Genomic DNA, 57671 nt, shown 5'->3' on the forward strand with positions numbered 1-57671 from the left:
GTCTTGTCATACAATCGAAAACATTGTATGCATCTCTTTTAGTTTTAATTCCGGAGCCCTGGAAATTAAGAATCTGATTAAGAATCGATAATACATTCAATAGTAATAGTGCTATAAATAAGCGGGCAAGGATTGCATACTTCTTTGAAGAAAGCAGAAAAGTGTTGCACTTTTGTCTTGTCAAAAAGAATACAAAACTCTTCTTCTTCCTGATTAGCATTCATATCATCTGATCACATAATATTATTGTGAAGCATTGATTGATCCGGTATTGCATGCTATATCGGATGAATTCCCCCGGATAAAAATTAACCTATAAATTAAAAACAGTGTTTATGAAACAAGTATTAACTCCGATAGTAGAAACTATCATAAGAATCACCAGCAAATCACCTAAGTATTTTCAGGCATTGCAGATTGTATTAGTGGCTATTGCAGCATTATTAGGCATTATACGCAAAACAGAAGATATGATACATTATCCCGCCTTTATTATACAATTAGCAGGAGAATCCGGCTTCTTATCCGTATTGGTAGGATTGTTTATATCTCTCCTTCCTACTAATAACACAAACGCCACTAAAGCTAAAGTGGATAGTATTTTAAACAAATGAACAAATTCGGCACCATAGAAATTGACACCACAATAACGCTTGCGCTGATAAGTTCAACCACAGCGGTTTTGTTAGTCCTTGTAAATTATTATAAGGACAAAAGAATGAAATTATTAGAACACAATTTAAATGAAGCAAAAAGCAATGAGCGCAAGGTAAAGATGGAAATAAGTGTATTGAACCGATTACTGAAAATATCCGTTCACTCAAGAATAAGCAATGCTGTCAACAAGCTGATACACAGCACGAACATAGATCGGTATATGATTTTTGTTGCTGTCAACGGTGTGACAGATTTTAACAAAGTAGCCATCATTTTTGAAAAATACAGAGATGACCACAAGAAAGAAATTGCAGACAGAGAAGAAGAAGCGCTGGCGTTATACAGATCCATACCCATTGATGATGTTTACAAAAGCATTCTTAAAGGCGCAGAACTATATAAACAAGTTTATCTGAATGTAGAAACGATGCAGCAATGCATGCTTAAGGACATCTACTTGTATGAAGGTGTTATGCAAGCTGCCATTTCATTTTTATTCAGAGAAAGAATGGATGACAATAATGATGTGGTTTGCTTTTGTTCGGCTGCTATTATAGGTGATAAGCAACTTACGGAAGCAGATAAAACCAAATTAAAGCTTACTATTTCAAGCGCCATCATTCCTGCAATTTTAGAATACATGCAATAGTTGTAAATCCTCTTTTTAAAGCCTTAACCTAAATATTTAAGCAAGGTCTACACACCTTTTTGTAATCGGCTTTTAAAGATTAGATTTTTGTGTTGTAAAGCATGTCCTTGCTTATCAACAATAATTTTTATTAAATTTTTTTAACTCCCACTTTTTTCAAATTACCTATTATGACTGGCAATAATAATTCTCCTTCCTCTTCCTCTCCTTTAGACCGTTACAGTGTGCAGCCACAGCAAAAGAAAGACGATAGTCCCTTTTACAAAAGTACGGCGCCAACGGTTAGCCTTCCCAAAGGCGGCGGTGCCTTGAAAGGCATCGATGAGAAGTTCTCGGTTAATGCTGTAAATGGTACGGCAGGCCTTGAAATTCCTCTCCCGCTCAGCCCGGGGCGCGGCGGCTTTACGCCCGCCCTGTCGCTTTCCTATAACAGCGGCAGCGGCAACAGCGAGTTTGGCCTTGGCTTCTCGCTGGGGCTGCCGGGCATTCAGCGCAAAACTGATAAGCGATTGCCGCGCTATAACGATACTTCAGAAAGTGATGTCTTCCTACTTGCAGGCGCCGAGGACCTCGTGCCTTTGCCCGATTACGGAGACATTTTTCCCGGTACTGAAACCATCGGCAGTTACATCATAAAAAGGTACAGGCCCAGGATAGAAGGATTATTCGCCAGGATAGAATACATTAAAAAAACAACAGGTGGAAGCGGCGGCTGGTGGCGGGTTACGACCAAGGACAATATCACTACTTACTATGGTCTCACCGCCGAAGGCCGCATCGCTGACCCCACAGATGCTTGCCGCATTTTCAAATGGTTGCCGCAACTTACAGTTGACCATAAGGGCAATGTACAGCAGTATGTTTATAAAGTTGATACAAACGACAATGGTGTTACCATTCCATCTGCTGTCAATGAAAAAAACAGAAGGAATGGTAATGCAAAATATACCAACACTTACCTGAAGCAGGTATTGTACTGTAATCAAAAACCTTACTTCATTGATGATGTAATGGATAGTTCAGATGATTATAAGCTTGAATCGGATATCTACATGCCAGAGTTGAGCCGCATGATTACGGAAAATGGAGAAGAGCGCATCATCACCCTGGCTGAAGATCTGACCTTCCTTATGGAAGCAGTATTGGATTATGGCGACCATAGCAACCCTTATAACCCCATGCCGAACCAAAGCTGGCCGAGCCGTAGAGATGCCTTCTCTGATTTCCATGCGGGCTTTGAGATACGCACCTATCGCAAATGCAGACGGGTACTGATGTTTCACCATTTTCAGGAATTGGATGGTTACGATCTTATACGCGCGTTGGAATTGACTTATAAAGACGATGAGAATGACGATCCTTTTTCAGAAGCAGATTTAATTACAGCGGCTACACAACGAGGCTATACCTATGATACCATTCATGGTTGGCAAAACAAAACATTGCCGGCTATGACATTCGATTATCAGCCTTTGAAGTGGAACACAGATATTGAGGCTATAGATAAGGATGATTTTCGCAATGCACCGCAAGGCCTTACCGGACCGTATCAATGGGTGGATTTTGAAGGTGAAGGCATTAGTGGTATACTTACAGAACAGGGCGGCGGCTGGTTTTATAAAAATAACCTCGGCCATGGCTGTTTTGATACTGCAAAAAGCATCACTTCTAAACCTGATTTTACAGGTTTAGGTGGCGGCGGTTTGCAATGGCAGGATCTGGACGCAGACGGCAGGAGACAGGTAGTGTCGGAAGCGCCCGTCAAAGGTTTTTGGGAATTGGATGATGATCAGAACTGGAAACCCTTTCAAACCTTTGCAAAAAACCTGAACATTGACTGGAATAGTCCTTTCACAAAGATGCTGGACTTGAATGGCGATGGTAAAAGTGATATAATAATAACCGAAGACCGTGCCTGGACCTGGTATGAAAATCTGGGTAAAGACGGCTTTGATACAGGTGGTAATTCGCCTGTATTCAATGATGAAGAAAAGGGACCGGTATTGCTTTTGCGTGACGCCGTGCAAAGCATTTTCCTTGCTGATATAAACGGCGACGGCATGACGGATCTTGTGCGCATCAAAAACGGGGAAGTATGTTATTGGCCGAATATGGGCTATGGTAAATTCGGAGCTAAAGTGACGATGGCCAATGCGCCTGTTTTTCAATCGCCTGATATCTACAATCCTTTATACCTCAGTCTTGCAGATATTACAGGTACTGGCGCTGCCGATTTAATCTATGTAGGCGAAAACAAATGTACAGCATGGGTCAATCTTTCAGGAAATGCATGGAGCGAACCCACTGACATTAATCCATTGCCGGGTACTGACAATATGAGTAAAATTGCTGTGCTTGATTTCCTGGGAAATGGTACCGGATGTATTGTGTGGAGCAGCCCCTTGCCTCAACATGCGACAGCCCCTTTGCAATATATAGACCTGATGAAAGGCAAAAAGCCCTACCTCATGAAAAGTTATCATAGTGGCATGGGTAAATCCGTTTCCGTTACTTACAAAAGCTCCACGAAATTTTATCTCGATGATAAGCATAAAGGGATTTCCTGGGCTACCAGGTTACCATTTCCGATGCAATGCATTGAATGCATAACGACGACGGATAGTGTAAGCGGTGCCAGCTATACGCAAAGTTATCGCTATCGCCATGGCTATTATGACCATGAGGAACGCGAGTTCCGTGGTTTTGGTTATGTGGAAACAAAAGACATAGAAACGGCCGTTTATTCCGAAACAGAAAACCTGGATCAGAAACCTGTTCTTACAAAGACCTGGAACCATACAGGCGCATGGCTCAGGGAAGAATCTTTGCTGCAAAAATACCAACAGGAATATTTTCAGTTAGAAGACTGGGATAATACTGTCCCTGTAGCAATATTGCCTGATGCAGCGGACTTAAATGCACAGGAATGGCGTGAAGCGCATCGTGCACTTAAAGGCTCTCCGTTGCGTCAGGAAGTTTATGCACTGGATGGTGATACAGAAAAGCAAAGCATTCCTTATTCGGTTACCGCAACTACTTATAAAGTAAAACTGATACAGCCGCAAGGCGACAACCGGTATGCCTCTTTTATCAACCTGCAGGAACAAAGCATTGCTTTCAGTTGTGAAAGAGATATGGAAGATGCAAGGGTAGCGCATCAGCTCACTTTGGACACAGATGAATACGGCAATGTAAAGAAAAGTGCATCTATAGCCTATCCCCGGAAAGATCCACCGGCTATTTCAGGTTCTTATACGCAAAAGGTAAAAGACGAACAGGAAAAAATGCACATTTCCTATTCTGAAAATTTCTTCACCAACGATATCGTTACAGAGGACAATCATTACAGGTTACGTGTGGGTTGCGAAGCTAAGGCCTATGAAGTATTTATTGCTACGGACGATGAACACTATCCTTCCGGTTTATGGACTGCAACATCTTTGCTTGATTATCTGGAACCACTCCTGCCCGACCCTGACGATCCCGGGGAATTAATTCCTACCCCAATTCCTGAAATTGGTTTCTCCGATAATCCATCCGGAGATCCGGAGAAAAAGTTATTGAGCCATAGCAAGGTTTTGTTTAAAGATAACGATGCTGCTGATACACTGGATTTCGGTCAGATAGAAAGCCTTGCTATACCAAGAAAACAGTTCCAGCTTGTTTTTGCAGGCAAACTGCTGGGCTATTGTTATGATGGTCTGGTAGATGCGGAAATGATGGCTGAAGGAGGTTATAAAGAAACATACGTATTTACCGATGCTTCAACAGGAAACCCGGTAACAGGTTTTATAGAATATGAAGAACAATATTGGTTACCGTCAGGAACAGCAGCTTATACAAATCCTGTTACCAAATTTTATACGCCGGAGCATTTTTATGATCCCTGGGGAAATGAAACCCGTATCTATTTCTGGGATTCTCCGCCTTCTTCCAACCTTGATTATATAAACTATTGGTTGCTGCCAAAAGCTACCGAAGATGCTAAATACAATACGGCCACTATCGAAAGCTACGACTGGCGTACGCTTCAACCCTTGCGCATGAGGGATGCCAATAATAATATCAGTGAAATTCTTTACGATGCATTGGGCATGCCTGTCGCTATGGCTTTTAAGGGCAAGGACGAAGGCACCGAAGGTGACACCCTCGATGACTTAGATCTCTACAATGGTGATGATGCAGTGGCACAAAGCGGATTTTTCAATAATGATCCCGAATTGTATGCAGGCCAATTACTTAAAGGCGCTACCTGGCGTTGTGTGTATGATTTTAGCAGCGTGCCTGCAGCGGTAGGTATGATAGCGAGACAGCAGCACGTTTATCTGCCGGACGGCTATCCAGAAGAAAAAGATCCGCCTCCACACCTCATTCGCATTTCCTATTCCGATGGAATGGGAAGGGTACTGATGCACAAAGCACAATGCGAGCCGACAGTCATTCCGGGTGAAGGAGGAGGCGCTTCTATTACTGCAAACTGGATAGGTAGCGGACGTACTATCTACAACAATAAGGGCAATGCCGTAATGCAATTTGAACCTTATTTCAGCGATACATATCATTGTGAAGCTGCCGAACTGGCCACAAACGTAGGCGTCAGCCCAAGGCTATATTATGATGCATTGGGAAGAAATTACAGGACCGATTTGCCCGATGGTTCTTTTACCAAAACAGAATGGACGGCTTGGGAACAAATCGTTTGGGACAATAATGATACCGTGCTTGAAAGCGATTGGTATGCAGCAATCATAGCACTGATTGTGCCACCCGCAACCGGCCCTGCCGGAGAAACGATGGCAGAAGAAGCTATAAGGCTGGCTGCAAGAGCAGATACGTTGGCAAAAAAAGATGCGGCAGCAAAAGCAGCAGCCCATGCCAACACGCCCACCGTAATGCATACCGATACTTTGGCAAGACCTTTTTATACGATACAGATTCTGGAAGCAGGGCCAACAGTGGCCGAGCCGGTCAAAGCCATCGTAAGCTATGTAACCTTAGATGTTTTGGGCAACCGTATTTCCATAAGAGATGGTAATGATAATGAACCTTTACAATACCGCTACAATATGCTGAAGCAGCCCTGCTATCAGCACAGTATAGATAGTGGAGATGCCTACACGCTTACGGATGCCGCAGGCCAGCCCTTGTATCATTGGGATGCCGACGGCAGGGAATTCTTTGTTGATTATGATGTGCTCAGAAGGCCGGAGCAGAAAAGGGTTAGAATAGACGGGCTGAGCAAAACACTGGAATTGATGGTGTACGGAGATAATAACGATCTTACTTTCTACGGAGATCATGAAACGGTTGATTTCGATCCGCAGGAATTGAATCTCAGGGGGCAACTGTATGATCATTATGATGGTTCCGGCAGGCAATGGGTGCCACAGGGTTATGACTTCAAAGGTAATCCTGTCATTGCTTCCCAGCGTTTGCTGCAAGAACAGTCTGTTACAGATGTGGATTGGAGCGATGCATACGATGTGTTAAAAGCAAGTACTTTTAAAGACGATTGGAGCGGTTTCCAGGACATGTTGGAAACGGGTGAAGCTGCATGGTCTTCGCACGCTGTTATGGATGCGCTGAACCGGCCCATAACCATGACCGATCCCGGCGAGAATATTACCCGCCACACTTATGATAAGGCGGGAGCATTGAAACAAGTATTCCTTGCGCCTAATAACGACAGTGAGACAGTGTATGTTAAGGATATACATTACGATGCCAAAGGCCAGCGCAAAAGCATCTGGTATGGCAATCATACCAAGACCCGTTATACATACGACCCGCAAACATACAGGCTGAAAAGATTGCTGACCACCCGAAGAGAAAGTGATAACTCGCATACAACCTTGCAGGATTTGAATTACTACTATGACCCTGTTGGTAATATCACAACCATTAATGATGCGGTGCAGCCCACCTTGTTTTATAACAACAGCATGATAGAGGCAGCGCAATCTTTTACCTACGATGCCCTGTACCGCCTGGTGGAAGCCACCGGTAGGGAACTCGTAAACGATGCGTTTTCAGGGCCGGAAGATAACTTTTGCGATGAAGGCTATACCGGAACTGATCTGGGCAACGATGCGGTACGAAACTATACGCAACATTACGAATACGATGCAGTAGGCAATATTCTGAGTCTGCAACACTCCGCAGGACCTGGGAGCTATACACGTGAATATGATTACAATTCCGGCACCAACAGGCTGCAAAGCACCACTATCGGCATTGAAACATACAATTATAACCAGTATGATGCAAGAGGCAATATGAAGGATATGCCCCATCTGGATACGATGTTATGGAACAGCAACAATGAATTAAATAAAGTAGAACGTAGTACAATAACAGCTTACTACCAATACAGCGGCGGACAGCGTGTACGCAAGTTTGTAGACAAGGGAGGAGGCATCAAAGAAGAAAGAATTTACTTGGGTAATTTTGAAATATACCGTAAGTTTGACTCCGGAAGTTCTTTGAATGATATTGTGCTGGAACGCACTACAGTGCATATTAGCGACGATACAGGCCACATTGCCATGCTTGAACTGCGTAATACCGATTATGATGCTGATGACTGTGAAGATGTATTGATACGTTACGTCTACTCCAACCATTTGCAAAGCGCAACGCTGGAGCTGGATGGCGAGGGTGAGATTATTACTTACGAAGAATACCATCCTTACGGTACCTCTGCTTATAAGGCCAAGAATGATAATATCAATGCGCTTGCCAAACGTTACCGTTATACAGGTAAGGAGCGGGATGAAGAGTCTGGATTATACTATCATGGCGCGAGATATTATATACCTTGGTTGTGCAGGTGGACAAGCGTGGATCCGTTGGAGAGTAAGTATGCAGGAATGAGTCCGTATAATTATTCGTTCAATAATCCTGTGGTTTGGAATGATCTGAGTGGGGCTGATCCAAATGATCCAAAAGGAAATTCTTTCGATAGTACAGGACAAAATAAGAAGATTGATGTATCTGGACCTGCAAGTCATGTAATGGAAGATGGATCTATTGTTATTGACCAGATGGATAGGTCGATGAAAACAGTGGTTAGTAAAAAAGGTGGGATTACTGTAACTCAAGATGTGTCAACAGCAGCACCAATTTCGCCACCTTCACCAACAGCAGATGAAATACTGAATGATGCTTATTCTACTTTTATAAAGAAGATGCAAGCAGAAGATTATGCTGGCGCAATTAACGTGATTATAGATAAATATAACCTGAATGGCATCGTAAACAAAAATTTAATGTCAATTCTATTCGTTGATAACATGGGCGTACATCAATATCTTGAGACTGATGGAATTGGAGAGGGTAAAGGAATAAGCCAATCAACACAAATATCAAAAGGTGATCTTTTTGAAGCAGGTAAATCTAAAGATTATTTTAAAATGCTTGTTGTAGCGATAACACATGAATATATACATGGACGTCAAAAAGCTATAATGGGTATGTCAGACCATATTGAACGAGAGTTTCTTGCGAATCAATTTAGTACATTTCCAAACAATAGTATTTTAGCAAGAGAAGGGACAATTAATTTTACTGTGGAATTCCCGACAATAAGTGCTGGAATGAAATTTACATGGGCTGCGAATGCAATCAATTATTACTCCCAACTCCCTCCTGATTTACAACAGAAATATAAGAATGATGCGATTCAACTTTTGGATGCTGGATTAAAGGCATATAAGGAGACTAAAGTGTTTGCTGGTATGGAGGCAAAAAGTGAGAAGTTATATAAATATTTAATTGATTTTAAAAATAGCATTCAGAAAGAAACCCATTAAAAACAAATTTATAATTATGAAAAGAATAGGAATATTATTTTTTGCTTACCTACTATTTATTCCAATATGCAAATCTCAAGAATTAGATCTATGCGTTAATATTGAACTCTCAAGTAACAAAGAATCTTTGGTTTTAGAAACGTCTGAAAGTCTCAATGTTTATTTTACTATAACTAATTGTTCGTTGAAAGAACTATTAATTGACACAACAGAATTGCCAAACTATGAAATTTTTAGTCATTCAGACATTAATTTTACAATTACATATTACAACAAGAAAACGCATAATTGGGAAATGTATCCTTATACATTGAAAGATATTGGATTGTTAACGGATATTTCAAAGAATACCGTTAAGAAGTTAAAGAAAGGGCAATCTTATACCTTTAGGTATAATTTTCTTGACTTTTATGGATTAAAAGACAGGGGAGAATATCGAATTTATGCTTATTACAAAAAAGCACTACTCGCTAATAAAGGTTACTATGTTAAAGACTCTAATAATTATTTAAAATTATCAATTAAGTAAGTAACTTATATTTAATATCCAATCTTGTCGTAGCATCTCACTACAACCAATTTTGCCCCGCAGCGTCTCCATAAGGGGACGCTGCGAACGTTTACAGAAAGCGTTAGATTTGTGGTAGAAGTTCAATATAAATAAGATACTTGTGTACATTACGGTATACATAAGATGCTTGTTTGTCCTGAGTCACAGACGTCAGGACAGCAGCGGATTGAAGACTACGGAAAACAGGGTGTTAATATTGTTGGAAGACCATTGGAGGTAGTAGGAAGTGCTGCCAAAGGAACAAGAAAGGGGGTTGGATTAGACATTCCTATACAAAAATGCATTAAAAGTGATATTGACTATTTAGCCCACCCTAATGCGATTCCATACTTTGAAGGAATAAATTTTCCTGGTATAGACAAAGGAGGGATAATTCCAGGTTTAAGCAATCCATATTTAGGCCCGAGTGTAAGATTTGAACCTTTTTCATTACCTACTTTTCACCCATTTATACCATTTGGAAGTTAAAAAATTATAGAACTATGACACGATATTGGTTTGAATTCGATTTTAATACTTATGAAAAAAAAATACCACCTGGTCTGTGCTATGGCTGTGGAATAACCGCACGTGATTATAATCATGCGATTTCCTTACTAAAGGATAAAATATTTTTAGATAAAAATATGCCGCCTATATCGAAATGTATTGAAAATGTAGATATAAATACATTGGATGAAAGCAAAGTAATTCCCAATATGACACCTCCTATATATATGGGAATATGGTTTCCAATGAGATATCAATAATTTCACGCTAACAGCCTCTTTCGTGTGTCGCAAGTATGCGACTAAGCAAAGCAGCACTCGTATTTATGCAGCTAAACAGCAAAAAAACAACCGTTCCTTCTTGGTTCGGTTGTTTTTCTTTTCTACCCCGCAGCGTCTCCCATAAGGGGACGCTGCGAACGTTTGCAGAAAGCATTAGATTTGTGGTAGAAGTTCAATATAAATAAGATACCTGTGTATATTATATTTGTTTACGGTATACATAAGATGCTTGTTTGTTCTAAGTCACAGACGTCAGGACAGCAGTGGGTTTGAACACTACAGATAACAGGGGTCAATTTCTCGCTTAACAAAAGATGGATCTGGAGTGGCGACAGACTTAGAAACGCTGAGGAAAATCAGAGATTATCGATTCATTATTGATAGCAAAGATCCAGCGATTATTAACGCAGTGAAATATCAATTAATTAATCTTTCTAAAGCTTATCCCAATATAAGATTTAGTGCTTATTTCGGGAATTAATTCAAAAATATGTCAGTACATTTAATGTTAACAAAAACACATAATGGGGAAGAAATAAATGTGCCCATCGCAACAGAATCTTTTTTTTCAAGGGTATGGAGACCCTTAGCGGAAAAACATTCTTTGTTTTACGTAGTTGAAATGCAATCTGGATACGATATTGAACAAAAAGAGTTAATTAAAATTACAGAAGAGTTAAAAGTCATGCAAACCCATGTTATGCCCTCTCATGAACTTACTAATAATGAAAAGGAGTTTTTAAGTGAAAGAATTGCGCATGTCTTGAATAGATTGGAAAAAGAAACACAATATTCTGATGTAAAAGGTTGGGTTGCCTAGGATTTCGGTAACTCCCCGCTATCCTTAGTGTTTGTATTCCTTGCTGTCCTTATGTCTGTGACTAAGAACAAACAAACAACGCTCCCGCCTTAGCGGGACAAAACAAAACTAACAGCCGGACTTTGTAATTAAAGTCCGGCTGTTTTTTATCTTTATTTGGAAAACAAAAAATAAGAATGAGTGAAGGCGGATATAAAATAAGAAACGAGGCAGGTATTCATTTTGTAACTTTTGCCGTAGTTGAATGGGTAGATGTGTTTACCAGGAAGGAATATCGTGATATTGTTTTGGATAGCATCAGATATTGCCAAAAAGAAAAAGGATTATTACTTCATGGTTGGTGCCTGATGAGTAACCATATTCATTTGATTATATCAGCAATCGGACAGAATAGCAGTGATATACTCCGTGATTTAAAGAAATTTACAAGTAAACAGATCATACAAGCTATTATCAACAATCCACAGGAAAGCCGGAAGGAATGGATGTTACAAATATTTGAAAAGACAGGTGCAGAAAACAGCAGGAATACAAAATATCAATTCTGGCGTCAGGATAACCAACCGAAAGAAATATTCAGTGAATTGTTTTGGATTCAGAAACTGGAATATATTCATAAAAATCCGGTAACCGCAGGCATCGTTGACAATGCCGACGATTATTTGTATAGCAGTGCGAGAGATTATTATGGCACAGGGAAGGGTTTATTGGATATTGTGATATTGTAACATTGATTGTCCCGCTAAGGCGGGAGCATTGTTTGTCCTGAGTCGCAGACGTCAGGACAGCAGCAGGTTTGAACACTACAGACAGCAGGGAACTATTAATCAAATAATATTAAGGAGAAAATCATGACAAAGCTAATATATCAAGAAAACCTTGAGGAGATACATACTTTCGAATCTTATTTCGGAAAAACAATATTGAGCAACAAATGCTTGATAATGCCGTATGTCAATTTAGGTATTTCGGATCATGAATTAAATCCAAGCAGCAAGATGAAATATATAGATTATTGCTATGTAATTGCTTTGGACTTTTTATTCTTGAAGAAAAATAGTGATATACTTTTGAATAATCTAAATCAGGAATATGATAGTACAAAGTCTATTTATTTAGGAGGCAATGATCTGATCGGTGATCAAGGAATCTTTGATATTGAATTTCAATCAAAAAAATCCTTTACCCAAGTCGTCGAGGGATACCAATTAAGTTCTGAGCAGTGGTTACCTGTGCAAACTCCAAATTTTAAAGCTAATATGAATCCTGAGAGGATTGAATCATTTGTTCAAAACAAGCATCTTCCAAACAATATAGATGAGATAATAAATACTTTAACAACCTAACTAAGTGTTAAAGTAAGTAAATAAACAACCGTTCCTTCATTGGTTCGGTTGTTTTTCTATGAACCATATTGTTTCAACATGGAGTCCAGTTCTCACAAGTAAACTATGCTACAAGATCATGCTGCATATTTGCGCGAACTGAGGGCACTAGCTGAATAAACAAAAAAATGCAGAAATGAAACATATACAATTTGATGACACTATCATTGGAGAACCAAGTTTGTCTTTTAGTGTAGATAAGGACAACTTTGTTAATCTCTGGATTGGAACATTTAATTCATTAATGAAATATGCCAAACCTAATAAGGATGGATATTGGGATGAGCTTTCTCTTCATTATCAGATGCATGATGGATTCTATGAAGAACCCAATTGGAAGGTGCCTTCGACCGAATCTTATTTGAATTGTATAGCAGATATTGTTGTTCCAGGAAGCGATATGCAAACAATGCAAACAAAGGAAAACATAATCAGGCTTTTTGAATATGCACTAACTGAAAAATTGATTGTAGCAATAGACTATAATTAGTCGCGATAGTGGGTAGTGTTACATCAGTGTTGTTTTATAGAACTACTTGTTTAACATACTCATAATCAATTTCTATGATTTTTCCTCACAAACTAAAGACAAACAACCGTTGCATTAATGTGGCGGTTGTTTGTCTTTCTCAAAATGGAGTTTCAAGATTCAAAAGTAGTATCAATAGTTTAGCCTTAAATTAATTGAGAACTTGATACTCCGAAATGCGAAAGGAGATAAGTTAAAATGAAGGAAAAATGCTTACTTAGCATTAGAAATTAAATAGTTTGATTAAATCACTTAATAGGAGCCTTGTTGCGAAAACATTTATTTGCTCTTTGATTTTTCTTTCGGCTTGTTCAGATAATAGCAGGAAGAAGGAGTTGGAAAATGCTGTAAATATGATCCACATTCATTTAGATCAGCAAATTACAACTGCCAACGAATTGGCTGACTTTTATCATAAGGATCCATCGGCTTACAAAAGAACGTTTAAAGACAGCAACATTTTTATAATGGGTTACATTAATAGAATTGATACAGATTATAAAGATTTACTTCTTGAAAATATCCAAGGTCTTGACATAGTATGTCGTTTGAAAGATTCTACAGCATTATCTTTTTTAAAAAGATCAGACAGAGTTTTATTCAAAGGGACTTGTATGCCGACAAGAGGATATGGTTTAATTCTTATCGAGGAATGCGAATTAGCTCAATTAGTGAAATGAACAATGGAAGTTTCTTCTCAAAATGGAGCTTTAAAATTCTATGTTGTCCTGAGCCGCAGACATAGTACAACAGCAGATTAAAGACTACGAAGAGCGAGGAAATGATTTAAATTTCAAAAAGTAATCAGTATGGAAAATCAAAAAACGATAATACTTGGAACTGAATATGATGAGCAACTGATAAATGATCTTAATCGCTTGTTGATAAATGAAGGAGCAGCTTTTACTAATGGGATTGAAGGAGTTGCAGGCTCCCAAGATTATAAATCTTACGATATACGGTTTAAAAACTCAATTATTAAAGTTGAAATAGAAACCTATATTGGCTTATTAATCACAGGTGATGAATCAATAGTAGATTACATAAGCGCAACTTTTAAAAACAGGTAAAACAAAACAACCGCTTCATTGATTTGAAGCGGTTGTTTTGTTTATTTTCCCTACCGGCCAAACTTTATTTATTAATCAACCGCTCCAACCGCTCCATCATTTCATCCTTTTCCTTTAGCATCCTTTCAAATAATGAAATCTTCTCGTCATGAAGTTTTTTTATTTCTTCGATTGGATTGTTATTGAACACCTCAATTTTATTATTGAACATCGCGTTATCAGAAAAATTACAAGAAATTAAATTCACCGCCTGTTCTTCATCAAAATTCTGAAAAGCTTCCACAGGTATTTTAAGTACCGCAGCTATTTGTTGCAGCAACAGCAAATCAATCGTTTCTTTCTGCTCCAGCAGCGAAATCTTTTTCTGGTTTCAGTCATCGCCCAGGTCAGATGCCAGGGCGTCTTGCTTAATGCCCATCATTTCCCTGAAGCGTTTCACATTGCGGCCTTCGTGTATTTTTTTATCCATGTACTTCTGTATTTTCAAAACTCAAATGTAAGTTTTTCCCTGCATAAAATTGTTCACGGAAAGACAACGATATTGTTTAAGATGGTAACTGGCCCGACCGTCGGAGGGGTCAGATGGCTCCAATCTGTATCCAAATAGCTGTCTGAGGGGTCAGATGACTCCAATCCGTATCCAAATAGCTGTCGGAGAGATTAGCTTAGTCTCCGTTACTTTCCAAACGGTTATCGCAAAGGTTGTCTCTATCCGGAGGCAAAAGATCTCACCGGTGCCGATAAAAGTTCTGTAAATGCTGTTCCTTTGGTCAGATAAGGATAGAAAAAGCCAATCTCCTTTCAAAGATTGGCTTTGGTTTTTTAAAAACTGCTTTGCGCCGGCATTTTTTGCAGTTGCCCTGACTTTCTTAATGCTTTTTGCGGATGCTTTAATATCTGTGCATCGTTTCTTTTATCAGGCCGGGCAATGCTTTTACCCATAGGCGCGCCGTTTTTAATGAAGGGCGCTGTATATTTCGGTGGTGCGTATGTTTTTTATATTCATCCAGGTGCGGTAGCTTATGAAAATGCCATGCTTCGGAAATTCATAACGCAGAATATAAGTATCGGGTATATCCGGTTGCTTTACTTGATTGTAAACGGCTACAATGTAGCCAACGTTTTTCAGGTAATTACGACGATTGTAAGCCATAATAAAATTAAAATTAGATAGGGTTATAAAAATTCAAACATTTGTATTCTGCAAATCCGGCCTGATGCCGCGCCTCGTCTGCCATACATCCGGAATATTGTGCAGCGGCCAATCAGTTTATTTTTCGATTTAAAAGGAATAATGCGCATTTTATTCCGAATATTTCGTACTTTTATTGCCGAATACAAAAATAATCCGATTATGTCGGAAATCCAAAAAAATCGGATTATTTTTATCGTTTTAATTTCTGTAGCCATGCTTAATAATTATTTCGGAAGTAACCTTAAGTTTTTAAGAAAAAAAACAGTCAAAAGCCAGTCTGACATTGCCATACTGGTTAATAAACGTACCACTGCCATCAGCAGCTGGGAGAACAACCTTTCACAGCCGTCTTTCGAAGATTTATTCAGATTATCCGATTTTTTTGGAATTGATATAGGACTTTTACTGGCCAATGATTTATCGGACGAATCTTCCTCAAAAAGCAAATCGAATGCTTTGGGCAATGCAGCAACAGACTCGCTGACAGAGTACACCTATAATGTATATGATTTTGAAAGTAAGGCAGCCGCAGGCGAAGCCTTGTTTTTGCTGGATGCAGACAGAATGATGCGGGAGCCTAATTTATATCTGCCCCACCTTGGCCCGGGCCTGCACATCAGGGTGCCCATCAGCGGCGACAGCATGCACAGCACCATAAAGGACAGCGACAAAGCAGTAGCCACGCTTGTTACAGATATATCTGATATCAGGCAGGGCTATATTTATGCCATTCTGGACAAGCAGGACGGACTGGTATGTAAAAGGGTATATATGGAGAATGAAAAAACCCTGGAATTAGTAAGCGATAACGAAATATATAAACCCTATAAGCGCCATCTAAAAGATATTGTAAGCATGTTTAAAGTAAGGGAAGTACACAGCACCGATCTGCGTCCTTACTTTGAAGATTTGCGGAAAGAAATGCGGGATATCAGGACGGAAATGGCCGATATCAGGTTATTAATGAATAAATAAGGGCCTGTATGCTATTTAAATTAATGCCGCCGTGCAGGAGAAACTGTGGTTTAATTGAAACACATAGCCACATAGGATTAAGATTTGTAGAAAGAATACAATAGTTCCTCATAGCAAAGCTTCGCTTCGAAGCTAACAATTGACTATGTTAAAACTTGTTTTCTATGCGCCCTTTCAGCACAACTCCATTCTAAATAATTGCCTATGTCTCTATGTGGTTTAAATAAAATACATAGAAACATATGCTTAGCTTTTTAGTTAATGACATTGAGTACGAAATCATCTTTAATTGCAATTCGTGCGGAGAAATCCTGTTTGCCGTTTAATTCAGGAAAACAGGATTTGGTATATAACATACCCATAATTCCAATATTTTATCAGATAGCTTAATCCTGATGTCGGAAGGTTTATTGGGCAATGCATAATAATCGCCCGTTTCTTTAAACACCATCTTTTCTATATATTCTTTAGCTTCATCTATTTCGCTGAAAAAGGCACATTTTGGTATATCTATGTAATCGTCCGTGTCCGTCAGCGGAAGCACCACTACTATAAAATTTTTGTTCATTCTTTTACACATTTAAATTACTGTTTCAAAATATCAAATGCCTTTCAGCCGCATCCGGCTTGTGCTCTGGCCAATAATGCATTTGATATTTCCACTCATTATGTAAAGGTGGAATTCCCTGCTTTCAACAGCAAGAAAGTGTGCAGTTCTTGCTTGTTTTTAAAAAATAACGGTAAAAACATTTCAACTATTCAGCAAATAAAATTGTTTAGCTAAAGCGAAGCAGGTTATTGAATCAACACTCATTTTTCATTCTTAACAAATATAAAATCTGTGCTTATTTGCTATTTTCTCAAATAAAAGTAAATTGCAGGCTATTTTTTATTTTTTTAACCCAGTCAAAAAAGGGAAACAACTATGTCAACAGTGAAAGCGGGCGATACCGTAAATGTGCATTACCACGGAAAATTAACAGACGGAACTACATTTGACAGTTCAGAAGGTCGCGAGCCATTGCAATTTACGGTAGGCGAAGGTCAGGTGATTAAAGGTTTTGATGATGCCTTAATCGATATGAAAATTGGTGACAAGAAAACAGTAAACATCCCTGTTGAAGAGGCTTACGGCCCTGCAGCTGCGGAAAATTTTATTGAATTTCCTAAATCTGAATTTCCTGAAGATTTGAAGCCGGAAGTAGGCGTTCAATTGCATTTAAGCGATAACCAGGGCAATCATTTTCCGGTTATTGTGCATGAAGTAAAAGAAGACAGCGTGGTATTGGATGCCAATCATCCATTGGCCGGCAAAGCCCTTGTTTTCGATATCGAATTGGTTAGCATCGGGTAATTCCGTTGATTGACGGTTTAATTGCTTAATGATTTTAATGCCACCTTCTATTTGTGGAATAATCGTTTCAGACAATGACATCATCTGACAATAGAATAAATTAACGATAAAGCAATTCAATCATAAAAAATAACGCTTCATTAAACCCTGCCGGCTAATTCCGGCGGGGTTTTAATATTTGCTTTTGTATATTTGCCCGATATACAATTAAAACCATCCTACATTAAATGTCCTGGAATTTATTCTTACAAATACCTGCCGATACCGTTGCGCAAATGACGCAAGCTGTTACTCCCGCTGCTCCGGAGCAATTATCACTTTGGTTTTTATTAAAAGAAGGCGGTGTTTTGATGATACCACTTGCCATTTGCAGTCTTTTAGCCGTCTATATATTTATTGAAAGGTATCTGGCTATTAAGAAAGCGGGAAAAGCACCCAATGATTTCATGCTGCGTATAAGAGAAAAAATTACGGAAGGCAGTATTTCAGGCGCTCAGTCGCTTTGTAAGAACTATGAAGGGTCGGTGCCCAGGGTTATAAGTAAAGGTATCAGCCGCATTGGCAAACCGATGGATCATATTGAGAAATCGATGGAAAGCTCGGGAAAACTGGAAGTATATCAGATGGAGAAAAATCTGGGTATTCTTTCAACCATTGCTGGTATTGCGCCTATGTTTGGGTTTCTGGGAACCATTGCCGGTATGATTATTTTGTTTTCCAATATACAGCATACCAATACTTTTGAAATAGGAACGATTGCAGGTGGTATTTATACCAAAATGGTAACATCGGCCGTGGGTTTGATTATTGGCTTGCTGGCTTATGTGGCAGATAAATACCTGAATGCACAGATTAATAAAAATGTAAATAAAATTGAAGCAGCGTCGAGCGAGTTTCTGGATATTTTACATCAACCGGCTGCTGTTTAATTCCGGCAGTTGTTATATATTATCAATCAATGTTCTTTATCATTTCGCGGAAATCTTTTTATTGAGATTTCTTAGGAATGATAAAGTTTTTTATAGGAGATCCGATAAACAGTCATGAATCCTGCTTATTAATTTTATTCTTTAAAAGCAGGAATCACGTTTTTTTAAAATCTTTAAATTAAATGTCGCTAATGAATACTAAACAGATGAAAGGTTCGTTAGGAAAGCAATAAATTTCCATCATGTTGCATGAAGTACAATATTTTTACATTCTGATTGCTTTTTCCTTATCCCTACTCGTTCACTATCTGGTGATTGAGGTTACGCATAGGAAAGGTATCTTTTTGGACGAGCACGATAAGATTCAGAAAGTGCATGAAAAACCGACGCCACGCATAGGCGGTCTTGGTATTTTTCTTTCCTCCATGTTTATCCTGAATGATAATCTTTTGGGGGGTTATTTAATTCTTGCCGCTATTCCCGCTTTTGTTGCCGGATTTTTAGAAGATTATTCCGGTAAAATAAGTCCCACACAAAGGTTGGCCATCATGTGTCTTTCCCCTGTAATGGCTTTTATAATGATTCCCGCCAGTTTATTGACCAATTGGGGTTTTGTAATAGTTCCTGCAGTAATCGGAATGATAGCAAGCGTTGTTTTTATTGTGGCAATGGTTAACGGCGTCAATTTTACAGATGGACAAAACGGCCTGGCTTCAGGGACGGTCCTTATAAGTTTTGTTTCCTTTTCGGTTATTTCCTTTTTGCTAAAAGATACCTCGTTGTTCTACATCTGCCTGGTAATGTGTGCAGCTGTATTCTCCTTCCTGATTTACAATTTTCCCGACGGAAAGATCTTTTTGGGAGACGGCGGTGCTTATTTATTAGGTTTTATGCTTGCCGCTATTGGTATCATTACCATACAAAGCCATAACCAAATAGTTTCTCCATTATTACTACCCGCCATTTTGATTTATCCCCTTTGTGAAGTTGTTTTTTCAACATTCCGTAAAATATTTTACGATAAGATTTCTCCGTTGAAATCAGATGATTTTCACTTACACCAGTTATTGTTCCGCAACAGAGCCAATGGCAAAGCTTATGCACCTGCATTAATAATATTGCCTTTACAAGCTATTGCTGCTATATTTGTAGTTTTATTTCTTAACGACGGATTTGCATTAGTATTGGTAATGCTTGCATTTCTGTTACTATACAGTTTGGTTTATATCAGAGAGCGTCGGTCAGACACTTTAAAAATGGGACAAGCCATAACAGTGAAATAACACGAATCAGGGACATTTTTTTTAAAAAGCAATCATGAAAATTATAGTTGTTGGTACCGGATATGTTGGACTTGTAACCGGTGCCTGTCTGAGTGATGTTGGCGTGGAAGTGGTGTGTGTGGATGTGGATCAGCAGAAAATAGAAAATCTGAACCGTGGCATTTTGCCGATCTATGAACCGGGGCTCGAAGAAATTGTTCACCGGAATGCGCAAAAAGGAAGATTGACTTTTACAACTTCCATAAAGGAGAATATTGCGGAAACCGATGCTATTTTTATTGCAGTAGGAACGCCGGAAGGCGAAGACGGTAGCGCTGATTTGAAATATGTGATTGCCGTTGCAGATGAAATAGGTACATATCTGGAAGATTATGCTGTAATAATTACAAAAAGCACAGTGCCTGTCGGCTCTTCGCTGAAAGTAAAAGAAGCTATTGCTGATTCAATGAAGCGGAATGGGAAAAGCATTCCGTTTGATGTGGCCTCTAATCCTGAATTTTTAAAAGAAGGAGCAGCCATCAGCGATTTTATGAGTCCGGACAGGATTGTGGTAGGCGTGAATAGCGAACGGGCAGGAAAAGTAATAGAGCAGATTTACAAACCTTTTCTTTTGAACGGATATCGTATGATTTTTATGGATATTCCTTCAGCCGAAATGACAAAATATGCTGCCAATGCTATGCTGGCTACACGTATCAGTTTCATGAATGATATTGCAAATCTTTGCGAAATCCTTGGGGCTGATATCAATCAGGTAAGGAATGGCATTGGTTCCGATCCGCGCATCGGCAATAAATTTTTATATGCAGGGATTGGCTATGGCGGTGCTTGTTTTCCGAAAGATGTAAAAGCCCTGATGAAAACAGGCGCCGATAACGGGCATCCGTTACGTATGCTTGAAGTGGTGGAAGAGGTAAATAATCGTCAGAAACTGGTTTTGTTTCACAAATTGAAAAATTTGATGAAAGGGGATCTTAAAGACAAAAAGATAGCAATCTGGGGGTTATCTTTTAAACCGCAAACTGATGATATGAGGGAAGCTCCTTCTATTTTAATCATTAATGAGCTTATAAAGGAAGGGGCAAAAGTAAATGCCTACGATCCGGTTGCAATAAAAGAAGTACACAGATATATTACAGTTCCGGTTAACTATACAGATGATGAATATACTGCTCTTGAAGGAGCAGATGCCCTGTTGCTGTTGACCGAATGGCGCGAATTCAGACTGCCTGATTGGGGAAAAGTTAAGGAATTGATGACAAATCCTTTGATTCTGGATGGAAGAAATATTTATAACGAAAAAGAATTAGAATCATTAGGCTTTGAATATCATTGTATTGGCGTTGGCAAGGCCATGAAAATTTAAAGAATGTTAAACCACAATTATTAATGAATGTGATTTTTCAATACCTTGAAAATAATTGTAATTTCGCCACCAATTAAAAATATAAGAGTCGTTTTATATTTTGAACCATCAATGTCTATAAACTGATTATGCCGAATCGTATAGTTAAATATTTTTCAAAAGCCTTGTCTGTGTTAGTATTGACTATGGGTCCATATTTTGCAACAGCACAGCAACCTCAACCTAAAACTCAAACTCCGACTACCGTTCCAACCATTGATCCAAGCACGGTGACACCCGAGCAAATAAAGGAGATAATGGATCAGAATAAAGATCAGGCTGACCAAAAGCAGGACAATAATTCAGATCAGCAGCAAGATCAAAATAACACCCAAAAAACCACAGAGGTTGAAAAAACCAGGAAAGAGAATAGAGGTATTAATATAGAAACAGGGCTTCCGATCTTTGGTAATGAAATATTCAATAACAACGCTTCTACATTTGCCCCTGAAGCCAACAGGCCTGTCCCTTCAAATTATGTATTAGGCCCCGGAGATAAAATTGTAGTAAATGTGACAGGAAACTCTGTTGTAAGCTTTAATACTATAGTAACACCTGATGGTTCTGTTTCATTGCGGGAGTTTGGCAAGGTTTTTGTTGCGGGAAGAACAATTGAAAATGCAACCACTATTATAAAAGAAAAATTAAAAGCCAATAGGTTTGCGGTTGATAATGGTACGAATGTAGATGTAACTATTACCAATATCAGAACCATCCATATTCATATTATAGGTCAGGTAAGGACTCCGGGCGATTATGATGTTTCATCTCTGACCACCGTTTTTAATGCATTGTATCAATCAGGCGGCATTACCAATAACGGAACATTCCGTGCCGTTAGAGTAATCAGAAATAATGAGCAGATTGCGCAGATAGATATCTACGATTATTTATTGAAAGGTGATTTAAGCAATAATATTACACTAAGAGATGGTGATATTGTACAGGTTAAGGAATACAATGTAAGAGTAAGTATGGAGGGCGAAGTAAAGCGACCTGCTTATTTCGAAGTACTGCCCGGAGAAACGTTGAGTGATGTTATAAGGTTTGCCGGAGGTTTTACAGATCTTGCCTATAAATTCAGTATAAAAGCAATTCAGCTTACGGACAGGCAGCAACGAATTAAGGATATCCCGAGGACTGAATTTGAAAGTTATACTCCGCTTAAAGGTGATAAATATACTGTTAGCAGAATTCTGAATAAAGTTGAAAACAGAGTTTCTATTGCCGGTGCCGTTTATCGTCCCGGAGATTTTGAGTTAACAGATGGTCTTACGTTGAGAGAATTGATTTTGAAAGCGGATGGATTAAAAGAAGATGCTTATCTTGAAAGAGGCTATATAACACGTCAGAAAGAAGATAATAGTGCAGAAGTTATTCCTTTCTATGTTAAAGGAATAATGGATGGAACAGACCCTGATATTTTGTTAAAGAAGGAAGACCAGATTCAATTGTCATCTTTGTTTGATTATACGGATGCTTATACGGTGAGTATTGCAGGAAAAGTGAGGGTTGCAGGTACATTCCCGTTCCATAGTGGCATGACCGTAGAAGATTTGATATTGAGCGGTGGCGGCTTTGCTGATGGCGCCAATATGATGGAAGTGGAGATAGCACGTCGCGTGAAAGACAGCGATAAGCAGAAAAAAGATGCAAAGCTTTCAACGGTTATAAAGGTTTTGATAGACCCTGAGCTAAAACTCGCCGATTCGAAATTCAAACTGGAGCCATTTGATGTAGTCTCTGTTTTTGCATTGCCGGGATATGTTAAGCCTCAGTTTGTTACCATTGAAGGTGAGGTAATGAATCCCGGAACATTTGCATTGATTACAAAAAATGACAGGATTTCGGACGTGATCAACAGGGCTAATGGCTTTACAGCGTTTGCAAATTTGAAAGGAGCATCACTTAAAAGACATGATTTGATTGAAACCCAAAGTGATGCCGAACAACAGGAATATAAAAAGCAACTTTTGTTACAGCGCCAAAAAGAAGAAATAGCTGATACAAGCATGCTTAACGGACTGATAAACAATCAAACCAAAAGGAATGATTTCGTTGGTATTAATTTACCGGAGATTATGGAGAAGCCAAAAGGTAAAAAAGATTTGATTGTGTTGGATGGGGATGTTATCAATGTACCAAGAACCTTGCAAACGGTAAAAGTAACAGGGGAAGTGTATTCACCTAAAACAATTGTTTATACAAATGGTAAAAGTCTCAGGGAATATATAAGCAGAAGCGGTGGCTTTACGGAGGATGCAAAAGCGAGTGATGCGTATGTTTTATATGCCAATGGGGATACGAAATCTACCCGGAGTTTTCTTTTCTTTAGAAATTACCCTAATATAGAACCGGGTGCTGAAATTTTTATACCGAGAAGGAAACCAAGAAAAGAAAGAGACGGTGCATCAGTTGCACAAACATGGGTAGGGTTGACAGCAAGTATGGCATCTGTAGCTGCCATTATATATGCTATTGTAAACGCTAATAAGTAATTAATTTACGGATACTAAATTAAAATTAATGAACGCTCTTGAACATGATGTAAGACCCTGGGGTGAATATTGGGTGCTTGAAGACTCGACATCGCATAAAGTAAAACATATTGAAGTAAATCAGGGAGGAAGATTAAGCTATCAATATCATAAATATAGAGCAGAAGTTTGGACAATTGTAAGCGGTGTGGCGACTGTTACATTAGAAGGCGAGATAAAAGAATATGTTGCAGGCGAAGTAGTCCGAATTCCGCAAGGGGCAAAGCATAGAGTTGCCAACAATACGAAAGAGAAGCTTATTATTATAGAAGTCCAGTTCGGAACTTATTTTGGAGAAGATGACATTATCAGGCTTGAAGATGACTATTCAAGAACAGATTGAGCCACTTTTAAAAATCAAAAGCAAGACGAGTAAATCAGATAATTATTTTTAAGAATCAGGAATGGCAGTAATCAATGTAATATTATCAGGTGGTGTGGGAAGCCGACTCTGGCCCTTGTCCAGAAAATCAAGGCCAAAGCAATATATTCCTCTGTTTGATGGTAAGACGCTGTTTCAGATTTGTGCAGAACGGAATCGTGATTTGGTAGATCATATCCAGGTAGTAGGTAGTATCGATAATTACAAGCTTTCAAGAGTTGATTTTGAACAATGTGGTATCGATGATTATACTGAAATAATTGAAGCTGTTCCGAGAAATACATCAGCTTCCATTGCTTTCGCTGCCTTTTCTGCTGGCCCAGATGATATTTTGATTGTCACCCCTTCGGATCATATTATTAAAGGATTTGAAAGCTATAAAAAAGCAATTAATGATGCGGTTAAGCTTGCTGAGCAGGGGTATATAGTAACTTTTGGGGCAACACCGACAAGACCCGAAACCGGTTATGGATATATAGAGCACGATAGTGACATGAATGTATTATCCTTTAAAGAGAAGCCTGCATTGGAACTTGCAAAAGAATATGTTTCCAGCAGAAAATATTTATGGAATGCCGGTTTTTTTTGTTTTAAAGTATCTGTTTATCTGGATGAACTAAAACAATATGCTCCGGAAGTTTATGAGACTGCCGGTAAAACTATAGATAATATAAAAGATGGATTTTTGCCATTGGATGAAATGATGAAAATTCCATCAATCAGCGTGGATTATGCTGTAATGGAACATTCAAAGAAAATAAAAGTTGTTCCATTCAGTTTTGAATGGAGTGATCTTGGTTCTTTTGAGTCTGTATGGGAATATTTAGGAAAGGAGTCAAAAGAGAATGTTGGTGGCAATTTAGTTTTGGGCTCTGAGAAGCATGTTGAATTTATTGGCCTGGAGAATTTAATATTAGTAGAAACAGACGATGCAATATTGGTGATGCCAAAAGATAAGGCACAACATGTGAAGGAGATATACGAAAGACTGGAAAGAGAAAAACCGGAATTGTTGAAATAATATTGTACTGAAACTTAAAGAGCAAAATATGCGCAATAGTGACAAGAAAGAGGAGATGACGCTAAAAGAAGTTTTTACCTCCATTCAGGATTGGTTAAAATATTTCAAATCGAAGATTTTAATTATTTTAATCATTGCAATCATCGGTTTTTTGTTGGGGTTTCTTTATGCTTACAGGAAGCCGCCTTTATATGTTGCCAAAAATACTTTTGTTTTAGATGAAAATAATGGAAGCAATGGCTTAAGTGGTCTTTCCGCATTGGGTCTTGATGTAGGCGGTGAAGATGCAAGAGGGCTATTTAATAGTTCCAAAAATATTTTATGGTTATATCAAAGTAACCTTATGTTGAGTGAGGTATTATTGACTCCTGTTTCAACCGACAATACTCATAAAGATCTCCTTTTAAATCTTTTTTTAAAGGAAAGTGGCCTTAATAAAGTATATAAAGGAAATATCTTCAAAGTAGGAGATAGCCTTAATAATCTTTCATTAGAACAGAATGCTGTTATTAAAGAAGTAGTTGAGTATGTGAAGGCTCCCAATTATATGAAAGTAGAGGAGATGCCAAAATCGAATGGGATAATAACGGTGACTGTAAGTTCAAAGGATGAAAAGTTTTCAAAGTTGTTTTGTGATGTACTCGTTGAAATTGTAAACAGCTATTACATTGAAACTCAGACTCAAAAAATATCAAACGAAATTCAGGTTTTAGAACAAAAGACCAATTATACAAGAGCATTATTAAACAATCAATCAGTAGAAGCTGCAACATCAGTCGATAACGTTCCGTATGCCAATCCCAATAAAACTATTTTAAGAGTTCCTCCACAGAGAAAGCAAATAGATATTGAGGCTAACAGAGCTATATATGTTGAATTGGTTAAGAATTTGGAGATGAAGCAGATGCTCTTAGCTCAGGAAACGCCCCTTATCAAACAAATTGATGTACCAAGTTATCCTTTATCAGTAGTTACAAAACCAAAAATCTTTTACGGTATTGTTTTTGCCATCGTTTTCGGATTATTGACTATAGGGTTCCTGTTTGTAAGACGCTTGTATAAAAAGACTATGAACAGCTAATGGAACAAAAAGGTTCTTTATAATATCATTATTAAAAATGTTGTATTAAATACCAGAATGAATAATAATATAAAAATTGCTATAATAGGCTTAGGGTATGTAGGGTTACCACTTGCAATTGAATTTTCAAAAAAGTATAAAACAGTCGGTTTCGATATAAAGGAAGAAAGAATAAAAGAACTGGGAGAAGGAAATGATAGTACTAAAGAAGCTAACTTAGAGGATTTGTCTTATGCAATAAAACAAAAGAATTTATTCTTTAGCAATGATATGGAAACGTTGAAACAGTGCAATGTTTTTATTGTCACTGTTCCTACGCCTATCAATCAGTTTAAGGCGCCCGACTTAGGACCGCTTATCGGCGCATCCAAAATGCTTGGAAGCATTTTAAAGAAAGGGGATATCGTAATATATGAATCTACTGTTTATCCGGGATGTACAGAAGAAGATTGTGTACCCGTATTGGAAAAATACTCCGGCCTTAAATTTAATTCAGATTTTTATTGTGGTTATTCTCCCGAAAGAATTAATCCGGGAGATAAAGTAAATACACTTACAAAAATCAAAAAGGTTACTTCAGGGTCTACTCCTGAAATTGCGGACATTGTAGATAGCCTTTATGCTTCTATTATCACCGCCGGAACCCATAAGGCGCCAAGTTTAAAAGTTGCCGAAGCTTCAAAAGCTATTGAAAATGCACAGCGTGATGTAAATATCTCTTTTGTAAACGAATTAGCTTTAATTTTTGACAGAATTGGTATTGATACTACTGATGTATTAGAAGCTGCAGGAACCAAATGGAATTTTCTGAAATATAAACCGGGATTAGTTGGCGGCCATTGTATTGGTGTTGACCCGTATTATTTGGCACATAAAGCAGAATCGTTAGGATATTATCCGCAAGTTATACTCTCCGGCCGAAGGGTTAATGATAATATGGGTATGTTTGTAGCTAATAAGGTTGTAAAGCTTCTGATTGGTAAAGGTCATAAAGTTGCAGGAGCAAAGGCGTTGATTTTAGGCATGACATTTAAAGAAAATTGCCCTGATATACGTAATTCAAGGGTGATTGATATTTATAATGAGCTAGAACAATTTGGCCTGGTTGTAGATGTTTATGATCCGCATGCAAACAACCATGAAGTAAAAGAAGAATATGGTATTGATTTGATTGATAATATTGATGATAAATACGAAGCTATAATATTGGCTGTATCTCATAATGAATTTATCAATTTAGACTTCAAAGAAATCAAAAATGGTAATGATGCTGTTTTATTTGATACAAAATCGTTCCTGAACAGGAATCTTATTGATTCCAGATTATAATATTATTTAGTAATTAAACAACGATAAAATTGGAATCATTTTTTGTACATGAATCAGCTGTTATTGATGAAGGATGTACCATCGGAAACGGAGTAAAAATCTGGCATTTTTGTCATATAATGCCTAAGTGTATTATAGGAGAAGGAAGTAATATAGGACAGAATTGTGTAATTTTTCCCAATGTGGTTTTGGGCAGAAATGTAAAAGTTCAAAATAATGTTTCTATATATGAAGGTGTGACTTGTGATGATGATGTATTTCTTGGGCCTTCTATGGTATTTACGAATGTTACGAATCCAAGAAGCGGTGTAAATAGAAGAGGGCAGTATTCAAAAACGAATGTTGGTAAAGGAGCATCTATTGGTGCAAATGCTACTATAGTCTGCGGCCATGATATCGGAGAATATGCTTTTATAGGAGCCGGAGCCGTTGTAACAAAATCGGTGCCGGCTTACGCTTTAGTTGTTGGAAATCCTGCTAAACAAATAGGCTGGATGAGTGAATATGGATATCGTTTGGCTTTTGATGCAGATGGACATGCAATTTGTGCTGAAAGCAGTCAGGAATATAGACTTGAAAATAAAATTGTTAAAAGAATAAAGTAAATACTGTTCATGCAGACTTCAGAACAAAAAGTAAAATTTGCCGTGGTTGGTTGTGGCCATATAGGAAAACGCCATGCCGAAATGGTGAGCCGTAATAGTGAAAGCGAATTAGTGGCATTAATTGACGTAAAAGAGAAAGATCAACTGAATATTGATCATTTTGATGTGCCTTTTTTTAAGTCTCTTGAAGAATTTTTGCAATCCGGCATTGAGGCTGATGTAATAAACATAGCGTCCCCTAATGGATTTCATGCTAACCAGGCTTTGCAAGCCTTAGAAGCAAGAAAACATATCGTCATTGAAAAACCTATGGCATTAAATAAGTCTGATGCTGAAAAGGTAATTTTTAAAGCCCTGCATGTACATAAGCAAGTATTTGCCGTAATGCAAAACAGATATTCTCCTCCATCTGTCTGGGTAAAAGATTTGATTGAAAGCGGCAAGCTGGGAAAGATATTCATGGTACAATTAAATTGCTATTGGAACAGAGATAATCGCTATTATAAAAACGACAGTTGGCATGGTAAGAAAGATTTAGATGGAGGAACATTGTTTACCCAATTCTCACATTTCATTGATATCATGTACTGGTTGTTTGGTGATATTTCAAATATTCAGGCAAAGTTTAATGATTTTAACCATAAAGACTTGACAGACTTTGAAGATAGCGGGTTTGTTAATTTTGATTTTGTAAATGACGGCATGGGATGTATCAATTATTCTACCTCAATCTGGAATCAGAATCTGGAAAGTTCAATGACCATTATAGCGGAAAACGGGTCGGTTAAAATTGGCGGTCAATATATGGATAAAGTAGAGTATTGTCATGTGAAGGATTATGTTATGCCGGAATTAGCACCCACTAATCCGGGTAATGATTACGGCGCTTATAAAGGTTCAGCAGCAAACCACCATTATGTAATTGAAAATGTAGTTGATGTTTTAAAGGGAAGAGCAACTATTACCACCAACGCATTGGAAGGGTTAAAGATTGTTGATATCATTGAAAAAATTTATGCTCTTAAATAGAATAAAATGAACTTAAAAGATAGTAAGATATTAGTAATTGGAGGCGCCGGCTTTATTGGCAGTTTTGTAGTTTCTGAACTATTAAAAGAAGATGTAGCAGAAGTAGTCGTTTATGATAACTTTGCCAGAGGCCAAAAGGATTATTTAACAGAATCATTAAAAGATCCCAGGTGTAGCATTTTTCCTATCGGTGGAGATATTCGTGAAATTGATATTTTGAATGATGCCGTTAAGGGAAAGGACTATGTATTTTGTCTGGCTGCAATGTGGTTATTGCATTGCAAGGATTATCCCCGCACCGCATTTGAAGTAAATATGGCCGGTACTTTTAATGTGCTTGAAGCATGTGTGAAGAATAATATCAAGAAACTAATCTGGTCATCTTCAGCTTCTGTATATGGCGATGCTGTGCAGGTTCCTATGACTGAAGAGCACCCGTTTAATAATAAAAATTTCTACGGGGCAACTAAAATTGCAGGAGAAGCTATGGCTACTGCATTCTATGACCGTTATGGATTAGAGGTAATAGGATTGCGTTATATGAATGTTTATGGACCTCATCAAGATCAGACTGCTGCTTATACCGGCGTTATTCCTATTATGTTGAATAAAATTGATGCTAATGAAGCTCCCACAATTAATGGGGACGGAAGTCAGGCGTATGATTTTATTTATGTAGAAGATGTTGCGCGTTGCAATGTTGATGCCTTAAAAAGCGATACTCCATTCGGATTTTACAATGTGGGAACGGAAATTCAGACATCTATTAAAGAACTTTGCGATACTATTTTGCGTTTGAAAAATTCGGATCTTAAAGTTACTTATAAGCCATATTCAGAAGACGATGCCCGCCAATTTGTACAAAACAGAATCGGAAGCCGTCAAAAAGCCGAACAAGAACTTGGCTTTAAATATAAATACGAGCTTGAGGAAGGACTAAACAAATTGATTGAATGGCGTAGCCAAAACGTAGGCAAGAATTAAAATAATGTATCATTCAATAGGAATAGTAGGCGGAGGTATTGTGGGATTGGCCATTGCCTATAAATTGCAAAAACAATACCCAAATTCGAAGGTTACTTTATTCGAAAAAGAACCTCAGCTTGGTAAACATCAATCTGGTAGAAACAGTGGCGTACTCCATTGTGGTCTTTATTATGAGCCGGGATCTTTAAAAGCTAAATTAGCTGTTTCGGGAATTAAACAAATGACCGCTTTTTGCCGTGACCATGAAATTCCTCATGAAATTTGTGGAAAAGTAGTTGTGGCCTCTGATGCAAGGGAAGAAGGGTTTTTAAATAATTTATATGCCAGAGGAAAAGCAAATGGGCTTTCTGAATTAAAATACCTGACCAAAGAAGAGCTTGCAATAAGAGAACCTTTTGTAAAAGCTCATAAAGCATTATTGGTTCCCGAAGAAGGCATCGTTGATTATAAGGCTGTAATGCAACAACTTTCTTCATTGATTCTGGAATCTAACGGCAGTATTTTTCTTAATACTGAAATCCGGAAAGTCGAGGAACGTAATGATGGCATTGTTGTTAAAAGTAAAAATGGTGAGACCTGGCAATTTGATCTTTTAGTGAACTGTGCAGGTTTATATTCCGATAAAGTATTCTCAACATTTACCGGAGAGAAAAGACCATTAAGAATTATACCATTCAGGGGAGAATATATGATGCTAAAACCTGAAGCGGAGAAACTGGTAAATCATCTTATTTATCCGGTTCCGGATCCTGAATATCCTTTCCTGGGTATTCATTTTACCCGGATGATGGATGGAAGAAAAGAAGTTGGACCCAATGCGGTTTTTGCATTTAAACGAGAAGGGTATACCAATAGGGATTTCTCACTAAACGAAACGCTTGATGCAATAACCTATAAAGGTTTTGGAAATTTTATTTTTAAAAACTTTTCATTTTCAATGGGTGAATTAAACAGCTCCCTGTTTGTTAAAGCATTTTTAAAAAAAGCAAGAAAGTTAGTTCCTGATATATCTGAAAATGATTTTGAAAAAGGCTCTGCAGGTGTAAGAGCACAAGCTATGGATGCAAAAGGCAAATTGATTATGGATTTTAATGTGGTCAGGAAAGGAAAACAAGTTCATGTATTAAATGCTCCTTCACCTGGTGCTACAGCTTCTCTTGCCATTGCCGATTATATAATTGAAGAATACATAAAATAATATTCTTTAATATAATCCACCGAGCGAACAGTGCTAATATAAAAGATTCAAAAGAATGTGTGGTATAGCCGGAATATTAAATATTAACAGACAGCCAGTATCGCATCAGGAAATTATTCTGATGACAAATGCTCTTGCTCATCGCGGGCCTGATGGAGAAGGAACTTATATCGATGAATACATGGCTTTGGGTCATAGACGTTTAGCGATTCTCGACACATCTCCTAAAGGCGCTCAACCTATGGCCTCTAAAAATGGAGAATGGGTAATTATTTTTAATGGATGTATTTATAATTATCTTGAACTTAAACTGGAATTAAGAAATAAAGGGCATGAATTTATTTCCACATCAGATACAGAAGTATTAGCAGAAGGAATAAGTGAATATGGAATGGATTTCATGCACCGCCTGGACGGTATGTTTGCTGTAGCTGCCTGGCACAAACCATCTCAGACTTTATGGTTAAGCAGAGACAGGTTTGGGGTAAAGCCACTCTATTACCATTTCAAAAATGGCACTTTGCTATTTGCATCAGAAATTAAAGGCATTATTGCTCATCCTAAATATCAGGTACAACTCAATTATTCTGCGTTAAACGAATATTTTACTTTCCAGAATATGTTTAGTTTTAATACACTATTTGATGGAGTAAAAATGTTGCCGGCTGCCAATACTGTAAAAATAAATTTAGAAACAACAGATATCAAACATCAAAGTTGGTGGAATTATGATTTCACGCAACCGGATGATTCATTGACTTTTGAAGATGCAAAAGAAGAAACCATGCGTCTTTTTAAAAAGGCTGTTGCCAAGCAAATGGTAGCAGACGTTCCTGTTGGAAGTTATTTGTCTGGAGGAATGGATTCCGGATCTATAGCCTCGGTTGCAAGCCAGCATGTACCGCGATTATACACGTTTACCTGTGGCTTTGACATGAGCACAGTTACTGGCGTAGAGGCAAATTACGATGAACGTAGGGATGCAGAGCTTATGGCCAGCTATTTTAAAACAGAGCACTATGAGCAGGTCATTAATGCCGGAGATCTTCGATGGTCATTACCGAAGTTAGTGTGGCATTTGGAGGACCTCCGGGTGGGAATGAGTTATCCCAATTACTATATTAGTGGTTTAGCTTCCAAATTTGTTAAAGTGTGCTTACAAGGAACCGGAGGAGACGAATTGTTTGGCGGATATCCCTGGCGTTATTACAGGGTATTTCAATCCCTTAATCAAAAAGATTTCTTTGATCAATATTATGGATTCTGGCAACGCCTGGTGCCGGATGAGCAGAGGAAAGAGTTGTTTACAGATGTCATTGCAGGAAAGGTAGATGTGGGCGAACCAAGAAGAATATTTGAGAAGGTGTTTACTTTTAATTCAAATCTGAATTATGATACGCCTGAGCAGCATATAAATAATTCTCTTTATTTTGAAATTAAAACTTTTTTATCCGGCTTACTTTTAGTAGGCGACAAGTTATCAATGGCGCATGGCCTGGAAGAACGTTTCCCTTTTCTGGATAATGAATTGGTTAATTTTGCACAGAAGATCCCTATCAGGCATAAGCTGGGTAATCTGGAAAATATGAAGCGGATGGATGAGAATAAAGCCGGTAATAAGGTAAATGCTTATAGAGAATTCGATGACGGTAAAAATGTATTGAGAAAAGCAATGGGTAACTTTTTGCCCGAACAAATCATTAATCGTAAAAAACAAGGATTTAGTGCACCCGATGAAAGTTGGTACAGAGGAGAAAATGCTGATTATGTGAAAGAGCTTTTATTGAATAAAAAAACGGTGAGTTCTGAATTTATTAACCCAAAATACATGGAGAAAATAATAAATGAACATACTAATCAACGCATTAATCACCGATTACTTATATGGAGCTTTATGAACTTTGAATGGTGGTGCAGAATATTTCTTAATAATGAAAGTGTTTAGATGAAAAAAATATTAATAACAGGGGCAGGCGGATTAGTGGGAACTCATTTAATACAACTGCTGCAACAAGATAATATTATTTATACCATTTCGCAATCAATAATAAGCGAAAACAATATAAATATTGACCTTTCTAAAGAATGGGATATTGCATTATTGCCAAATGATATAGATGCTATAATCCATTTAGCTCAGAGCAGAAAATTCAGGCAATTCCCTGAAACAGCTACAGATATATTTTACACAAATACACTAAGCACTTTAAAATTAATTGATTTTGCTCACAAGACCGGAGTAAAGAAATTTATTTATGCATCATCAGGTGGCATTTATGGGACAGGTGATGTAGCTTTTATAGAATCTGATGCAATAACCTATCCGCAGAATCAAGGTTTCTATCTTACTTCTAAATATAGCAGTGAACTTATTTTGGATAATTATGCAAATCTTTTAGACATTGTTCAACTACGATTTTTCTTTGTATATGGTAATGGACAAGATCAAAGTATGTTAATACCAAGGCTTGTCGATTCCGTTAAAACAGGGAAACCTATAATATTGCAGGGGAAGGAAGGAATAAAAATAAATCCTATTCATGTTTCTGATGCTGTAAAAGCAATAAAAGATGCTATTGATATAAAAGGAAGCCATAAAATAAATATAGCGGGGCCGGAATCAATGACAATAAAGAGGATCGGTGAATTAATCGGAAGATTAACCCAACGAGAACCAAATTTTATTTATGAAGACGATAAGCCTGTAAAAAGTATTCTTGGAGATATTCAAAAAATGAAAGATGTCTTGCATGCACCAACTGTGACAGTTGAAGAAGGTATAAAATCAATAATTTAATATTTAGCAAATATGGAATCAAATAATACTTCGCGCAGTTTTAGTGATAAATGGCATAAAAACGCACAATTGGCTTTCAAAACTACATCTGACCCGCAATCAGAAGTTTTCAATTGGATTGTTGGTCGCAATGGATTTAAAGATGAACAAGGCTTGGTTAATTATTTGTCTGACAAAAAAAGAATTCTTGATGGTGGTTGTGGAAATGGCAGAGTAACTGCTCTCCTGCGAAAATATTCGAACCCGGAAACAACAGAAATTGTGGGCATTGATTTAACTGCGGCCGATGTTGCACAAGAAAATTTGTCTGATGAAAAAAATGTTCATTTCTATTCAAAAAATTTGCTTGATAACCTGGAAGATCTTGGCAAATTTGATTTTATATATTGTCAGGAAGTATTGCATCATACAGGTAATGCATTAAAAGGGTTCGAAAATTTAGTGCAGATTTTAGAACCAGGTGGAGAAATTGCAATTTATGTCTATAAGCAAAAGGCTCCGGTACGCGAATTTGTAGATGATTATATACGTGATAGAATTGCCGATTTGAGCTATGAGGAAGCTATAAAACATTGCGATCAACTAACTGAATTAGGTAAAGTGCTGTCAGAGCTTAAATTAAATATAAAAGTGCCCGCTGTCGATCTTTTGCAGATTGAAGCAGGCGAATATGATATTCAAAGATTTCTCTATCATTTTTTTGCAAAGCTTTTCTGGAATGATGCATATACATTTAATGAAAACTCAGTAATTAATTACGATTGGTATCATCCTATTGATTGTACAAGGCACACCATCGAAGAAGTCAGAGACTGGTTTAATCAAAGTGGCCTTGTTATTAATCATGAATGTGTTGATCATTATGGTATTACTGTAAAAGGAAAAAAAACAGATGAAAAATGATTTTACTTTACAAGGTTATGAAACCTTATTAAAGCAAGCTTTAGATTCCGGATATCAATTCTGTAGCTTTGAGAATATATATCAAGAAAATCTTGACAAAATATGTTATTTAAGACACGATATTGATGCAGATGTTACAGCCGCGTTTAAGCTTGCCGAAATTGAAAATAGCCTGGGAGTAAGAGCAACTTACTTCTTCATGTTGCGTTCACCTGTTTATAACTTATTTAGTAGATTTAATCAGAAGCTGGTTGAGAGAATAATTAAACTTGACCATCATATTGCATTGCATTTTGATGAGAATTTTGCTTGTGAAAGACCGGAACCTTTGCAAAATCAAATTGAACGTGAGTTGGATATACTTAATTCGAACTTTGGCATTAATACAAACATAGTTTCTTTTCACCAACCTTCGGAACGCATTTTGCAAAATAAAATTCAGCTTAAAAACATTATACACACTTACGATAAGCCTTTATTTAAGGATATTCATTACGTTTCAGATTCTAATAAAAACTGGAGAAATGATCATCCATTTGACACATTCAAAGAACAAACTGTTGATAAAATCCAACTTCTGATTCACCCGATGTGGTGGGTGTTTGAAAAGAACTATAATACAAGGACCGTTTGGAAAAAAACGCTCATTAATAATTTTAATTTGATGCAGAATCAAATTCTGGAAACAGAAGGAGCTTTTGGTGGTGCCGTAGAAATTAAGTTAAAAGATAAGTAATGTGTTTTATCGTTAGATTTTTTTTATAAATAAATATTTGTTCTTAATGAATTTTACAGTAGAAGATATCAAGCCAATAGTCAAAGAATGCATTGTTGAAGGAAATGAAACTATAATATTCAACAATGTAAAACCAATAGACGAGGCCAATGAAACATCATTAGCCTGGATTTCTTCTCAAAGAGCAGACAAAGAGGACTTAATTAAGAATACTAAAGCCCGTGTAATAATCTGTGATAATGATTTTGTTATTTATGATGATGCGGAGAAGAAGTTAAAGTGTTTTATTAGGGTAAAGAATCCAAGACTTAGTTTTTTAAGAATAGTTTCTGCCTTATTTGAACATAAAATTCTACCATCCATTCACGCTACTGCCGTAATTCATAACGAAGCAGTTATTGGTAAAAATGCTTATATAGGTCCTAATACTGTTATTGGAAAAAGTGTTATCGGTGAGAATGCAGTTATATTTGGAAACGTATTTATTTACGATGATGTAATTATAGGAAATCAAGTGGTAATAAATGCAGGTGTTACAATTGGCTCAAGTGGATTCGGATATTCTGAGAATGAAGAAGGAAACCTGGAGCGTTTTCCTCATATTGGAGGAGTCATTATAGGGGATAATGTAGAAATTGGTGCGAATTGTTCTATTGATCGCGGCACTTTAGGAAATACTATATTAGGTAATGATGTTAAATTAGATAACCTTGTTCATGTGGCGCATAATGTGAAAATTGGCAACAGATGTCTCTTGCCGGCAGCTTGTATGATTTCCGGTTCTGTTGATATTGGTGATGATGTCTGGATTGGACCTAATTCGAGTATATCTTCCAATATTAAAATTGAAAATAAGGGTTTTATTACAATTGGTGCTGTTGTTACAAAGAATGTAGCTTTTAATGAGAAAGTAACCGGAAACTTTGCCATTCCTCATGAGCAATTTATAAAAAATCTAAAAAGGCAAGACTAAAAGATATTCTATCCACTTTATAATGAACGTTTTATTTTTACCTGAGAATATTGCATCAATGCCAGCCATCACTATGGAGGCAATGAATAAAATAGAAGGGGTGCATGCAAAGGCACTTACAAAAAACATAAACAAATATCAGTCTGTTTCTGAAAATGTAATACATATACAACCACCATCTATTTCAAGACGAAAACCTATAAAATGGTTGGTACATAAATATAAATATAGAAAGCTGATTAGAAAATGGATTGATTGGGCTGATGTACTCCAATATACCTGGGGACCTGTATTTGATAATGGATCAGACTTAAAATACGCACATAAAAAGGGAAAGTTAATCTTTGTGGAATGGGTTGGGAGTGATATTCGTAAACCGAAATTTTTAAGTACTATAAACAAGTTTTTTAATCATGCCTGGCAAAACGGCTATGAGTATAAAGAATATGAAAGTGAGGAGCGATCAATAAAAATGCAAACCCTGTTTGCTCATTATAATGCTATACCTGTCGCTTTTCCTGAAATGAGTTTGTATTTGGAAAAAAAAATATTTAAAAAAACAATTCCTCTTTTCTACAGGATAAATGTATTCGATTTTGTGCCTGATTATCCCAGCGTTGAAAAACAAAGACCTCTTATTATTCATTCCCCTACAGCATTGGTAGCTAAAGGATCAAATATTATTTTTGAAGTAATCAAAGAATTGCAAGCTAAATATTCATTTGATTTTAAACTGTTAAATGATTTGCCCCGAAATGAAGTGTTGGAGATTATGGCGGGTGCAGACATTTTTATAGATCAGATTATTGTAGGCAGCTATGGTACCGCCGCAATGGAGGCGATGTCATTAGGAAAACCGGTTATGTGTTACATTATGCCTGAAACATTTGAAGCAGGAATGCCGAAAGAATGTCCGATCGTGAATTCAAGCCCTGATAATTTAAAGGAACAACTTATTAAACTTATTACTGATTCTAAGCTACGCTATGAAATTGGAATAAAGAGCAGGCAATTTGCTGAAAAGTACCATAATGTGGATAAAGTTGCTTTAGAGATGATTGAAATATATAAGAATACGTTCACTTCAAAAGGTAATTAATCCGGTTTGAATTTATGTCAATTAAAAGAGTTAAATCTTTAGCCAAGGATAGCCTTATATATGGTGTCTCAGGAATAATAACCAGATTAATTACCGTTTTTCTCGTTCCTATATATACCCATATATTTTCGCCTGAAGACTATGGAACGTTAAATATTATAAACACAACATTTGGACTTGTTGGTATGTTCGCAGTCTTTGCCTTGGATTCTGCTTGCGCAAGATGGTATTATGATACTACAGATGAAAGTGACAGAAAAACTACTTTTGCATCATGGTTTTGGTTTCAATTTGTAACATCCTGCATTTTCATTGTTCTTTTGATTGCAGCTACTCCACTTGCATCAAAACATTTATTAAAATTGCCGCTATCAATTGTATTTCCCCTTTGGTTGCTGCCTGCCGTTACTCTTATATTCAATATATTGCCCACAATGATCATAAATTGGTTTAGGTTGCATAACCGTCCTGTGGCTACTGTAACTTTTACCCTTACCCAATCAATAACTACAATAGGATTTACATTACTTTTTGTTGTAAAAATGAAAATAGGGCTCTTAGGGGTCTTTTATGCATTATTATTATCTGGCGCAATATTTAGTTTTGTTGCATTGTATCAAATGAAACGATGGCTTTTACCTCGTTACTTTAGTCGCAAAAGATTAATTGAAATGCTGCGTTTCTCTTCGCCTCTTATACCTGCTGCCTTAGCTTATTGGGTGCTGAATGCGACAGATGCTTATTTTATTTTATGGTTTAAAGATAAAATCGAAGTAGGATTATTTGCTATCGGAGCGTCATTGGCTTCAGGCGTGGCATTAATTACAGGAGCTTTCCAACAAGCATGGGGACCATTTGCTTATTCTATTATAGATGACCCGGATGCCCCAAAAACCTACGCTGAAGTTTTTTATATTTTTGGTGTCATTAGTAGTATTGTAATATTAGGGATGTTCCTTTTTTCACCCGAAGCACTTAGATTGCTTACCAGCCCAATGTATTACAGTTCGGCAAATGTGGCTGCTATTTTGAGCATAAGTGTAGTATTAACAGCATTTTCCTATATTGCATCCATAGGAACAAATATAGCAAAGGATACAAAGTCTTATGCTATTGGCATTTTTATAGCCGCTATTATTACCGTTATATTCGATATAGTTTTAATTCCTTATTGGGGAAAAGAAGGTTCTGCAATTGCTACAGTATTAGGACAAGTTATAGTGCCGATTTTTATATTTTATCGTGCGCAAAAGTTATATCCTATCCCATATCGTTTTGGCCCTGTGATCCTTATGCTTCTGCTTGCTATAAGTATTGGAATATTAACAAGTTATTGTATTGCAAAAGTTACATTCGGTTATGCGTTATTAATTAAACTTGTCGTATTTATTATGTACTTTGGTCTTCTTGGAGCAATCTCCAGGAAATATTTGATACTAATATTAGAAAAGCTAAAGGCAAAGAATAATTAAGAGTAACTACAGTAAAAAATTAGACGTAAATTTTAATGTTGACAAAAGCTAAAATACTAATCATTACCAATAGAAGTCTCGCCTCTGCCCCAAGAGTTATTAGAGAAATAGCAGCTTTAAAAAGTGATTTTGAAGTTACAGTTTATGGAGAGGGGAAACTGGTAGATTCTGATATTAGAACTTATGATTTTAATAAAGAATTGGAAGTCCCGTTTTTCGATAAAGTGCTCCGTAAATTAATACTTGCTGTAAAAAGAAAACCTACCATTTATTTACTTCCCTTCCTATATCTGAAACTTAAAAAGATACTTAAAAAAGAACAACCTGATATTGTAATTATTCATGAGCCTGATTGGTTAGTTTATTTGAAAACATTGAAAAGCAAATTGGGATTTAAGGTTACTCTTAATGCGCATGAATATTATCCGTTAGAGTTTGAAGACAGACCAGGATGGATGGAAACTATGGGAAAATATTATGATAAACTCTATGATAAATATTTACATGAAGCAGATTTGTTGATTAATGTTTGCGATAGTATTAGAAATAAATGTATTGAAGTGTATAATAAGGATTCTATTGTGATCCCTAATGCAGCATCTTTTTACGAAAATATAAAAGTAATAAAAACAGAAGCTGGGAACCCAATAAGAATGATACATCATGGAAGTTCAATAAGAGAGAGAAGATTGGAAATAATGATAGAGGCAGTTGAAGGGTTGGGTTCTGGTTACCAACTCGATTTAATGCTTGTTGATACGGATAAAAACTATCATAAAGAATTAGAAAAAAGAGTCATAGAATCCTCAAATGTTCGTATAGTTTCTCCCGTGCCTTTCAATCAGATTGTGCCTTTTTTGAATCAATATGATGTTGGCGTTTTTAATCTTCCACCTAATAACTTTAATTATAAGGTTGCTTTGCCCAATAAGTTATTTGAGTTTATACAAGCCAGACTTGCAATTCTTATAAGTCCGTCAATTGAAATGAAGAAAATTGTAGAACAATACGATTTGGGTTATATAACTCAAGGGTTTTCGGCAGCCGATTTTCGTACAGCTACTGTAGGACTTAATGCAGATAAAATTAATAAGTTTAAAGAAAATGCACATAGTAGTGCCGGGAAACTGTCGGCAGAATGCTATAATCAGCAGTTGTTAATTGCTTTTAAATCATTTTAGTTCAAAATTATTTACAAAATGTGTGGAATTGCCGGAGTTATAAGTAAAGATCCCAAACAAATTTCAATACAAAAATTGAAAGCCATGACAGATGTGATTTCGCATCGGGGCCCTGATGGCGAAGGACATTGGATTTCTTCAGAAGGCAATGTTGGGTTAGGTCACAGACGATTATCTATAATAGACCTGAGCCATGAGGCTGATCAGCCTATGCATTATCTTGGCAGATATTCAATTATATTTAACGGAGAAATTTATAATTATATAGAAATAAAAGAAACGCTTATTAAACAAGGTTATCAATTCAGAACACAATCGGATACTGAAGTGCTGATGGCTTTATATGATAAAGAAGGAGTCAATTGTTTACAACAATTAGACGGCATGTTTGCTTTTGTAATCTACGATTCACAAGAACAAAAAGTATTTTGCGCCAGAGATCGTTTTGGTGAAAAGCCCTTTCATTATAGTTATCAGCCCGGTCAATATTTTATTTTCGGTTCGGAAATGAAATCTCTTTGGAAGGGCGGCGTTAAGAAAAATATTCATAATCCCACTCTTTATAACTATATACAGTTTGGCGCTTTATATAATCCGGATAATCAGGCTCAAACATTCTATGAAGATATATACAGGCTTGAACAATCACATTATATCCTTATAGATGTAAAAACATTGGATTTAAAAAAGCAACGCTATTGGGATATCGATCTTTCTGTTCGAACTCAAATATCTGAGAAGAATGCTATTGAAAAGTTTAATGAACTGTTTTTTACTTCTGTTTCACGAAGACTAAGATCGGATGTTCCCGTAGGGAGTAGCCTTTCCGGAGGTTTGGATAGTTCAGCCGTAGTGTGCGCAATAGATCGATTGAATAAAGATAAAATGATTCATCAAAAAACCTTTTCAGCGCAATTTCCGGGATTTGCAAAAGATGAGGCATTTTATCAAAATTTGGTAATAGAACAGACTAAGGCAGATGGATACTTTACCTATCCGGATGCTGAAAAAATGTTGCAGGAATTGGACCGTGTTTTTTATCATCAGGAAGAGCCTTTTGGTTCTTCAAGTATAATGGCGCAATTTGAAGTTTACAAGCTTGCCAAAGAAAAGGATGTTACTGTTTTATTGGATGGACAAGGGGCGGATGAGGTGTTGGCTGGCTATTATGGTTATTTTGTCCCGTTTTTTAATGAAATCCGGGGTAATAGAACTTTATTCAAAGAGCAGTTTAATGCTTACCAAAATCTTCACAAAACAAACACAATAAATGTCCTTCATAAAAATGACCTGAAATCCCAGGTTCGTAATGCTATGCCCGGTTTTTATGAAGTTTTGGGAAGGTGGAAGAGCAGATTAAAAGCAAATGGAACCGTTATCAACAAGGATTTTTTTGAAGCAAATAAAAGACAATCTGTTATTCCATCTCCATCATTTAAGAATCTTAATAAATCGCTTTATCATTCATTACTGAATGGTAGCTTGCAGGAACTGCTCAGATATGCCGATCGCAATTCAATGGCACATTCGTTGGAAGTACGTTTACCATTTCTAAATCATCAATTTGTAGAGTTTGTATATAGTCTTCCAATTCAATATAAAATAAATGAAGGTTGGACGAAGTATATAATGAGAAAGGCATTTGAGCCTATTTTGCCATCTGAAATAACATGGAGGATTGACAAAATCGGTTATGAGCCTCCTCAAAAAAAGTGGATGGAACAACAGGAAATTCAAGATAACATTAGAGAAGCAAAAAAAGTATTGGTTGAACAAAATATACTTGAATCTTCAGTCTTAAATCAACCTATAAAAGCAGCAGATGCTGCAGACGGCCAGGATCAGGATTGGAAATATTATATGGCAGCTAAAATCTTTGGATAGTCAAATTTTGCTTTAGGAATTATGGAAAAAGTTTTAATAATTGCAACTCTTTGGCCTCCAAACAGCACAACAGGCATGTATAGAACGAAAGGGTTTGTCAATAATTTACGTCAATCAGGATATGAACCAGTTTTGCTAACCTTAAATTGGTCTGGAACTCAGTCGGAACAAGATTATATTATCGAAGATTACAATGGAATTAAGATATTTAAAGTCAGTCATAGAGAAAGCATTACTAAAAGAATAAATAAAGCTTTTGAAAAAAAATTCGGAGTTATACGCAAAGTATATAACTTGATAGATAAAGTACTTTGGACAAAAGGCATTTGGGCTTTTCAGGAATATAAAAAGATTTTCAGAGTTTCTAAAATTGTGATGAAAGAAAACCCCGGTATAAAAAAGGCTATTATAATATCAGACCCTTATCAATTGTATTATATTGGCTATTACCTTAATAAAAAGTACGGAGTTAACTGGATTGCCGATTATAGAGATGCCTGGACTACAATGGAATTTAACGAAGGTTATACGCCTGAATCTCGAATAGCTGTAAAATTAAGATTATGGCTCGAGTCAGATGCTGAGAAAAAATGGGTTGGGACTGCAAAATATGTCACATCCGTTTCGGATCATTATTCGAGGCGAATTTCTGAGCTCGTAGGGTTGCCATATAAGACAATATACAATGGGTTTTTTGAATCTGAACTAAAGCTTTATCATTTTAAAAAATCAAGCGGGAAAATAGTTATTGTATATAACGGGACTCTGTATGTTAATCAGAAAATAGAAATATTCTTGGATGGATTTAAGAGTTTTATTGACTCAGCCAAACATGTTGATATAGAAGTCAGATTTATTGGTGCCGGTAATTCTATCGAATCCTGCGAGACCATATCAAAGCATCTAAAAGGATATGAAAAACATTATTACATTTCCAAAAGAGTCAGCAAACTTGAATTAATTAATGAGATAAATAATGCCGATATGTTATTATTGGTTTCTCATAGCAAAAAATATAAAGGAGTAGCCACCAGTAAAATCTTTGATTATTTTGCTTCCCAAAAGCCGGTAATCTGTTGCCCTGGCGATGGAGATGTTGTTGAAAAATTATTGACTGCATCCGGGCAAGGCTTTTTTGCAAACTCTTCTAAAGAAGCAGAAGAGTTATTGTCTTCTTTAGTTGAGCAAATTCAAAAAGATGGAAAGATAAAATATGATTTCAATTTCGAGGAAACACTTAAGTATTCCCGCGAAAATCAAACAAAAGAAATGGCTGCTTTACTGGATACACTATGATACATTTCTGACAACAAGCAAAAGCAACTACCTTTGCTCAGGTTGATGTACAAAACTAAGTAAAACAACACATGAAGATAGCTTTAATCGGAAGTAAAGATTATGACAGTTTGGAATATCATATTAATGATTCGTTGACTTTTCTTGGTCACGAAGTTTTTCATATTGATATTAAAGATGTAATCAGACTTCCTTATCGCTACAACTACTGGGCCGTAAGACTCTTTCCGAAATACGATGCCCAAATATTTAAAAGAATAGCTGATAAGGTAATTGAACAAAAGCCCGATTTGGTAATTGCTACTTATCGATTTATACATCCTGATTGCATAAGAGCTATAAAGGAAAATTTATCAAATGTAAAGGCAATACATATAAATCCTGATGCACTTACTACGTTTGAACATCAGCAAGTATTTGCATCGCCTTATGACGCCTTTTTTACAAAGGACCATTATATTGTTCATTTTATGAGAGATAAAATGAAACTAAATGCTTTTTATTTGCCCGAAGCACTAAACGCAAGAGTGCATAAGCCATTAGATAGAAACAGAGAAGAAATAGAAAAAGAGATTGATATTGATGTAACAGCTTTTGGTACTATGTATCCTTATCGTGCAAAAATGGTAAGCGAATTAATTAAAGCCGGAGTAAATGTTTCTTTATTTGGTGTGCCGGACAAAAGATTTCCTTTACCGGAAATAACAAAGAATTTCAGGAATGAATATATAACAGGTAATAGAAAAGCGGAGGTTTTATATGGTTCTAAAATTATTTTTAACAACTTTCATTATGCCGAAATAGAATCTGCTAATGCAAAGTTTTTTGAAATAAACGGCATTGGAGGATTTCAACTTTGTGATTATAGAGCTGTACTGAAAGAATATTCAGCAATAGATGTAGAGAAAGTAACTTTTGTAACTATTGATGAAGCTATTGAAAAAGTAAAATATTATCTGACACACCCGCAAGAACGATACAATATTGCTAAGACTCAAATGCAGCATTTTCATAATAATCATACTTATGAACATCGCATGAAATATATATTTGAAATGATAAATAGTATTTAAGCGATGTTCATATACTTCTTTGTTATATTCACGTTGTCTTTTTTTGCAATTATTGAAGTAAATATTCAGGAATATTTTAAAAAGAAAACGGTAGATATTTTTTTCATTCCAATTACATGGCTACTGATAGTAGGGATGATGGCGCTTCGATGGGATATGGGGACTGACTGGAAACCTTACTTAAGTTTTTTTGAAAGATTTGCTAACTGGGAAGAGTTTTATAACGGACCGCCGATCTTTGAAAAAGGCTTCTGGTTGTTGAATATTTTCGCAAAAAATATTTATAATAACTATACTTTTTTGTTATTTATCATAGAAGGTACGTTTTTCACGCTTTTGTTTAGGTTTTTTAAATTTTCTACCCCTTATGTTTTGTTATGCATATTGTTATATTTTGGTCTTAATATAGGTATTACAGGATCCCACAGGCAACTTTTAGCACTGGTAATATGCCTTTCAGGGTTGAAAAGTTTAATAGAAGGTAATAAACTAAAATTTATTGGATTAGTCATCCTTGCCTTTTTCTTTCATGCTTCAGCTTTGCTTTTCCTAATCTTTTTATTTCTAAACATTAGTATTCCGATTGCAATAATTATAACTGTTATTGGTGCTTGTTTTATTATAGGCCAGACGAAGTTACCGTTTGTTATATTTTCTTCTTTAGCAGGAATAAGTGAACATAATGCGGAAAAAGTTGATGCTTATATTAAAAGTGCCGAAAGCGAACTGTCAAGGGCGCAGGTATCAACAATGGGGATAGTAAAGAAAATTCTATTGCCATCTATATTCTTGCTTACAAGAAAAAAAATTGTAGAAAAATATAAATACTATAACTATTTTTTAAATGGATATCTTTTTGGTGTAGCTTTTTATTTTTTATTTTTTAAAAGTTTGTTGGTAATGGTAAGCCGTGGGAGTTTATACTTTAATAGCATGGAACCTATATTACTTTCCTTACAGCTTTCTATCATAAAAGACAAGAAAATAAAAAACATAGTTTTATTTGCGCTTTGCCTATTTGCTATAGTATTCTTTTTCCAGTCTATCAAGTCATATCCTGACTTGTTTATACCTTATAAAAGTGTATTCGAGAAAGAGTAGAAGATTGAAAATTTCGAATTATTAGACGCGAGTCGTAAACTATGAATATCATTTACTTTGGAAACGGGTCCTTTAAAGCTCACAAAAGGGGAATAGAGAATGTCATTGATATTCAAATCAAGTCTGTGCCTTTTAAAAAAATCTATTACCTCCATTGGGGAAGCAGCAACACATCATATAAACATGAGAAATACATTTGCATCTCTCTCAAAAATTCATTCACTCTTTTTTTTGCCATTAATAAAATTTTAAAAAGAATTAAATCTCCTGACACAATAATTCATTCGCATAATCCGCTAATGAGTTTTTGTTACCTGGGTAAAACGGATATTTTTTCTGTTCACGACGGACTTTTTTATCAGGCTAAGAGTGAAGGAGCCGGCTTATTTAAATTATTTGCCTTTTATTTAATTGAAAAAGTAAATTATCGAAGAGCAGGAATCGTTCATTTCATTTCGGTATTTACCAAAAAAATGAGTCTTTTTGGAAATAAAAGCAATTATTGCATTATTCCAAACACTTCATTTATGGAACAGGATGTAGTTATGGACGAGCTTAGGCCAAATCTTCCTCTTGATGATATTGAAAATAAAATAATTAACGTACTATCTGTACGCAGTATAGAAGAGAGAGCCCGATTCGATTTACTATTGGCTGTTGCACAAAAGTTGAAGAAAACGCATCAATTTACTGTTGCTGGTAAAGGGCCTCTATTAGAATTTTATAAAAATGAAGTAATCAGAAAAGGCATTAAAAATCTGGAATTTCTTGGGTTTGTTTCTGATGCACAACTTAAGACATTATATAAACAAACGGATTTAGTGCTTACCCTGGCTCAATATGGCGAAGGGTTTGGACTTCCGATTATAGAAGGTTATTTGTTTAATAAACCGGTATATGCTTCGGATGTATGTGCAATGCCGGAAGTAATCATTAATAACGATTATATATTTGACAATACTACTGAATCCATAGTGGCAAAACTGCAACAACCAAAATTTATGAGTGGAATGGCGTATCGTTTGTATTATGATAATAAATATGCTAATGGTATTATTTTGCAACAAGTTAAGAATTTGTATGAAACAATTCTTTAATTTCGTTCTTCCTCCTTCAATCTGATTGCAGTATTCATATAAATGGGTCAATTTAAATACAATATCTTTATCAATGCCACTGCCATACAACCGGGTGGTGGGCACACTATATTATTACAGTTTCTTAAAGCTTATACCGAACACCCTTTACCCGATACAAGGGTTTTTGTATTTAATAGCATTGGACTTAAAGATTACTTATCTCCGGAAATCATTTCGGTAGAAATGCCCATTTTTAATTTTCTACAACGCATTTATTGGGATTCGGCAGGTATGAAACAATGGGCTTCTAAAAACAATATAAGGCCTGATCTCCTATTATCGTTTCAAAATACAGGTGTCCGTTTTCCGGGTATTCCGCAAATTATATATTTACAACAGAGCATCCCTTTTACAAAACATCAATGGAATCCATTTAAAAAAGGACAACGTAACTTGTGGAGGTATAAAAATATTTATTCATTTTTCATTGGGCTTTATCTTTTCAAATACACGCATGTTGTTGTCCAGACGAAATGGATGAAGCAAGCATTTCTGAAGAAATTCAATACCCATAATCCTGAAAAGGTGCATGTGTTTTCTCCGGAAATTGATATAGTCGATGTTAATGAAATTCATGTTGAGGATTTTGATGCCATTGAGCCGTCTACATTCAACTTTTTTTATCCGGCCACATCTTTCATTTATAAAAATCACATTGAAATAATAAAAGCTTTTGCTGCAATCAAAAAGGAAAACAAGCTTGGAAACATACGATGTTATTTCACAATATCCTTCGATGAATTAAGCAAAGAAGCGCAGCAGCTTATTATAATCAATGAACTTTATTCAAATTTTGTATTTTTGGGTGCGCTATCGCTCAGACAGGTATATTACTATTACACGAGTTTAGATGCGTTGATTTTTCCAAGTTATATTGAAACTATCGGACTTCCTTTGATAGAAAGTGCAGGTTGTGGGCTGCCCATTCTGGTGGCTGATGAACCTTATTCAAGAGAAGTTTTGAAAAGCTATGACAATGTAAGGTATGCAAAGACAAAGGACACCGATGATTGGAAAAACAAGATATACGAGGTTTTAGAATTAAAGAAAACATATCCCCAAAAAATCAGGATATCAGAAGAAGGTTGGCAAAACATGCTTCAGCTGACTGAATTCTTGATAAAGACATAAAAGATGTTACAAAACAAAATATTGCTTATAACGGGAGGGACAGGTTCCTTTGGGAACGCGGTGCTTCAGCGATTTTTACATACCGACCATTTCAGCGAAATCAGAATTTTTAGCAGGGACGAGAAGAAACAACATGATATGAGGATTGCAATGAACAATCCGAAACTGAAATTCTATATTGGTGATGTAAGAGATTATAATAGCGTTGAAATGGCAATGAGAGGTGTCGATTATGTTTTTCATGCCGCCGCATTAAAACAGGTTCCCTCTTGTGAATTTTTTCCGATGGAAGCCACCAAAACCAATGTTTTTGGTACGCAAAATACCATTGATGCAGCTATTGCCAACAATGTAAAAAAAGTTATTTGCCTTAGCACCGATAAAGCTGCCTATCCGATTAACGCAATGGGCATTTCTAAAGCATTAATGGAAAAGGTAGCTATTGCTTCATCCAGAAATCTTAAAGAAGATGCCACAACCGTTTGCCTTACCCGTTATGGAAATGTAATGGCCTCCAGAGGTTCGGTCATACCACTGTTTTTAGATCAAATCAAAAAAGGAGAACCATTAACAATAACAGATCCCAATATGACACGGTTTTTGATGTCATTGGAAGAAGCTGTTGATTTGGTGCTTTTTGCTTTTGAAAATGGCAAGCAGGGCGATTTGTTTGTACATAAGGCACCTGCGGCTACAATCGGCGACCTTGCCAATGCTATTTTAGCCTTAAGCAATACTTCGAATGAAATTAAAATAATTGGTACGAGGCATGGAGAAAAGCTATATGAAACACTTTGTACACGTGAAGAAATGACAAAGGCCGAAGATCTTGGCAAGTTTTATAGAATTCCTGCCGATAACAGGGATTTGAATTATAACCAATATTTTTCCGAAGGGGAAGCCGAAATGGCAACTGTCGAAGATTTTCACTCACATAATACAGAACGCTTAAATGTAAATCAGGTTAAAGAGCTGCTTAAAGAACTTCCTATTATCAGAAAGCAAATATTCGGTGAAGCAATTACCTATGATTCATTTTAAGTAACAATTTTATTCTGTAAAGATTTAGTAATGACAAAATTAAAAGTTGCTACCGTAGTCGGTACCCGCCCTGAAATAATCCGGTTGGCGGAATGTATTAAGAAGTGTGACCAATACTTTGATCATGTTTTGATTCATACCGGCCAGAACTATGATTATACGCTTAATGAAATTTTTTTCGAAGATTTACAGCTGCGCAAACCTGATTATTTCTTAAATGTTGCAGGTGAAAACCTGGGGCAAACTATTGGGAACGTTATTGCCAAATCATACGAAATATTAGCAGCAGAAATGCCGGATGCTTTGCTGGTTTTAGGTGATACCAACAGTGTGTTATGTACTATTGCAGCGAAAAGATTGAAAATTCCGATTTTCCACATGGAAGCAGGAAACAGATGTTTTGATCAGAATGTTCCGGAAGAAATTAACAGGAAAATTTCAGATCATATCAGTGATATTAATCTGACATATACAGAACACAGCAGGCGTTATTTGCTAAGTGAAGGATTTAGAAAAGACCATGTATTTGTTACCGGCTCACCACTTAGGGAAGTGCTTTCAAAATACCAATCTAAGATTAACGGCAGCGATGTGCTAAGCAAGTTAAAACTTGAAAAGGAAAAATATTTTGTAGTAAGCGCACATCGCGAAGAAAATATTGACCTGAAGAATCATTTCGAAATTTTAGTTGAAAGTTTGAATGCTGTTGCAGAACAATACCAGCTTCCTATCATTTTCTCTACACATCCGCGCACTCAAAAACGGATTGAAGCGAACGGAACTACCTTTCATCCATTAATTACAAATATCGCTCCTCTTGGATTTTTCGATTATGTACACCTGCAGCAGAATGCTTATGTTGTTTTGTCTGACAGCGGTACTATAAGTGAAGAATCTGCTATGATGAACTTTCCGGCGGTAAGTATCCGGACCAGTACAGAACGACCTGAAGCGGTTGACGCAGGTACTATTGTTTTAGGCGGTATTTCAAAGGATCAGATTTTAAATGCAATAGAGATTACAAAAGGGCTTTCCATAAACAAGGATACAAAACTGCCATGGGAATATACCGTAGAAAATACTTCAGAGAGAGTTATAAAAGTGATTCAAAGTTATACGCCTATTATAAATAAGGTAATTTGGGACAAGGCTAATTAGTTTTCTATGGAAAAGGTTTTAGTAATCGGTGCAAAAGGAATGGCAGGACATGTTGTAAAAACATATCTTGAAACAACCGGAAGATATGAAGTGTGGGGTATTGCAAGAAATATCAATGAGTCGGCTAATGAAATTAGCCTGGATGTAAGCAGGGAAAAAGAATTGGAAGATGTTATAAAAAAGCATCAATTCGATTATGTTATAAACTGTATTGGCATTCTTAATAAAGATGCAGAAGACAATCCTTATAAAGCCATTTGGTACAACAGTTATTTCCCTCATCTGTTAGAAAAGTGGGGAGCAGAACTGCGATTTAAACTAATTCATATCAGTACAGATTGTGTTTTTTCAGGGAAAGGAAATGGCGGATATACGGAATCCTCATTTAAAGACGGAATCGGATATTACGCCCAATCCAAAGCATTGGGAGAAGTGGATAATGATAAAGATCTGACTATAAGAACTTCTATTGTAGGACCCGAATTAAAATCAGATGGAATTGGTTTATTTCATTGGTTTATGCAACAAGAAAAGCCAATAAAAGGATATGTCCATGCTTATTGGTCAGGCGTTACAACTATAGTTTTGGCGCAGGCAATCGATCAGGCAATTCAACAAAATCTGAAAGGCTTGTTTCAGCTTACCAACAATCAGAAAATCTCAAAATTTGACTTAATAAGTTTATTCAACAATCAGTTCAGAGGCGGTAAACTTGAAATAAGCCCGGACGCAAACTATAAAGTAGATAAAAGTTTAGTAAGCACGAGAAACGATTTTGACTTTAAAGTGCCTGATTACGAAACGATGGTTTTGGAAATGAATAAATGGATGCAACAACATCAGGAAACCTATAGGAATTACAAATGAAAATATTAATTGTCTCTCAATATTTTTGGCCGGAAAGCTTTAAGATAAATGACCTGGCACTTGGACTTAAAGAAAGAGGGCATGAAGTAACAATCTTTACCGGTAAGCCAAATTATCCGAAAGGAGCATTTTACGAAGGATATTCATTCTGGAAGAAAGCCGATGAATATTGGGAAGGTATAAAAATTTACAGAAGTAATCTGTTGCCAAGAGGCAAAGGCGGCGGATTGCGTTTAATGGCCAATTATTTATCGTTCGCTTTTTTTGCATCTGTTAAAGCCTTTTTCCAGAAGGGAGACTTTGATGCGATATTGGTTTATGAGCCGTCTCCTATTACTGTTGGTATTCCTGCTATTGCTTTAGGGAAAAAACTGAAAGTACCTGTATATTTTTGGGTACAGGACTTATGGCCTGAAAGCATTTCAGCGGCAGGGCAAATAAATAATAAACTGATACTTAATACCGCAAATGCAATTACGAAATGGATATATAAACATAGCAAAAAGGTCTTAATCCAATCAGAAGCCTTCACTGAGTATATTACTAATCAAGGTGTTCCTTTAGAAAAATTGGTTTATTATCCTAATTCCACAGAATCTTATTATAAGCCGGTAATGCCTTCCGATGAAATTAAAAATCTGTTACCGAAAGATGGCTTTATTGTTTTGTTTGCAGGCAATATAGGAGAATGCCAGGATTTTGAAACAACTGTTGAAGCCGCAAGATTAGTAATCGAAAAAGAAAAGAAAATTCATTTCGTGATTTTAGGTGATGGGCGAAAGAAAAAATTTGTAGAAGAGCAAGTGAGTAAATACAACCTTCAGAATAACTTCCATCTTTTAGGTAGTTTCTCTTCACAGACTATGCCAGCGTTCTTTGCTTGCGCAGATGCACTTCTCGTTACACTCGGAGATGACAGAATTTTCGATCTGACCATTCCGTCAAAAGTTCAATCTTATCTGGCATGTGGAAAAGCAATTATAGGATCTTTAAACGGAGAGGGAGCAAAAGTAATTGAAACCGCAAACGCGGGAGTCGTTGCTCCGGCCGGCCATCCTGAAAAATTAGCAGCGAAAATTCTTGAACTTTTCAATACTGATCCTGAAACGCGTGCAAAGATGGGAAAAGAAGGAAGACAATTCTTTAATGAAAATTTTGAAAGAGAGTTGTTACTTGACAGGCTTGTGGAGATTTTGAAGAAATAAATATTGCATCCATTAAAAATATTTTTTGCCATGACTAACCTCATCGTTACAGGTTCCAATGGATTTGTCGGAATAAATTTATGTCCTTACTTACAAGTCCAGGGGTTCAATATTTTTCCTTTAAACCTTAGGCAAATTGATTGGGCTGCTAATGTCAACATGCAGGCAGACGCCATTATTCATCTTGCAGGCAAAGCACATGATCTTTCTAATACTTCACATGCAGATGAATACTTTAAAATAAATACAGATCTCACGATTGCTTTGTTTGATATATTTTTAAAAAGCAATGCACGTGATTTTATCTATTTCAGCAGTGTAAAGGCTGCTGCCGATACAGTTACAGATGTTTTAAAAGAAAATGATAATCCCAGTCCCGTTACACCCTATGGTCAATCAAAACTTAAGGCGGAAAAATATTTATTAAGTCAAAAATTGCCCGAAGGAAAAAGGCTTTTTATACTTCGTCCCTGCATGATTCACGGGCCCGGGAATAAAGGCAATCTAAATCTCCTCTATAAATTTGTATCCAGGGGAATTCCTTATCCGCTGGCTGCTTTTCAAAACAGGAGATCTTTCCTGAGTATCGATAACCTTTGTTATGTAATTGATTCAATCCTGAAAGATGAAAATATTCCATCAGGAATATATAATCTTGCAGATGATGATGCTTTATCAACTAACGAAGTTGTGAGTATAATTGCAACAACACTACATAAGAAACCAAGATTATGGAGCATCTCTGCATCTCTGCTGAATGGTGTGGCAAAAGTCGGAGATGTTTTAAAACTACCTTTGAATAAAGAGCGTTTAAAAAAACTCACGGAAAACTATATTGTTTCCAATCAGAAAATTAAAGATGCTTTGAATATAAAAGCCTTGCCGGTTTCTTCAAAAGACGGATTGAAGAAAACAATTCAAAGCTTCTTATCCAAATAATATTAATTTAGCGGCAATAAATAAGGGAAGAGATTCAACATAATTCCATGTCAAAAATATATCTAACAGTTACTGCCCATCCTGACGATGAAGTGCTTGGTTTTGGAGCAAGTGCTTATGTGCTGAGTAAGCAGGGGCATACTATTATAAACTGTATTCTTTCGGGAAATGTAGATGCGCGTATGAACCGGCCTGAAGTGGAAGAATTAAATAAACATGCTAATAATGCTCAGGAAATAATTGGCGCCCAACCCCCGATCTTTGGCGATTTTCCCAATATTAAGTTCAACACGGTTCCACATCTGGAAATGGTTCAATTCATAGAAAAGATTATTGCCGGAGTTCAACCGGATTATATTTTTACGCATCATCCTTCCGACCTTAATGATGACCATCTGTGTACTTCCAGAGCTTGCCTTGCTGCTTCCAGATTGTTCCAGAGGCGTTCGGACATAAAGCCGGTAAGTGGGGTATATTTTATGGAAATTCTTTCTTCGACAGACTGGGCCTTCCCTTCCAATGTATTGCCTTTTCAACCAAATACATTTATTGAAGTCGGTAAAGAAGGGGTTGATAAAAAGATAGAAGCATTAAATGCTTACGAAGGTGTAATGAGGCCATTCCCTCATTCCCGCAGCAATGAAACCTTATCAGGACTTGCCGCATTAAGAGGAAGCCAATCAGGTAAAAATTATGCTGAAGCATTTCAGGCCGCTTTTCAAATCCTAAATTAAGATTATGTACCAGGGATTTATAAAACGTTTCATTGATATTATAGCATCATTCTGTGTCATTTTGTTGCTGTCGCCAATTTATTTAATAATAGCTTTTATCATTTATATTCAGGATAAAGGCAATCCTATTTTTAAACAATTCAGGGTTGGGAAAAATGAAACAGAATTTAAGGTCTTCAAATTCCGGAGTATGCCTGTAAACACACCCAATGTTCAGTCTAAAGACGTTTCTAAAATAAGTATAACTCCATTTGGTAAATTTATCAGAAGAACAAATCTGGATGAATTGCCACAGCTGTTTAATATACTGAAAGGAGATATGAGTTTGATAGGCCCGAGACCAAGCCTGAATTCACAAACGGAATTAATTGAACTCAGAAGAAATAAAAATGTTTACAAATGCAGACCCGGTTTGACAGGATTGGCACAGGTAAACGCTTTCGACGGAATGCCCGATGATACAAAAGCCATGTGGGATGGACGTTATGTTCAGAACATAACATTTATGAACGATGTCCGTATTGTTTTGAAAACCTTAATCTATTTGACAAAAAAACCACCCACCTATTAGTATGAAATTTGGATTTGTTACTTGCGTGCAGATAGGTTTAAGCTGCATGGAAGCTATTTATGAGATCGGAGGAAAACTCGACTTGATTATTAGTATACCTGATGAGAAATCAATCAATAAATCCGGCAGGATATTTGTGAATGATTTTGCAGAGAAAAACAATATACCTGTTGTGAAAACAAGGCATATTAATGATGAAACAGCAATTAAAGCGATTAAAGATTATGAAATTGACTGGCTATTTATAATCGGATGGTCACAAATCGCATCAAAAACGTTAATTGAAACACCAAAATCAGGAACAATAGGGGCGCATCCAACCTTGCTGCCACAGGGAAGAGGAAGAGCTGCTATTCCGTGGGCTATTATTAAAGGTCTTGATAAGACAGGTGTTACATTTTTCAAAATGGATGAAGGCGTTGATACGGGTCCTGTTTTAGGACAGGAAATTATTCCTTTGAGCAATGATGAAAATGCAACAAATCTTTACCGGAAAGTAAATAAAGCACATGAAACGCTGATTAAAAATATGTATTTTCAATTAGTGGAGAATAAAATTTCAGGTGAAATCCAGGACGAGTCACAGGCGACGGAATGGCCAGGCAGAAGACCTGAAGATGGAGAACTGTTTTCAACAATGAATATAGAAGAAGCAGATCGCTTAATAAGAGCTACTACACATCCTTATCCTGGTGCCTTTATGATGATAGAAGGTAAAAAAATAATTATCTGGGGTGCTTCATTGCAGTCAGTTGACAACGCAGTAAAACTGGATTTTCAAGACGGCTCTTTGTATGCAAAAGAGTTTATCTGGACATCTGAGTAAAAATACATATTATAGGAATTACAATCATCCGGATTGTTGGAATATATCTCTATTAAGCATACACCTTAATAGCCTTTCATCTGTGATATTTTGATTAAAATGCAAAAACTATATTCACAATCAGGGGCTATATTAACAGATATTTTTTATATTGTCATCATATTTTAATTTGATGACCGTAACTAAGCCTGTTATTCTCATTTTTACAGCATCTTATCTTCCGGGCTACAAAGCAGGTGGAATTTTGAGAACGATAGTTAATACTGTTGATCATCTTTATAAATATTATCATTTTAAGATTGTAACGTTAGATCGGGATTTAGGAGATAAAAAGGCCTATGATGCAATTACATCCGAAACCTGGTTGCAAGTTGGGAATGCCGAAGTATATTACCTGAAAGGGAATATAAAATTAGGAGAGAAAATTAAAAAACTCATCCGAAATACAGAATTTGACATTATACATTTGAATAGTTTTTTTGATCCTGTTTTCACCATAAAAATAATATCTTACCATTGGTTGCGATTATTTAAAAAGAAACCTGTAATTCTTGCACCAAGAGGAGAACTAAATAATACACAGCTAAAATTTAAATGGCATAAAAAGCAAGTATATATCCTGTTTTTTCGCTTTTTTAATTTGGATAAGCAAATTATTTATCATGCATCAGATCAGCAGGAAGCAAACGATATTTCAAAAGCATTGAACATTCCCCTTTTGCGTATAAAGGTGGCGCAGGATTTACCAAAGCCTATAGATACAGATATTCTTTTTGGTAATTATTATCCTCAGAATAAGCAGTTGAAAATACTTTTCTTATCAAGGATTTCAAGAGAAAAAAATCTGAAATATGCCATTGAAATACTTCAAATGGTCAATGTGAATGTTTGTTTTCATATTTACGGACCAATTGAAGATACCGTTTATTGGGAAGAATGTAAAGTGCTGATGAAATCAGTACCTGGAAACATCAGCATAGAATATTGTGGAATGGTAAGGCCGGAAGAAGTAGATGAAACAATGCAAAAATATGACTTGTTCTTTTTGCCAACATTCGCCGAGAATTTCGGGCATGTTATAGCAGAAGCATTGGTAAACGGATTGCCGGTATTAATCAGTAACGGAACTCCCTGGATAAATTTGCCTGCAAAAAGCTTCGGTTGGGATATTGATTTAAATGATCGTTCAGCATTCGTTCGTGTCATTGAACAATTTTCGAAGACAAATATTGAACAACGTATTGAAGAGAGGCTAATCAGGAAAACAGCTTTTATAAAGCAACTTCCAATAGCAAATATTATTCAGGAGAATGTTGAACTGTATAAAACGATATTATAAAAGTATATAAATCAACTTACTATTAAAATTGCACAAAGCCTATTGTGGTTATTAAATAAGTGATGATTGAAAGATGGAAAACAGAACTTACCAAATTTGCACCAAAACAATTATGGATACCTCAGATTCAGATATTAAATTTGATGAAGAAGGAATATCGGATTACTATCATAATTTTTATAAAAACATTTTACCCAATTGGAAGACTGATATAAATGGCTCTGTAGAAATACTAAGAATAGCTGAGGAAATTAAAAAAGCAGGGAAGGGGAAAAGCTTTGATTGTATTATAGGTGTAAGTGGCGGGATGGACAGTTCTTATGCAGCCTATATTGCAAAAGAAAAACTTGGATTAAGACCATTGTTGTTTCATGTAGATGCCGGATGGAACACACATCATGCCGTTGAAAATATAGAACGTCTGGTAGATAAGCTAAATCTGGATTTGCATACCGAGGTTATCAATTGGGAAGAAATGAAATCGCTTCATCGTTCTTTCCTGAAAGCCCAGGTTCCGGATCAGGATGTTCAGGATATTGTATTTTTTTCTGCCCTGTATCAATTCTCTAAAAAGCATAAAGTAAAACATGTTCTTACAGGCAGCAACATTTCAACGGAATGCGTAAGAGAGCCC

General features: G+C 36.5%; 54 protein-coding genes (1 of these 54 running past the window's edge). 50 read left to right on the top strand and 4 right to left on the bottom strand.

From position 1 onward, the window contains the following. Positions 1 to 77 precede the first annotated feature (77 nt). The gene (locus F0919_RS18470; protein ID WP_190277399.1) at positions 78 to 224 is read right to left on the bottom strand and encodes a hypothetical protein; all 147 of its coding nucleotides are present in this window, start codon (positions 222 to 224) and stop codon (positions 78 to 80) included. Between the two features lie 111 nt (positions 225 to 335). On the opposite strand from F0919_RS18470, the gene F0919_RS14490 reads away from it, so the two are divergent. The 12 genes from F0919_RS14490 (at position 336) to F0919_RS14545 (ending at position 14262) form a co-directional block, all read left to right on the top strand. Beyond that, on the top strand, positions 336 to 614 hold the full coding sequence (locus F0919_RS14490) for a hypothetical protein (protein ID WP_150033482.1): 279 nt from the start codon (positions 336 to 338) through the stop codon (positions 612 to 614). Then, positions 611 to 1306, top strand: a complete 696-nt coding sequence (locus F0919_RS14495) for a hypothetical protein (protein WP_150033483.1) — start codon at positions 611 to 613, stop codon at positions 1304 to 1306. Before F0919_RS14490 ends, F0919_RS14495 begins: the two co-directional genes overlap by 4 nt. 170 nt (positions 1307 to 1476) lie before the next feature. Beyond that, positions 1477 to 9117, top strand: coding sequence for a SpvB/TcaC N-terminal domain-containing protein (locus F0919_RS14500; RefSeq protein ID WP_150033484.1), 7641 nt, complete (start codon positions 1477 to 1479; stop codon positions 9115 to 9117). A gap of 16 nt (positions 9118 to 9133) precedes the next feature. Next, the gene (locus F0919_RS14505; RefSeq protein ID WP_150033485.1) at positions 9134 to 9646 is read left to right on the top strand and encodes a hypothetical protein; all 513 of its coding nucleotides are present in this window, start codon (positions 9134 to 9136) and stop codon (positions 9644 to 9646) included. Positions 9647 to 9811: 165 nt separating this feature from the next. After that, positions 9812 to 10156 (top strand): hypothetical protein, encoded by a 345-nt coding sequence (locus tag F0919_RS14510; protein WP_150033486.1) that lies wholly within the window; start codon positions 9812 to 9814, stop codon positions 10154 to 10156. A 14-nt stretch (positions 10157 to 10170) separates the two neighbouring features. Continuing rightward, complete coding sequence (locus F0919_RS14515) at positions 10171 to 10437, top strand: hypothetical protein (RefSeq protein WP_150033487.1); 267 nt, start codon at positions 10171 to 10173, stop codon at positions 10435 to 10437. Between the two features lie 511 nt (positions 10438 to 10948). Next, entirely contained in the window at positions 10949 to 11278 is a 330-nt protein-coding gene (locus F0919_RS14520) for a hypothetical protein (RefSeq protein ID WP_150033488.1), read from the top strand. A gap of 176 nt (positions 11279 to 11454) precedes the next feature. Continuing rightward, on the top strand, positions 11455 to 12006 hold the full coding sequence (locus F0919_RS14525) for an REP-associated tyrosine transposase (protein ID WP_150033489.1): 552 nt from the start codon (positions 11455 to 11457) through the stop codon (positions 12004 to 12006). A 123-nt stretch (positions 12007 to 12129) separates the two neighbouring features. Beyond that, positions 12130 to 12624 carry a hypothetical protein gene (locus F0919_RS14530; RefSeq protein WP_150033490.1) on the top strand — a complete coding sequence of 165 codons (495 nt, stop codon included), beginning with the start codon at positions 12130 to 12132 and terminating at the stop codon, positions 12622 to 12624. Between the two features lie 175 nt (positions 12625 to 12799). Continuing rightward, a complete protein-coding gene (locus F0919_RS14535; protein WP_150033491.1) occupies positions 12800 to 13153 on the top strand; it encodes a hypothetical protein in 354 nt (117 codons plus the stop codon). A 278-nt stretch (positions 13154 to 13431) separates the two neighbouring features. Next, positions 13432 to 13872, top strand: coding sequence for a hypothetical protein (locus tag F0919_RS14540; protein WP_150033492.1), 441 nt, complete (start codon positions 13432 to 13434; stop codon positions 13870 to 13872). Between the two features lie 129 nt (positions 13873 to 14001). Next, entirely contained in the window at positions 14002 to 14262 is a 261-nt protein-coding gene (locus tag F0919_RS14545; RefSeq protein WP_150033493.1) for a hypothetical protein, read from the top strand. A 64-nt stretch (positions 14263 to 14326) separates the two neighbouring features. Here the strand turns inward: F0919_RS14545 and F0919_RS18680 are convergent, their stop codons facing one another. After that, positions 14327 to 14581 carry a hypothetical protein gene (locus F0919_RS18680; RefSeq protein ID WP_235903514.1) on the bottom strand — a complete coding sequence of 85 codons (255 nt, stop codon included), beginning with the start codon at positions 14579 to 14581 and terminating at the stop codon, positions 14327 to 14329. Between the two features lie 636 nt (positions 14582 to 15217). Further along, positions 15218 to 15415 (bottom strand): hypothetical protein, encoded by a 198-nt coding sequence (locus tag F0919_RS14555; RefSeq protein ID WP_150033494.1) that lies wholly within the window; start codon positions 15413 to 15415, stop codon positions 15218 to 15220. 201 nt (positions 15416 to 15616) lie between these two features. On the opposite strand from F0919_RS14555, the gene F0919_RS14560 reads away from it, so the two are divergent. Then, positions 15617 to 16432: a LexA family transcriptional regulator gene (locus F0919_RS14560; RefSeq protein ID WP_190277400.1), complete on the top strand. Its 816-nt coding sequence runs from the start codon at positions 15617 to 15619 to the stop codon at positions 16430 to 16432. Positions 16433 to 16754: 322 nt separating this feature from the next. Here the strand turns inward: F0919_RS14560 and F0919_RS14565 are convergent, their stop codons facing one another. Further along, entirely contained in the window at positions 16755 to 17000 is a 246-nt protein-coding gene (locus F0919_RS14565; RefSeq protein ID WP_150033496.1) for a hypothetical protein, read from the bottom strand. A 357-nt stretch (positions 17001 to 17357) separates the two neighbouring features. On the opposite strand from F0919_RS14565, the gene F0919_RS14570 reads away from it, so the two are divergent. The 37 genes from F0919_RS14570 to F0919_RS14750 form a co-directional block, all read left to right on the top strand. After that, complete coding sequence (locus F0919_RS14570) at positions 17358 to 17786, top strand: FKBP-type peptidyl-prolyl cis-trans isomerase (protein ID WP_150033497.1); 429 nt, start codon at positions 17358 to 17360, stop codon at positions 17784 to 17786. Positions 17787 to 18013: 227 nt separating this feature from the next. Beyond that, a complete protein-coding gene (locus F0919_RS14575) occupies positions 18014 to 18715 on the top strand; it encodes a MotA/TolQ/ExbB proton channel family protein (protein ID WP_150033498.1) in 702 nt (233 codons plus the stop codon). Positions 18716 to 18957: 242 nt separating this feature from the next. Continuing rightward, positions 18958 to 19998: a glycosyltransferase family 4 protein gene (locus tag F0919_RS14580; protein WP_150033499.1), complete on the top strand. Its 1041-nt coding sequence runs from the start codon at positions 18958 to 18960 to the stop codon at positions 19996 to 19998. 34 nt (positions 19999 to 20032) lie between these two features. Continuing rightward, a complete protein-coding gene (locus F0919_RS14585; protein ID WP_150033500.1) occupies positions 20033 to 21364 on the top strand; it encodes a UDP-glucose dehydrogenase family protein in 1332 nt (443 codons plus the stop codon). 128 nt (positions 21365 to 21492) lie between these two features. Beyond that, positions 21493 to 23901 (top strand): SLBB domain-containing protein, encoded by a 2409-nt coding sequence (locus F0919_RS14590; protein ID WP_150033501.1) that lies wholly within the window; start codon positions 21493 to 21495, stop codon positions 23899 to 23901. A 28-nt stretch (positions 23902 to 23929) separates the two neighbouring features. Then, positions 23930 to 24283, top strand: coding sequence for a phosphomannose isomerase type II C-terminal cupin domain (locus F0919_RS14595; RefSeq protein ID WP_150033502.1), 354 nt, complete (start codon positions 23930 to 23932; stop codon positions 24281 to 24283). A gap of 61 nt (positions 24284 to 24344) precedes the next feature. Further along, complete coding sequence (locus F0919_RS14600) at positions 24345 to 25343, top strand: mannose-1-phosphate guanylyltransferase (protein ID WP_150033503.1); 999 nt, start codon at positions 24345 to 24347, stop codon at positions 25341 to 25343. A gap of 28 nt (positions 25344 to 25371) precedes the next feature. Beyond that, positions 25372 to 26424, top strand: coding sequence for a GumC domain-containing protein (locus F0919_RS14605; protein WP_150033504.1), 1053 nt, complete (start codon positions 25372 to 25374; stop codon positions 26422 to 26424). Positions 26425 to 26481: 57 nt separating this feature from the next. Beyond that, positions 26482 to 27753, top strand: a complete 1272-nt coding sequence (locus tag F0919_RS14610; RefSeq protein WP_150033505.1) for a nucleotide sugar dehydrogenase — start codon at positions 26482 to 26484, stop codon at positions 27751 to 27753. Between the two features lie 29 nt (positions 27754 to 27782). Then, the gene (locus F0919_RS14615; protein WP_150033506.1) at positions 27783 to 28358 is read left to right on the top strand and encodes an acyltransferase; all 576 of its coding nucleotides are present in this window, start codon (positions 27783 to 27785) and stop codon (positions 28356 to 28358) included. Between the two features lie 9 nt (positions 28359 to 28367). Continuing rightward, positions 28368 to 29387, top strand: coding sequence for a Gfo/Idh/MocA family protein (locus tag F0919_RS14620; protein WP_150033507.1), 1020 nt, complete (start codon positions 28368 to 28370; stop codon positions 29385 to 29387). A 6-nt stretch (positions 29388 to 29393) separates the two neighbouring features. Then, positions 29394 to 30371 (top strand): NAD-dependent epimerase/dehydratase family protein, encoded by a 978-nt coding sequence (locus F0919_RS14625; protein WP_150033508.1) that lies wholly within the window; start codon positions 29394 to 29396, stop codon positions 30369 to 30371. 4 nt (positions 30372 to 30375) lie between these two features. Then, positions 30376 to 31572, top strand: coding sequence for an L-2-hydroxyglutarate oxidase (lhgO, locus tag F0919_RS14630; RefSeq protein ID WP_150033509.1), 1197 nt, complete (start codon positions 30376 to 30378; stop codon positions 31570 to 31572). Between the two features lie 55 nt (positions 31573 to 31627). Continuing rightward, on the top strand, positions 31628 to 33517 hold the full coding sequence (gene asnB, locus F0919_RS14635) for an asparagine synthase (glutamine-hydrolyzing) (RefSeq protein WP_150033510.1): 1890 nt from the start codon (positions 31628 to 31630) through the stop codon (positions 33515 to 33517). After that, positions 33518 to 34369 carry an NAD-dependent epimerase/dehydratase family protein gene (locus F0919_RS14640; RefSeq protein WP_150033511.1) on the top strand — a complete coding sequence of 284 codons (852 nt, stop codon included), beginning with the start codon at positions 33518 to 33520 and terminating at the stop codon, positions 34367 to 34369. 12 nt (positions 34370 to 34381) lie between these two features. After that, complete coding sequence (locus F0919_RS14645; protein ID WP_150033512.1) at positions 34382 to 35272, top strand: class I SAM-dependent methyltransferase; 891 nt, start codon at positions 34382 to 34384, stop codon at positions 35270 to 35272. Next, entirely contained in the window at positions 35262 to 36008 is a 747-nt protein-coding gene (locus F0919_RS14650) for a polysaccharide deacetylase family protein (RefSeq protein WP_150033513.1), read from the top strand. Before F0919_RS14645 ends, F0919_RS14650 begins: the two co-directional genes overlap by 11 nt. A gap of 46 nt (positions 36009 to 36054) precedes the next feature. Further along, complete coding sequence (locus F0919_RS14655) at positions 36055 to 36981, top strand: UDP-3-O-(3-hydroxymyristoyl)glucosamine N-acyltransferase (protein WP_150033514.1); 927 nt, start codon at positions 36055 to 36057, stop codon at positions 36979 to 36981. A gap of 22 nt (positions 36982 to 37003) precedes the next feature. After that, positions 37004 to 38080: a glycosyltransferase gene (locus F0919_RS14660; RefSeq protein WP_150033515.1), complete on the top strand. Its 1077-nt coding sequence runs from the start codon at positions 37004 to 37006 to the stop codon at positions 38078 to 38080. Positions 38081 to 38094: 14 nt separating this feature from the next. Then, complete coding sequence (locus F0919_RS14665; protein ID WP_150033516.1) at positions 38095 to 39552, top strand: lipopolysaccharide biosynthesis protein; 1458 nt, start codon at positions 38095 to 38097, stop codon at positions 39550 to 39552. A 35-nt stretch (positions 39553 to 39587) separates the two neighbouring features. Continuing rightward, positions 39588 to 40733, top strand: coding sequence for a glycosyltransferase (locus F0919_RS14670; RefSeq protein ID WP_150033517.1), 1146 nt, complete (start codon positions 39588 to 39590; stop codon positions 40731 to 40733). A gap of 18 nt (positions 40734 to 40751) precedes the next feature. After that, complete coding sequence (gene asnB, locus F0919_RS14675) at positions 40752 to 42617, top strand: asparagine synthase (glutamine-hydrolyzing) (RefSeq protein WP_150033518.1); 1866 nt, start codon at positions 40752 to 40754, stop codon at positions 42615 to 42617. A 21-nt stretch (positions 42618 to 42638) separates the two neighbouring features. Further along, positions 42639 to 43913, top strand: coding sequence for a glycosyltransferase (locus F0919_RS14680; RefSeq protein WP_150033519.1), 1275 nt, complete (start codon positions 42639 to 42641; stop codon positions 43911 to 43913). A 71-nt stretch (positions 43914 to 43984) separates the two neighbouring features. Beyond that, a complete protein-coding gene (locus F0919_RS14685) occupies positions 43985 to 44986 on the top strand; it encodes a CgeB family protein (protein WP_150033520.1) in 1002 nt (333 codons plus the stop codon). Positions 44987 to 45019: 33 nt separating this feature from the next. Next, entirely contained in the window at positions 45020 to 46087 is a 1068-nt protein-coding gene (locus F0919_RS14690; protein WP_190277401.1) for an EpsG family protein, read from the top strand. A 41-nt stretch (positions 46088 to 46128) separates the two neighbouring features. After that, entirely contained in the window at positions 46129 to 47184 is a 1056-nt protein-coding gene (locus F0919_RS14695; protein WP_150033522.1) for a glycosyltransferase family 4 protein, read from the top strand. Positions 47185 to 47226: 42 nt separating this feature from the next. Further along, a complete protein-coding gene (locus tag F0919_RS14700; protein WP_150033523.1) occupies positions 47227 to 48357 on the top strand; it encodes a glycosyltransferase in 1131 nt (376 codons plus the stop codon). Between the two features lie 3 nt (positions 48358 to 48360). Continuing rightward, on the top strand, positions 48361 to 49398 hold the full coding sequence (locus F0919_RS14705) for a polysaccharide biosynthesis protein (RefSeq protein ID WP_150033524.1): 1038 nt from the start codon (positions 48361 to 48363) through the stop codon (positions 49396 to 49398). A gap of 30 nt (positions 49399 to 49428) precedes the next feature. Next, complete coding sequence (wecB, locus tag F0919_RS14710; RefSeq protein ID WP_150033525.1) at positions 49429 to 50556, top strand: non-hydrolyzing UDP-N-acetylglucosamine 2-epimerase; 1128 nt, start codon at positions 49429 to 49431, stop codon at positions 50554 to 50556. 6 nt (positions 50557 to 50562) lie between these two features. Then, positions 50563 to 51423 carry a dTDP-4-dehydrorhamnose reductase family protein gene (locus tag F0919_RS14715; protein ID WP_150033526.1) on the top strand — a complete coding sequence of 287 codons (861 nt, stop codon included), beginning with the start codon at positions 50563 to 50565 and terminating at the stop codon, positions 51421 to 51423. Further along, complete coding sequence (locus F0919_RS14720) at positions 51420 to 52628, top strand: glycosyltransferase family 4 protein (RefSeq protein ID WP_150033527.1); 1209 nt, start codon at positions 51420 to 51422, stop codon at positions 52626 to 52628. Before F0919_RS14715 ends, F0919_RS14720 begins: the two co-directional genes overlap by 4 nt. A 30-nt stretch (positions 52629 to 52658) precedes the next feature. Further along, positions 52659 to 53567 carry an NAD-dependent epimerase/dehydratase family protein gene (locus F0919_RS14725; RefSeq protein ID WP_150033528.1) on the top strand — a complete coding sequence of 303 codons (909 nt, stop codon included), beginning with the start codon at positions 52659 to 52661 and terminating at the stop codon, positions 53565 to 53567. A 47-nt stretch (positions 53568 to 53614) separates the two neighbouring features. Beyond that, complete coding sequence (locus tag F0919_RS14730; protein WP_150033529.1) at positions 53615 to 54301, top strand: PIG-L deacetylase family protein; 687 nt, start codon at positions 53615 to 53617, stop codon at positions 54299 to 54301. Positions 54302 to 54305: 4 nt separating this feature from the next. Further along, positions 54306 to 54872, top strand: a complete 567-nt coding sequence (locus tag F0919_RS14735; RefSeq protein ID WP_190277402.1) for a sugar transferase — start codon at positions 54306 to 54308, stop codon at positions 54870 to 54872. 1 nt (position 54873) lies between these two features. Beyond that, positions 54874 to 55698: a formyltransferase family protein gene (locus F0919_RS14740; protein WP_150033530.1), complete on the top strand. Its 825-nt coding sequence runs from the start codon at positions 54874 to 54876 to the stop codon at positions 55696 to 55698. 172 nt (positions 55699 to 55870) lie between these two features. Beyond that, positions 55871 to 57037 carry a glycosyltransferase family 4 protein gene (locus F0919_RS14745; protein ID WP_150033531.1) on the top strand — a complete coding sequence of 389 codons (1167 nt, stop codon included), beginning with the start codon at positions 55871 to 55873 and terminating at the stop codon, positions 57035 to 57037. A 73-nt stretch (positions 57038 to 57110) separates the two neighbouring features. Further along, positions 57111 to 57671: the beginning of an N-acetyl sugar amidotransferase gene (locus F0919_RS14750; protein ID WP_150033532.1), read on the top strand. The gene runs 579 nt beyond the window's last position; 561 of the gene's 1140 nt are visible here — the first part of the coding sequence; it begins with the start codon at positions 57111 to 57113; its stop codon lies beyond the right edge, outside the window.

The sequence above is a fragment of the Taibaiella lutea genome (assembly GCF_008629695.1).
GTDB classification, from domain to species: domain Bacteria; phylum Bacteroidota; class Bacteroidia; order Chitinophagales; family Chitinophagaceae; genus Taibaiella; species Taibaiella lutea.

Coding starts and splice junctions, on each gene's coding strand:
- F0919_RS18470 (WP_190277399.1), bottom strand. CDS start 224: ATGAATGCTAATCAGGAAGAAGAAGAGTTTTGTATTCTTTTTGACAAG.
- F0919_RS14490 (WP_150033482.1), top strand. CDS start 336: ATGAAACAAGTATTAACTCCGATAGTAGAAACTATCATAAGAATCACC.
- F0919_RS14495 (WP_150033483.1), top strand. CDS start 611: ATGAACAAATTCGGCACCATAGAAATTGACACCACAATAACGCTTGCG.
- F0919_RS14500 (WP_150033484.1), top strand. CDS start 1,477: ATGACTGGCAATAATAATTCTCCTTCCTCTTCCTCTCCTTTAGACCGT.
- F0919_RS14505 (WP_150033485.1), top strand. CDS start 9,134: ATGAAAAGAATAGGAATATTATTTTTTGCTTACCTACTATTTATTCCA.
- F0919_RS14510 (WP_150033486.1), top strand. CDS start 9,812: ATGCTTGTTTGTCCTGAGTCACAGACGTCAGGACAGCAGCGGATTGAA.
- F0919_RS14515 (WP_150033487.1), top strand. CDS start 10,171: ATGACACGATATTGGTTTGAATTCGATTTTAATACTTATGAAAAAAAA.
- F0919_RS14520 (WP_150033488.1), top strand. CDS start 10,949: ATGTCAGTACATTTAATGTTAACAAAAACACATAATGGGGAAGAAATA.
- F0919_RS14525 (WP_150033489.1), top strand. CDS start 11,455: ATGAGTGAAGGCGGATATAAAATAAGAAACGAGGCAGGTATTCATTTT.
- F0919_RS14530 (WP_150033490.1), top strand. CDS start 12,130: ATGACAAAGCTAATATATCAAGAAAACCTTGAGGAGATACATACTTTC.
- F0919_RS14535 (WP_150033491.1), top strand. CDS start 12,800: ATGAAACATATACAATTTGATGACACTATCATTGGAGAACCAAGTTTG.
- F0919_RS14545 (WP_150033493.1), top strand. CDS start 14,002: ATGGAAAATCAAAAAACGATAATACTTGGAACTGAATATGATGAGCAA.
- F0919_RS14555 (WP_150033494.1), bottom strand. CDS start 15,415: ATGGCTTACAATCGTCGTAATTACCTGAAAAACGTTGGCTACATTGTA.
- F0919_RS14560 (WP_190277400.1), top strand. CDS start 15,617: ATGTCGGAAATCCAAAAAAATCGGATTATTTTTATCGTTTTAATTTCT.
- F0919_RS14565 (WP_150033496.1), bottom strand. CDS start 17,000: ATGAACAAAAATTTTATAGTAGTGGTGCTTCCGCTGACGGACACGGAC.
- F0919_RS14570 (WP_150033497.1), top strand. CDS start 17,358: ATGTCAACAGTGAAAGCGGGCGATACCGTAAATGTGCATTACCACGGA.
- F0919_RS14575 (WP_150033498.1), top strand. CDS start 18,014: ATGTCCTGGAATTTATTCTTACAAATACCTGCCGATACCGTTGCGCAA.
- F0919_RS14580 (WP_150033499.1), top strand. CDS start 18,958: ATGTTGCATGAAGTACAATATTTTTACATTCTGATTGCTTTTTCCTTA.
- F0919_RS14585 (WP_150033500.1), top strand. CDS start 20,033: ATGAAAATTATAGTTGTTGGTACCGGATATGTTGGACTTGTAACCGGT.
- F0919_RS14590 (WP_150033501.1), top strand. CDS start 21,493: ATGCCGAATCGTATAGTTAAATATTTTTCAAAAGCCTTGTCTGTGTTA.
- F0919_RS14595 (WP_150033502.1), top strand. CDS start 23,930: ATGAACGCTCTTGAACATGATGTAAGACCCTGGGGTGAATATTGGGTG.
- F0919_RS14600 (WP_150033503.1), top strand. CDS start 24,345: ATGGCAGTAATCAATGTAATATTATCAGGTGGTGTGGGAAGCCGACTC.
- F0919_RS14605 (WP_150033504.1), top strand. CDS start 25,372: ATGCGCAATAGTGACAAGAAAGAGGAGATGACGCTAAAAGAAGTTTTT.
- F0919_RS14610 (WP_150033505.1), top strand. CDS start 26,482: ATGAATAATAATATAAAAATTGCTATAATAGGCTTAGGGTATGTAGGG.
- F0919_RS14620 (WP_150033507.1), top strand. CDS start 28,368: ATGCAGACTTCAGAACAAAAAGTAAAATTTGCCGTGGTTGGTTGTGGC.
- F0919_RS14625 (WP_150033508.1), top strand. CDS start 29,394: ATGAACTTAAAAGATAGTAAGATATTAGTAATTGGAGGCGCCGGCTTT.
- lhgO (WP_150033509.1), top strand. CDS start 30,376: ATGTATCATTCAATAGGAATAGTAGGCGGAGGTATTGTGGGATTGGCC.
- asnB (WP_150033510.1), top strand. CDS start 31,628: ATGTGTGGTATAGCCGGAATATTAAATATTAACAGACAGCCAGTATCG.
- F0919_RS14640 (WP_150033511.1), top strand. CDS start 33,518: ATGAAAAAAATATTAATAACAGGGGCAGGCGGATTAGTGGGAACTCAT.
- F0919_RS14645 (WP_150033512.1), top strand. CDS start 34,382: ATGGAATCAAATAATACTTCGCGCAGTTTTAGTGATAAATGGCATAAA.
- F0919_RS14650 (WP_150033513.1), top strand. CDS start 35,262: ATGAAAAATGATTTTACTTTACAAGGTTATGAAACCTTATTAAAGCAA.
- F0919_RS14655 (WP_150033514.1), top strand. CDS start 36,055: ATGAATTTTACAGTAGAAGATATCAAGCCAATAGTCAAAGAATGCATT.
- F0919_RS14660 (WP_150033515.1), top strand. CDS start 37,004: ATGAACGTTTTATTTTTACCTGAGAATATTGCATCAATGCCAGCCATC.
- F0919_RS14665 (WP_150033516.1), top strand. CDS start 38,095: ATGTCAATTAAAAGAGTTAAATCTTTAGCCAAGGATAGCCTTATATAT.
- F0919_RS14670 (WP_150033517.1), top strand. CDS start 39,588: ATGTTGACAAAAGCTAAAATACTAATCATTACCAATAGAAGTCTCGCC.
- asnB (WP_150033518.1), top strand. CDS start 40,752: ATGTGTGGAATTGCCGGAGTTATAAGTAAAGATCCCAAACAAATTTCA.
- F0919_RS14680 (WP_150033519.1), top strand. CDS start 42,639: ATGGAAAAAGTTTTAATAATTGCAACTCTTTGGCCTCCAAACAGCACA.
- F0919_RS14685 (WP_150033520.1), top strand. CDS start 43,985: ATGAAGATAGCTTTAATCGGAAGTAAAGATTATGACAGTTTGGAATAT.
- F0919_RS14695 (WP_150033522.1), top strand. CDS start 46,129: ATGAATATCATTTACTTTGGAAACGGGTCCTTTAAAGCTCACAAAAGG.
- F0919_RS14700 (WP_150033523.1), top strand. CDS start 47,227: ATGGGTCAATTTAAATACAATATCTTTATCAATGCCACTGCCATACAA.
- F0919_RS14705 (WP_150033524.1), top strand. CDS start 48,361: ATGTTACAAAACAAAATATTGCTTATAACGGGAGGGACAGGTTCCTTT.
- wecB (WP_150033525.1), top strand. CDS start 49,429: ATGACAAAATTAAAAGTTGCTACCGTAGTCGGTACCCGCCCTGAAATA.
- F0919_RS14715 (WP_150033526.1), top strand. CDS start 50,563: ATGGAAAAGGTTTTAGTAATCGGTGCAAAAGGAATGGCAGGACATGTT.
- F0919_RS14720 (WP_150033527.1), top strand. CDS start 51,420: ATGAAAATATTAATTGTCTCTCAATATTTTTGGCCGGAAAGCTTTAAG.
- F0919_RS14725 (WP_150033528.1), top strand. CDS start 52,659: ATGACTAACCTCATCGTTACAGGTTCCAATGGATTTGTCGGAATAAAT.
- F0919_RS14730 (WP_150033529.1), top strand. CDS start 53,615: ATGTCAAAAATATATCTAACAGTTACTGCCCATCCTGACGATGAAGTG.
- F0919_RS14735 (WP_190277402.1), top strand. CDS start 54,306: ATGTACCAGGGATTTATAAAACGTTTCATTGATATTATAGCATCATTC.
- F0919_RS14740 (WP_150033530.1), top strand. CDS start 54,874: ATGAAATTTGGATTTGTTACTTGCGTGCAGATAGGTTTAAGCTGCATG.
- F0919_RS14745 (WP_150033531.1), top strand. CDS start 55,871: ATGACCGTAACTAAGCCTGTTATTCTCATTTTTACAGCATCTTATCTT.